The 57,671-nt window shown below is 71.0% G+C and carries 50 protein-coding genes and 2 pseudogenes (2 of these 52 only partly in view); 32 read left to right on the top strand and 20 right to left on the bottom strand.

Going from position 1 to position 57,671, the window contains the following annotated elements; genetic code table 11:
- Positions 1-2,462 carry the 5' portion of a DUF262 domain-containing protein gene (locus ACQ95T_RS05715; protein ID WP_425940135.1) on the bottom strand. The gene continues 55 nt to the left of window position 1, outside the view, so only the first 2,462 of its 2,517 coding nucleotides appear in the window; it begins with the start codon at positions 2,460-2,462; its stop codon lies beyond the left edge, outside the window.
- Positions 2,463-2,588: 126 nt separating this feature from the next.
- On the opposite strand from ACQ95T_RS05715, the gene ACQ95T_RS05710 reads away from it, so the two are divergent.
- From ACQ95T_RS05710 to ACQ95T_RS05690, 5 genes are all read left to right on the top strand, one after another.
- Entirely contained in the window at positions 2,589-5,549 is a 2,961-nt protein-coding gene (locus ACQ95T_RS05710; protein WP_425940133.1) for a hypothetical protein, read from the top strand.
- A gap of 11 nt (positions 5,550-5,560) precedes the next feature.
- Entirely contained in the window at positions 5,561-7,708 is a 2,148-nt protein-coding gene (locus ACQ95T_RS05705; RefSeq protein WP_431473630.1) for a DEAD/DEAH box helicase, read from the top strand.
- A gap of 360 nt (positions 7,709-8,068) precedes the next feature.
- Entirely contained in the window at positions 8,069-10,126 is a 2,058-nt protein-coding gene (locus tag ACQ95T_RS05700; protein WP_431473629.1) for a helicase-related protein, read from the top strand.
- 41 nt (positions 10,127-10,167) lie between these two features.
- Entirely contained in the window at positions 10,168-10,710 is a 543-nt protein-coding gene (locus ACQ95T_RS05695) for a hypothetical protein (RefSeq protein WP_431473628.1), read from the top strand.
- Positions 10,707-11,486, top strand: a complete 780-nt coding sequence (locus ACQ95T_RS05690; protein ID WP_425940130.1) for an HNH endonuclease — start codon at positions 10,707-10,709, stop codon at positions 11,484-11,486. The genes ACQ95T_RS05695 and ACQ95T_RS05690 overlap by 4 nt, the downstream gene beginning before the upstream one ends.
- Here ACQ95T_RS05690 and dcm read toward each other — a convergent pair.
- From dcm to ACQ95T_RS05660, 6 genes are all read right to left on the bottom strand, one after another.
- Entirely contained in the window at positions 11,454-12,893 is a 1,440-nt protein-coding gene (gene dcm / locus ACQ95T_RS05685; protein ID WP_425940129.1) for a DNA (cytosine-5-)-methyltransferase, read from the bottom strand. The genes ACQ95T_RS05690 and dcm overlap by 33 nt on opposite strands.
- 77 nt (positions 12,894-12,970) lie before the next feature.
- Positions 12,971-15,853: a vitamin B12-dependent ribonucleotide reductase gene (locus ACQ95T_RS05680; RefSeq protein WP_425940127.1), complete on the bottom strand. Its 2,883-nt coding sequence runs from the start codon at positions 15,851-15,853 to the stop codon at positions 12,971-12,973.
- 115 nt (positions 15,854-15,968) lie between these two features.
- A complete protein-coding gene (gene nrdR / locus ACQ95T_RS05675) occupies positions 15,969-16,448 on the bottom strand; it encodes a transcriptional regulator NrdR (protein WP_425940125.1) in 480 nt (159 codons plus the stop codon).
- 301 nt (positions 16,449-16,749) lie between these two features.
- Positions 16,750-17,514 carry a maleylpyruvate isomerase family mycothiol-dependent enzyme gene (locus ACQ95T_RS05670; protein WP_425940123.1) on the bottom strand — a complete coding sequence of 255 codons (765 nt, stop codon included), beginning with the start codon at positions 17,512-17,514 and terminating at the stop codon, positions 16,750-16,752.
- Positions 17,511-18,143, bottom strand: coding sequence for a TetR/AcrR family transcriptional regulator (locus ACQ95T_RS05665; protein ID WP_425940121.1), 633 nt, complete (start codon positions 18,141-18,143; stop codon positions 17,511-17,513). The genes ACQ95T_RS05670 and ACQ95T_RS05665 overlap by 4 nt, the downstream gene beginning before the upstream one ends.
- Positions 18,144-18,207: 64 nt before the next feature.
- Positions 18,208-19,425, bottom strand: coding sequence for a thermonuclease family protein (locus ACQ95T_RS05660; protein ID WP_425940119.1), 1,218 nt, complete (start codon positions 19,423-19,425; stop codon positions 18,208-18,210).
- Between the two features lie 213 nt (positions 19,426-19,638).
- On the opposite strand from ACQ95T_RS05660, the gene ACQ95T_RS05655 reads away from it, so the two are divergent.
- The 4 genes from ACQ95T_RS05655 (at position 19,639) to ACQ95T_RS05640 (ending at position 22,269) form a co-directional block, all read left to right on the top strand.
- On the top strand, positions 19,639-20,118 hold the full coding sequence (locus tag ACQ95T_RS05655) for a hypothetical protein (RefSeq protein WP_431473627.1): 480 nt from the start codon (positions 19,639-19,641) through the stop codon (positions 20,116-20,118).
- Between the two features lie 36 nt (positions 20,119-20,154).
- On the top strand, positions 20,155-20,598 hold the full coding sequence (locus ACQ95T_RS05650; RefSeq protein WP_431473626.1) for a hypothetical protein: 444 nt from the start codon (positions 20,155-20,157) through the stop codon (positions 20,596-20,598).
- 269 nt (positions 20,599-20,867) lie between these two features.
- Positions 20,868-21,374, top strand: coding sequence for a DUF6318 family protein (locus tag ACQ95T_RS05645; RefSeq protein WP_425940116.1), 507 nt, complete (start codon positions 20,868-20,870; stop codon positions 21,372-21,374).
- 448 nt (positions 21,375-21,822) lie between these two features.
- The gene (locus ACQ95T_RS05640; RefSeq protein ID WP_431473625.1) at positions 21,823-22,269 is read left to right on the top strand and encodes a hypothetical protein; all 447 of its coding nucleotides are present in this window, start codon (positions 21,823-21,825) and stop codon (positions 22,267-22,269) included.
- On the opposite strand, the gene ACQ95T_RS05635 is transcribed toward ACQ95T_RS05640, so the two are convergent.
- A complete protein-coding gene (locus tag ACQ95T_RS05635; RefSeq protein WP_431473624.1) occupies positions 22,257-23,180 on the bottom strand; it encodes an alpha/beta hydrolase in 924 nt (307 codons plus the stop codon). The genes ACQ95T_RS05640 and ACQ95T_RS05635 overlap by 13 nt on opposite strands.
- Positions 23,181-23,235: 55 nt before the next feature.
- Positions 23,236-23,847, bottom strand: a complete 612-nt coding sequence (locus ACQ95T_RS05630; RefSeq protein ID WP_425940111.1) for a DUF1648 domain-containing protein — start codon at positions 23,845-23,847, stop codon at positions 23,236-23,238.
- Between the two features lie 60 nt (positions 23,848-23,907).
- Here ACQ95T_RS05630 and ACQ95T_RS05625 point away from each other — a divergent pair, with 60 nt between their 5' ends.
- Both ACQ95T_RS05625 and ACQ95T_RS05620 read left to right on the top strand, forming a co-directional pair.
- Positions 23,908-24,468, top strand: coding sequence for a GNAT family N-acetyltransferase (locus ACQ95T_RS05625; protein WP_425940109.1), 561 nt, complete (start codon positions 23,908-23,910; stop codon positions 24,466-24,468).
- Positions 24,465-25,130 (top strand): hypothetical protein, encoded by a 666-nt coding sequence (locus tag ACQ95T_RS05620; RefSeq protein WP_425940107.1) that lies wholly within the window; start codon positions 24,465-24,467, stop codon positions 25,128-25,130. The genes ACQ95T_RS05625 and ACQ95T_RS05620 overlap by 4 nt, the downstream gene beginning before the upstream one ends.
- Before the next feature lie 49 nt (positions 25,131-25,179).
- Here ACQ95T_RS05620 and ACQ95T_RS05615 read toward each other — a convergent pair whose 3' ends face one another.
- Together ACQ95T_RS05615 and ACQ95T_RS05610 are read right to left on the bottom strand one after the other, a co-directional pair.
- Complete coding sequence (locus tag ACQ95T_RS05615) at positions 25,180-25,548, bottom strand: hypothetical protein (RefSeq protein WP_431473623.1); 369 nt, start codon at positions 25,546-25,548, stop codon at positions 25,180-25,182.
- A 209-nt stretch (positions 25,549-25,757) separates the two neighbouring features.
- Positions 25,758-26,078 carry a hypothetical protein gene (locus tag ACQ95T_RS05610; RefSeq protein ID WP_425940104.1) on the bottom strand — a complete coding sequence of 107 codons (321 nt, stop codon included), beginning with the start codon at positions 26,076-26,078 and terminating at the stop codon, positions 25,758-25,760.
- Between the two features lie 106 nt (positions 26,079-26,184).
- Between ACQ95T_RS05610 and ACQ95T_RS05605 the strand changes: the two genes are divergently transcribed.
- Entirely contained in the window at positions 26,185-27,669 is a 1,485-nt protein-coding gene (locus tag ACQ95T_RS05605) for a serine hydrolase (protein WP_425940103.1), read from the top strand.
- Positions 27,670-27,745: 76 nt separating this feature from the next.
- Here ACQ95T_RS05605 and ACQ95T_RS05600 read toward each other — a convergent pair whose 3' ends face one another.
- The 5 genes from ACQ95T_RS05600 to ACQ95T_RS05580 are packed head-to-tail and all read right to left on the bottom strand — an operon-like array spanning position 27,746 to position 31,045.
- On the bottom strand, positions 27,746-28,315 hold the full coding sequence (locus ACQ95T_RS05600; RefSeq protein WP_431473622.1) for a DUF7010 family protein: 570 nt from the start codon (positions 28,313-28,315) through the stop codon (positions 27,746-27,748).
- Positions 28,306-28,911, bottom strand: a complete 606-nt coding sequence (locus ACQ95T_RS05595) for a response regulator (RefSeq protein ID WP_425940099.1) — start codon at positions 28,909-28,911, stop codon at positions 28,306-28,308. The genes ACQ95T_RS05600 and ACQ95T_RS05595 overlap by 10 nt, the downstream gene beginning before the upstream one ends.
- Positions 28,908-29,993, bottom strand: a complete 1,086-nt coding sequence (locus tag ACQ95T_RS05590) for a sensor histidine kinase (protein ID WP_425940097.1) — start codon at positions 29,991-29,993, stop codon at positions 28,908-28,910. Before ACQ95T_RS05590 ends, ACQ95T_RS05595 begins: the two co-directional genes overlap by 4 nt.
- Before the next feature lie 51 nt (positions 29,994-30,044).
- On the bottom strand, positions 30,045-30,629 hold the full coding sequence (locus tag ACQ95T_RS05585; RefSeq protein ID WP_425940096.1) for a dsRBD fold-containing protein: 585 nt from the start codon (positions 30,627-30,629) through the stop codon (positions 30,045-30,047).
- Positions 30,626-31,045, bottom strand: a complete 420-nt coding sequence (locus ACQ95T_RS05580; protein WP_425940094.1) for an Hsp20/alpha crystallin family protein — start codon at positions 31,043-31,045, stop codon at positions 30,626-30,628. Before ACQ95T_RS05580 ends, ACQ95T_RS05585 begins: the two co-directional genes overlap by 4 nt.
- Before the next feature lie 255 nt (positions 31,046-31,300).
- Here ACQ95T_RS05580 and ACQ95T_RS05575 point away from each other — a divergent pair, with 255 nt between their 5' ends.
- The 17 genes and pseudogenes from ACQ95T_RS05575 (at position 31,301) to ACQ95T_RS05495 (ending at position 48,458) form a co-directional block, all read left to right on the top strand.
- A complete protein-coding gene (locus tag ACQ95T_RS05575) occupies positions 31,301-32,353 on the top strand; it encodes an LLM class flavin-dependent oxidoreductase (RefSeq protein WP_425940092.1) in 1,053 nt (350 codons plus the stop codon).
- A gap of 102 nt (positions 32,354-32,455) precedes the next feature.
- Positions 32,456-33,760, top strand: a complete 1,305-nt coding sequence (locus tag ACQ95T_RS05570; protein ID WP_425940090.1) for a VOC family protein — start codon at positions 32,456-32,458, stop codon at positions 33,758-33,760.
- Between the two features lie 113 nt (positions 33,761-33,873).
- Positions 33,874-34,758 (top strand): CPBP family glutamic-type intramembrane protease, encoded by an 885-nt coding sequence (locus tag ACQ95T_RS05565; protein ID WP_425940088.1) that lies wholly within the window; start codon positions 33,874-33,876, stop codon positions 34,756-34,758.
- A 96-nt stretch (positions 34,759-34,854) separates the two neighbouring features.
- Entirely contained in the window at positions 34,855-35,136 is a 282-nt protein-coding gene (locus ACQ95T_RS05560) for a hypothetical protein (RefSeq protein WP_431473621.1), read from the top strand.
- 2 nt (positions 35,137-35,138) lie between these two features.
- Positions 35,139-36,188, top strand: coding sequence for a potassium transporter TrkG (locus ACQ95T_RS05555; protein ID WP_431473620.1), 1,050 nt, complete (start codon positions 35,139-35,141; stop codon positions 36,186-36,188).
- Positions 36,178-36,912: a potassium channel family protein gene (locus ACQ95T_RS05550; RefSeq protein WP_425940084.1), complete on the top strand. Its 735-nt coding sequence runs from the start codon at positions 36,178-36,180 to the stop codon at positions 36,910-36,912. The genes ACQ95T_RS05555 and ACQ95T_RS05550 overlap by 11 nt, the downstream gene beginning before the upstream one ends.
- Before the next feature lie 34 nt (positions 36,913-36,946).
- Positions 36,947-37,987, top strand: a pseudogene (locus ACQ95T_RS05545) (cation-transporting P-type ATPase); the annotation flags it as partial.
- 241 nt (positions 37,988-38,228) lie between these two features.
- Positions 38,229-39,914, top strand: coding sequence for a cation-translocating P-type ATPase (locus ACQ95T_RS05540; protein ID WP_431473619.1), 1,686 nt, complete (start codon positions 38,229-38,231; stop codon positions 39,912-39,914).
- Between the two features lie 46 nt (positions 39,915-39,960).
- The gene (locus ACQ95T_RS05535) at positions 39,961-40,296 is read left to right on the top strand and encodes a hypothetical protein (RefSeq protein WP_425940080.1); all 336 of its coding nucleotides are present in this window, start codon (positions 39,961-39,963) and stop codon (positions 40,294-40,296) included.
- Between the two features lie 99 nt (positions 40,297-40,395).
- The gene (locus tag ACQ95T_RS05530; RefSeq protein ID WP_431473912.1) at positions 40,396-41,238 is read left to right on the top strand and encodes a glycosyltransferase family 4 protein; all 843 of its coding nucleotides are present in this window, start codon (positions 40,396-40,398) and stop codon (positions 41,236-41,238) included.
- Entirely contained in the window at positions 41,235-41,615 is a 381-nt protein-coding gene (locus ACQ95T_RS05525; RefSeq protein WP_431473618.1) for a glycosyltransferase, read from the top strand. Before ACQ95T_RS05530 ends, ACQ95T_RS05525 begins: the two co-directional genes overlap by 4 nt.
- Positions 41,612-42,517, top strand: coding sequence for an ABC transporter permease (locus ACQ95T_RS05520; RefSeq protein WP_425940078.1), 906 nt, complete (start codon positions 41,612-41,614; stop codon positions 42,515-42,517). Before ACQ95T_RS05525 ends, ACQ95T_RS05520 begins: the two co-directional genes overlap by 4 nt.
- Positions 42,495-43,439 carry an ABC transporter ATP-binding protein gene (locus tag ACQ95T_RS05515; RefSeq protein ID WP_425940076.1) on the top strand — a complete coding sequence of 315 codons (945 nt, stop codon included), beginning with the start codon at positions 42,495-42,497 and terminating at the stop codon, positions 43,437-43,439. The genes ACQ95T_RS05520 and ACQ95T_RS05515 overlap by 23 nt, the downstream gene beginning before the upstream one ends.
- A 17-nt stretch (positions 43,440-43,456) precedes the next feature.
- Positions 43,457-44,560, top strand: a complete 1,104-nt coding sequence (locus tag ACQ95T_RS05510) for a glycosyltransferase (protein WP_425940075.1) — start codon at positions 43,457-43,459, stop codon at positions 44,558-44,560.
- 10 nt (positions 44,561-44,570) lie between these two features.
- A complete protein-coding gene (locus ACQ95T_RS05505) occupies positions 44,571-45,803 on the top strand; it encodes a hypothetical protein (RefSeq protein WP_425940073.1) in 1,233 nt (410 codons plus the stop codon).
- Positions 45,804-45,852: 49 nt separating this feature from the next.
- On the top strand, positions 45,853-46,680 hold the full coding sequence (locus ACQ95T_RS05500) for a hypothetical protein (RefSeq protein ID WP_431473617.1): 828 nt from the start codon (positions 45,853-45,855) through the stop codon (positions 46,678-46,680).
- A complete protein-coding gene (locus ACQ95T_RS05495; protein ID WP_431473616.1) occupies positions 46,680-48,458 on the top strand; it encodes a glycosyltransferase in 1,779 nt (592 codons plus the stop codon). The genes ACQ95T_RS05500 and ACQ95T_RS05495 overlap by 1 nt, the downstream gene beginning before the upstream one ends.
- A 12-nt stretch (positions 48,459-48,470) precedes the next feature.
- Here the strand turns inward: ACQ95T_RS05495 and ACQ95T_RS05490 are convergent, their stop codons facing one another.
- Positions 48,471-49,427 (bottom strand): hypothetical protein, encoded by a 957-nt coding sequence (locus ACQ95T_RS05490; protein ID WP_425940069.1) that lies wholly within the window; start codon positions 49,425-49,427, stop codon positions 48,471-48,473.
- A complete protein-coding gene (locus ACQ95T_RS05485; RefSeq protein ID WP_425940067.1) occupies positions 49,424-50,803 on the bottom strand; it encodes a glycosyl transferase in 1,380 nt (459 codons plus the stop codon). Before ACQ95T_RS05485 ends, ACQ95T_RS05490 begins: the two co-directional genes overlap by 4 nt.
- A gap of 106 nt (positions 50,804-50,909) precedes the next feature.
- Between ACQ95T_RS05485 and ACQ95T_RS05480 the strand changes: the two genes are divergently transcribed.
- From ACQ95T_RS05480 to ACQ95T_RS05470, 3 genes are all read left to right on the top strand, one after another.
- Entirely contained in the window at positions 50,910-52,157 is a 1,248-nt protein-coding gene (locus tag ACQ95T_RS05480) for a glycosyltransferase (protein WP_431473615.1), read from the top strand.
- Between the two features lie 77 nt (positions 52,158-52,234).
- Positions 52,235-52,768, top strand: coding sequence for a hypothetical protein (locus tag ACQ95T_RS05475; RefSeq protein ID WP_431473614.1), 534 nt, complete (start codon positions 52,235-52,237; stop codon positions 52,766-52,768).
- Positions 52,769-52,872: 104 nt separating this feature from the next.
- Positions 52,873-54,363, top strand: a complete 1,491-nt coding sequence (locus ACQ95T_RS05470; RefSeq protein ID WP_425940064.1) for a glycosyltransferase — start codon at positions 52,873-52,875, stop codon at positions 54,361-54,363.
- Here the strand turns inward: ACQ95T_RS05470 and ACQ95T_RS05465 are convergent.
- Positions 54,347-55,705: a glycosyltransferase gene (locus ACQ95T_RS05465; RefSeq protein WP_425940063.1), complete on the bottom strand. Its 1,359-nt coding sequence runs from the start codon at positions 55,703-55,705 to the stop codon at positions 54,347-54,349. The genes ACQ95T_RS05470 and ACQ95T_RS05465 overlap by 17 nt on opposite strands.
- A gap of 54 nt (positions 55,706-55,759) precedes the next feature.
- Positions 55,760-57,671: pseudogene (locus ACQ95T_RS05460) on the bottom strand (RecQ family ATP-dependent DNA helicase) (it continues 301 nt past the right edge of the window).

Genomic DNA, 57,671 nt, shown 5'->3' with positions numbered 1-57,671 from the left:
CGAACGCGCAGGGCGTCATCCGCCGTCTCTGGATCGATGCCCAGGACGTCGAGAATGCCGAGCGTCACGGTGGCTATGAATTGCCACTGCTGGGTTGTTTGTGTCTTTACCGGCCTCTTCCATAGCGACTCAGAACGCTGCCACAGGATGTCGGAGGTCTCCCGAAGACGCTGCAGCGTGACGGCCTCTCCTTCGGCAGCGACCGCCAAGGCGACGCCAACCAGGCTCGCAACCAGTTGCAACTCCTGCCACCGACCCGTTCGGCGGGAATTCTTGAAAACGTCGCCCCAAGGGTCGGCAGCTGTGTGCACCTGCACCGCACTAGCCATCAACACCATCAGGTCCTCGACGCGCCTTGAACTGCGCAACGGATCCGACGGATCTTGATCAAGACGGTCCATCAGAGCGTTGATGTGTGCTGCCGTTGACCGTTGGCGAGACCGCCCATCCTGGACGCCATCGAAAACGAGCAGGGAAGCGACCCAAGAGAGGACCTTGGTGCGTTGATAACGAGCGGTACCGAATCCGTACCCCTCCAAGGCCGGGGCGAGTTGACGCAGTTCCCCCCACTTCAATGACAGGAACGGGGCGACGTCAAGAGGCTCCTGCGCGTCTCCCGCAGTCGCCAACAGGGCCCGCATAAGCGCGTGCTTGTGGTAACGCGCGTTCCGGATCTCTTCGGCGTTGAGGTGCTTACCTTGCTTGTTGTAGAGGTTGAACACCTCGTGGATCTGCTGCGGGCTCGCGGAGTCGTCGTAGGTGATCATGGGCAACTTGTACTTGGTCGAGTTCGTCTCGAAGACATCCCCGACCTCGTGCCACTGCCCCGCGACGTAAAGGGAAATCTCACGGATCTGCGAGTAGTACTTGCCCTGCAGAGGTTCCAGAGACCCGCCGAGGGCGATGCTGTTGGTCCGCAACTTGAAGGGGAAGTACAGCTCTCGCTCCTGGGTGCTGGTGAGCGCCGTGCCGGTGAGTTCCTGCCATCGCCGCCGAAAGGCCGGGTAGTCCTGGCGGAAGAGCTCCGGCAAAGACGGGTCACGCTCCAGAGCAGCCAGACGGTTGACGTGCTCGAGTGCCTTCGGATGGCTACCGGTGAAGCGCAGGATCGCGGTGAGTCTCTGCTTCCCGTCGATGACCTCGTAGACCGACCGCCCCCCTTCGTTGGTCCGCATCAAGATGACGGAAGGGAGTGGGATCCCCCGCAGGATCGACTCCATGAGGATCTGAGCGTCGACGTTGGGCCAGACGTCGCCGCGCTGATACGAGGGGCTGAGGTTCAAACGCCCTCTCTCGGCATGAGCCTTGATGTCGCTGATGGGCCACACATCAGCCTCGGCCAGGATCGCGCCCGAGCCCTCCGACTCGACCTCCTCCTCGGCCTCGTCCCAGGCAGACATCCAGGCGCCGGTAGCAGCCCGTAGGCTGGCGCCCTCGGCCTCGACTTCCTCGATGAACGCGTCACGACGCTGCACGGCCCGTTCAAGACGGCTCTCCAGGGCCTCGAGTCCGGCGTTCGAGAACTCGCTCGGGTCGTCCGGCTGGATCAGCGATTCCCAGTCATCTCGACCGAGTTCCATCGCCAACAACTTGACCTCGGCGGCCCTTGTCCGACGGCCGGTCAGCGGCTGGCCGAACCGCAACAAATCTTGGACACCCAGCAAGGCAGTGAACCAGGTGTCGTCCCCGAACCTGACCTCGTCCTCTCCGAGGTCCTCGACACGAAGCGTGACCTCGTTGGGCACCACCGTGGAGTTCGAGAGATCAATCAGGTGCTCGATGATGCGTTGCTGGATGTCCCAGCGTTCGTCGACCTCGGCGGCGCCCTCGTGGTCTCCATCCTGCAGCTGCCCAGGGGAACTGACCTCCGACACCCGCGTGGAGACGCCCGTGCCTGCACCCTCGGATGCGCTTCCACCGGCACCGGCCACCTCGACCGCCCCGGACTTATCGAGTTCGGAGATCCGGTCCCACCTGTCCAGAACGTACCGGGCCATGGCACCGCTGACAGGGGTTCCAACCCACCGAGGTAGGAGCGGGAATCTGGCGATCTCGGGTATCTGGGACTCGACGCCTCGGGCTCGGGCCCCGTCCCGGAGGACGCCGTAGGCGCGCAGCAGGGACGGGGGATCGGAGAGGAAGCGCTCGGCGACCTTCTGGTCGTACTTCGCGCCGTGCGACCTGGACCCGTCCAGGTTGGCCATCTTGGCGAGGACGCTGGACGGGGGACGGCGGAACAGGTCAGCCAGTTCAGGAACCGGGCTCGGAGCGCGATTCGCCGTGGAGCCGCCGAAGCTACGATGATCGACAACAAGACTGGCCACGAGGCAGAGGACCACTTCGACCGGAAGGAAGTCGACCTGCCTGGTGCCTGGCACCGTCTGCCTCTCGAGAATGCTGCCCCACTGCGCCTCTGCTTCTGCTGGCGAGATCTGCAGGACGTCCTCGAGCACCCATGACATGTGCCGTTTATAGCACCCTGGTCAAGGCCACCAACGGAGGCTGTCGGAGCGGTCATGTATAACTCTGGGAACGCCAACGACGATGAACGGTGAGGGGAGAAGCCTGTGCAGGCATGGGGAACGTACATGGAGTGGAATGCCGCTACTTGCGAGGCCTTCTTTCCGGAGCTCCCATCGCCCGCCCCCGTCTACCTCGACTTCGAGGGGGATCAGGTCGACGCGCTTGCGGAGTTGACGGGAACGCCTGTTGACGAGGTCATCGCGCGCCTCGCCGAGGCAACCAGAGCGACCCTGGACCTGACCGACGGACCGAACCTCGTGTTCTCTGCCCACCGCACCCAGCTGCGGTCGTGGCGGAGCAAGCGCACGCGGAAAGCAAGTTACTCCGAGCCGCCTCCCGTCCTGGGGCTTCTCGCGGTTCTGAGCGCTACCGCCGAGTTCATGCGTCACGGCGACGGGATGTCTGAGGCCAACTACTACGGACGGCTCGCGCAGGTCCTGGGCATCAGCGAGCACAAGGAACTGGTCGCCGCCGGGTATCGGAGGGTGGCGGAACCGTTCTGGAGAGCCTTGAACGACTGGCTCGTCGGGCTGGACGGTCTGCGTGGACTACCCACTGCGTACGCCCTGCAGCATCGCTATGTCGGGCTGCCCCTTTCCCAGGCGCTCGTCCGTCGGGGAGACCGCGAGCGACTCGTCGGGTTCTTCCAGTCTTTCGGCCTCAGCCCTGGATCAGACGTGCCACCGGCCGAGATGCAGATCCTGCTCTCTGCGTGGATGAGCAGGAAGCCCTGCCCGGCAACGAGGACGTTCGAGTCCCTATGGAGTCGCCAAGCAGCCAGGCCGCGCATTGCCCAGACTGCCGCCGTGGCACTGGCCTCCTGGGACGGCACCTTGCCTCGCACCCAAGGTGCGGAGGGAGGTGTCACCTCTCGCGCGATGCTGCTCCTGGAGCTCGGAACCTTCCCCAAGAAGAAGCTCAGTCTCGGTGTGCTCATCAGTGCTGCGGAACCACTGCAGTCCAGAACTGCAACCATCTTGAGCAGCAGCAAGGAGGTTCCCGTCACACTGCACCCCGCGGGTTCGGGAACCTTGAGCCTTGGGGACGAGGTAGCGCTGGACTCGACCACCTTGCTCGAGGGCGTGTTCACCCTGACTGACTCGCTGAACGACTCGCAGATCTCCAGGCGCCCCCGTCGGGCGGTCCCCTTCAAGCAGGACCCCCTGTCACAACGTTGGGTCGAGGCAGACCAGGTACTTCTGGCGGACAACCTACGCATTGTCGCCCACGACGACCTCGTCGAACGCTTGGAAAACGTTCTCTCGCACGTAGCCCGGCCCGGCTGGACCAAGTTGGACAGCTCGTTCCCCGGCGTCCCCACCCACTGGTCCGTATTCAAGGACGTCGAGGTGCTCGGGCACCCCGGCGGACTGGTCTCGCCCAGTGGCATGGACGACCTCGCGTTCCTGGTGCCGATCACCAACCGACAGGTTCGGATCGACGGTGGCTTCAAGCTGCCGGGCTCCACCCGCAACAAGTGGCACGCCGGATCCCCACCTGAGATTAAGGCTGTGAGCGACGCCCCCGGCGGCGTCTCCGTCCGAGTGATCCAGTTCACCGACCACGGGGACGAGGAAGAGGTCGTCATCGCCGCTGACGACCCGAGCGGAGTGCTGGTCATTGACCTGGGAGAGCACGGCCTTACCCCCGGTTCCTATCGCGTTGACCTTCTCGAGGATGAAAAGCTGACATCCTCGACGCACTTCTACCTGGCAACCGGCAGCCAGCCCGACACAGCGCATTGGAACCGCATCGAGCCCGTCGAGTACGAGGTGGACCGAGTTCTCGGAGTTCTCGGCGTTTCCAGCAGCCCACGGGCCTTACCCGCGCCCGCCACCACTGCTATCTGCCCAGCGGTGACGTGGTGGGAGGGAGCTGTACGCAGGCAAGCCGCACCGGCTTCTCTTAGCGTCGCTCTGCCCGATCCTGCGTCGTGCATCTACACAGGACGGCACGTCGAAATCATCGAGACTCCGCGACTCGATCGCCGTGGCCGACCGGTTCAAAGCACGGTGGAGGGCCGCTGCCAGGGATGTGGCCTCGTGCGCCGGTACTCGACCAACTACTACGCGAACCGTCGCCGGCACAACCGCAAGGCGCACCACGTTGAATCTGCTCAGATCAGGTCCGTCTCCGGCGTGCAACATGTTCGGGAGGCGGACGAGACGAACTGGGATCTTCTTCTCGACGCTCTTTTCCACGTGGGCGGCGGCACCTGGGACTCCTTCGAGCGCATCGCCATGCAGATCGAGCCAACGGGCATCTTCGTCGACCATGCGAGCCGACTGTTGGAGGCACTTGGTCATCTCAACATCGGGCGCGATCCAGAGAGCCTGCGGCCCGTGAGCTGGGAAGTCACAGAGACGCGGTTGGACATCTCCCCTGGCGACTACGCGACATACCTGGGGTACTGGTCCGACACCCTGAGCAATTCCTTCTTCGCGGAAGCAGCCGAGGCGGGTGCCTCGGTCGACTCGTTCGAGAATCCCAATGGTCCAGCGACGTGGTTCAGCACTCCACCGTCGACCCTCGAAGGTTTGGACGTCCCCATCGACAGTTCTGGGAGACGCATTCTGGAAGTGTTGCCAGCGCTGAGCTCGATAGCACGGGCGCTCCCCAGGAGGCCTGACCAGGTGTCTGGGAGCATCACCCGCTTCGACCCGCAGTCGGCCTCCTGGGTGGACTCGGACACGATCGAGGGCCTGGGTGGGTTCCGGATACGTCGCTTCGGCGCGTTGGACATCATCCGGACGGAAGAGGACCTTCGGGAAAGCACCATCGCCATCAGCACGGTCCAGCTGAGCAAGCACATAGCCGCCCTTGTGACTGGCGCCCCCCCATTGGTCGCCTACTCCCGGGAAAGCCAAGAACTTCGCGTACCGAAGGGGGCGGATCTGCCAGGCCTGCTGGGCAGGGCCACGGTCTCCTTCAGCGGGCGCGAGCCCCAGCTCATGGGTCGTTCTTTGGTCTACACCACTGTTCCAGACTGGGCGGCAGACCGCATCTACGCCATCCTCTCCAACTGAAAGCCGACACCATGACCCATCCGCTCGAGGTTCGTCAGAACCTCGTCGAGACCCTCACTCGATACATCGACACCCAGTACTGGTTGAGGTACCCGCGGCTCATGGACGAGCGTCGCGAGCTGCTGGAGAGCCGAACGCTGGTCCAGGACGTCTTTGTCGAGCCGGTCGTGCCCTACCAGGGGACGGCCCCGGCCGTCGACACACTGGCCGCCTGGGGGCTGACGCCTGCAGAGGCTGAAATCTTGACGAGAAGTGTCTTCGGCGCCTCCGATCCCCACTCCGTGCTGCTGCGAACCCACCAAGCTCAGGCCCTGGAGGCCCACGCCCGTGGTGACAATCCCGTGGTCACGAGCGGCACGGGCTCCGGCAAGACAGAGTCCTTCCTCCTGCCTCTCCTTTCCGACCTGATCGGGGAAGGACGCGAATGGGAGCCCGAGACGGTCAACGAATGGTGGAACAAGGCCGGATGGTCACCGCTGCGGCGCGGTAGGACGGCAGCGATGCGAAGCCTCGTCCTCTACCCCACGAATGCACTCGTCGAAGACCAGATCACGCGTCTGCGACGAGCAATTCGCAGTATCAGGCGGCAGGGCGGGCCTAGCCTGTGGTTTGGCCGGTACACCGGCTCCACCATCGGATCAGGCGAGTTGCCCTGGAAGGGTAGCTCGAACAGGATCGTGCCCGTCGCGAACGAGATCCACGAGATGATCACCGAGTTCGACCGCGTATCAGCGGTCGACGGCCTCCTGACGTCGGAGATGTGCGACCCGCGGCGTGACGAGATGGTGACTCGGTGGGACATGGTGGCGGCCCCACCAGACATTCTCGTCACCAACTACTCCATGCTGAACGTCATGCTGATGCGCCCGCGCGAGGACGCCATCTTCGATGCCACACGTGAATGGCTCGAGCAGGATGCCCAGCATTCCTTCTCGCTCGTGGTGGATGAACTGCACCTGTACCGTGGCACCCAGGGCGCGGAAGTGTCGCTGGTTCTCCGAAACCTGCTGAAGCGATTGGGTCTCGCGCCTACGTCGCCGCAGTTGAAGGTGATGGCGACGAGCGCTTCGCTGGGCGAAGACCCCTCGTCTTATCTCGAGGCCTTTTTCGGTGTCCCGAAGGAACGCTTCGTCGTGCTTCCAGGCCGACGTATGCCGATTGAGGCACCTCAAGGTGGGCTGGACGCGTGTCCCCCATCTCGACTCAGCCATCTCATCGCCGACGCATGCCGGCCGGCCGCCGATCAAGATCCCCTGCCCACGGCCTCGTCCGACCTTGCCGCGCGGCTGGGGGTCGACCTCGGTCGCCTCGACACAGCGCTTGAGACGATGTCGACCGTAGAGCAGGACTCATTAATACCCATTCGGGCGCACATCTTCATGCGGACGATGCGAGGCGTGTGGGCATGCGTCGACCCACAGTGCCCGCTGACGAGTCGAGACGACCCGCTTCCAGTCGGCAAGCTCTACGACCGCCCGCAGCATTTCTGCGAGTGCGGGTCACGTGTGCTCGAGCTGCTCTACTGCTTCCAGTGCGGTGATGTCAGCCTGGGCGGCTATGTGGTTACCTCTCATGACGACGGCCAGTTCCTCTCATCGCAGCCGATGGAGCCGCAGACGAGACGGACCATGGTCTTCCAGCAGACCCGAGCTAGGTATGCGTGGTACCGCCCCGGTCACCCGCCCGCAGCGCAAGAGGGATGGGAGCACCAGGTCGGCGATGGCAAGGTCAAGTTCGCTTTCCAACCAGCGGAACTCGATGCGAAGATGGGGTTGCTGTCAGCAGCAACACCTGCAACCGCGACCGGCATTGTCGTCGGCGCAGCCGGTGGCGACCCGACCAAGGTTCCGGCTCTCCCCTCCAGATGTCCTCACTGTGGCCACAAGGAAACGCAGACCCGGATGCGACACGGCAGCGTCCGAAGCCCGATCCGAGCACATACCCAGGGCGCATCCCAGGCGACACAGATCCTCATCTCAGAGGTGGTAAGGAGTGTCGGCACCGACCCCGCATCACGTAAGACCATCGTCTTCTCGGACAGTCGGGACGACGCTTCGCGTACGGCTGTGGAGTCGCTGCGAACCACTTCTTCGACCTCACCCGTCAACTGGTGCAGAAGGCCCTGGACGAGCAGGAGTCCGCGACCCTGCGGCTGCTGAGGGATGGCGTCGAGCCCGGCAAGCTTCCACCGCACGAACTGGCGGCCCACGCCAACGCCGCGCAGATGTTTCCTGACGTCCACAAGGCCTTCCAGCGACGGTATCTCGACGCCGCCACGGCGGATGACCTCACCACCATCACCGCCTTCGAGAACAGCCAACGCGGTCGTCGCGCTCTGCCGTGGACGGACGTTGTGCGTCACACCAGCAACAGCTTGGCGGCGCTGGGGGTGCCACCGGGGGGTCCGCGCGCTTCCCTGCAACGGTTGACGTCTGACGAAACCAAAGCCTGGACATGGGCGTTCGACCCGCCCACGCCTGGGCTCTGGTCCACTCTTCCCGATGGGGGGACGAAGGATGATGAGCAGGCTCGTTATCGTCGCGCTCAAACCATGGCTCTGGGCGATGTCTCTCTTCGGCGCAGCCGTACGCGACCTGGAGTCTGCCGGAGTCGCCTACCTGGGGCTCATCGGGGACAGCGACACGAGTGGTCTCATTCCCTCGGTGCTGAGGCTCTTCGCTATCGGTGGGCGTTGGCATCCCTACTTCGAGGGAACTCCTGCCAAGGACTGGCAGAAGAGTGTGCTCGACTATCTCGCGCGGGTGTCAGTTCTACTGAAGGTCGACCTTGGCACCCTCAGAGGCGAGGTCGCCTCTAAGGTAGAACCCCTGCTGTCGAGGGGCTCCTTGTCCTTGACCGACCCTGCGATCCCGATCGAGCTCATCGCACCCGGCGACACCTATTTCGTCTGCGACGTGTGTGCACGACCCCACCTGCACGCGTCGGCACAGGTATGCACGCGACTTGCCTGCCCCGGCACGTTGATCGAGAATCCGGCCGAAGCACAGTCGGACTACTACGCCTGGCTCGCCGGTCAAGAGGCTCGGCGGCTGGCTGTGGCGGAACTCACCGGGCAGACCCGTCCCTACCGTGTTCAGCGCGAGCGCCAACGGTGGTTCCGCGACGCATTGCTGCCGATCCCGGAGGAGAACCCACTGTCAACCCCGCTCGATGTCCTGAGTGTCACGACCACCATGGAAGTCGGCGTTGACATCGGCTCCCTTCGATCTACCGTCATGGCCAACATGCCGCCACAGCGGTTCAACTACCAGCAGCGCGTTGGACGCGCCGGCCGAGCTGGGCAAGTCTTCTCGTACGCCGCGACCTTGTGTCGGGACCGGAGTCATGATGACTTCTACTTCGTAGAGGCTCATCGAATCACTGGGGATCCCCCGCCCCGGCCGTTCCTGGACACGGGTCGTCAGACCGTCGTCAGGCGAGGCGTGGCTGCGGAAGTTCTCCGGCTCGCCTTCCGCAGCGCGTCCGTCAAGGTCTCCGCTGTGCACAACGTGCATGGAAACTTTGGGAGCGTCGAACAGTGGGCGGAGAACCTCCCCCATGTCGCTTCGTTCTGCGCCCACGACCCCGCCATCGACCGAATCGTCGACAGTTTCAGTGCCTACTCGGGCATGCCCGCCGACGAGGTAGAAGAGATGCGCCTGTGGGTGCGCAACGGTCTTGTCGAGGACATCGACGCGGCCACGCGAAGCCCGCTGAACTCGCAGCACGAACTCAGCGAGCTCCTTGCCAACGCGGGTGTTCTTCCGATGTTCGGATTCCCCACCAAGGTTCGTCAGCTCTACTTCAACCCCGGTGCCGACAACGGCGCCAAGGGAAGGGACGACGCCATCTCCGACAGGTCGTTGGATCAGGCAGTCTCGCTCTTCTCGCCGGGCTCGATCGTGATCAAGGACGGCTGGAGCTACACCGCGAACGGCTTCGCCGCCTATGGGGCCGGGTACAAGCCAAGGCTTGTAGACCCCCTTGGCGAGCCGATGACCGTACTGCGCTGCGCCGAGTGCGGGAGTGCCGAGGCGTCCAACCTGCGCGACGCCACCGATTGCCCGATCTGCCAGCACAACCGGTCACGCACGACGATGTACATGCCCAAGGGATTCATGACCGGGGGCGACCGTGACGATCGACGGATCGACGATGACGAGTCGGCTCGTGCGAGCCGACCTGTTCTGGGGTGGACTGATCTCACCGAGAAGCCTGACACCACGCTCCCCGGGATGGAGATCTGGCAGCTCGAGCAGGCGAAACTCGTGACAATCAACGACAACAACGGCGACCTTTTCGAGATGTACCGTCGAGCAAACCGTTCCGTCGTCGTTGCACTGAGCGGTTCGCTCAATGCCGACAATGTCACCAAGATCGGCAAGGCTGCCATCGGCGACATCCGGGTGACGGACGCGATCCTCGCGCTCCCGCGGCCCGCTGACGTCCCAGACAACGTCATCGCGATCTCCGAGCACGCGACTCGATGGGGTGCCGCCGCGTTGACCAGTCTGGCCGCCGCTATCAGGCGTGGAGCACAGCATGAGTTAGACGTGGACCCTGCGGACTGCGCGTAGGGACGCAGTCTCGTCGTGTGGGCTCCACCAGGACCGCATCCGTGTACATCGCCGACGCCCTCGAGAACGGTGCTGGTTATGCCGTGGAGCTCGCCAGGCCGGAGCGTATGACAGCCGTCCTGACCCGACTCGTGGATGCCATTGGACCGCGATGGGCAGACCCGGAGCACGCCAGGTGCACCGCTTCCTGCCCCGACTGCCTACGGTCCTACGACAACCAGATGGATCATCCGTGGTTGGACTGGCGGCTCGCCTTGGACGTGGCCGAACTGTGCCTCGGTCGACCCATGAATGAGCATCGCTGGCTCGACCGGGGACCCTTCGCGTCGTCGATGTTCCGAAGCGCCTTCGACGGCGTTGAGGAACGCGAGGCGGGCGACCTTTTCTCCCTCACAACCGGACGACGTGCCGTTGTACTGGCCCATCCGCTCTGGCGCACCGACCCGGACTCGTGGAACACGCGGCAGAAGGCGGCTGCGGAAGCACTCCGCCAGGACGGGTACACAGTCCTGTTTTCCGACATTCGCACCTTGACCCTGTTGCCTGAGCGGGTCTACGGACAACTCCTGGGAGAAACGCTATGACTAAGGGTCGTATCCTGGCGGAAGAGTTCCCCGAGCGCCCGTTGATGGCGACTCTGTCGGACTTGCTCGGCATCCCGCACTTCACGACGAGCCGAGGTAGCACCGTTCGGAGAGACTTTCTAGAAAGTGTTGCGGGCGCCCTTGGCGTGCCTCAGGACGTATCGACGAAAGACGGCCTGATACGGCTGATTTGGGAGTGCGCGCATCCAGGGCAGCGCATGCCGGAAGATCGCCTCGCCCGCGGCGGAACCGTGACAAATCGAGTGCTTCAGGAGATCACCGACGGTCTTAGTGATCGGGTGGATCCCTCTGGTCGACTGGATCAGTCAACCCTGGACCTTGACCTCCAGGTCGAGGTGCAGGACTGGACCCCTGAAGGCCTTGAGGACACTCGTTCCCGCCGGCTGCAAGCGGTGGCCGTGCGGGAAGGTCGTGATCACTTCCGTACGACGGTGCTGAGCGCCTACGGCGGCCAGTGCGCGGCCAGTGGTTGTTCCACCCCCGCGGTCCTGCAGGCGGCACACATCATGCCTTACAGGGGGGTGGAGTTCGACCACGTGCAGAACGGCATCTCGCTGAGAGCGGATATTCATTTCCTGTTCGATCGCCGCTTTCTGGCGATCCATGAGACCGAGCACGTCTTCCTTGTGCGGCGCGACGCCACCACGGCTGACTACGCTCACCTCCACGGTCAGAGGGTCAGGTTTCCGTCCAGACGGCAGTTCTGGCCATCCCCCGCAGCCCTACGCGCTCATCGCCGTTGGGCCGGTCTCTGACTCCTCAGGGATGACCACGCTGCCTCGGCTGGGGTTGCAGTTGGCGTCCGCCCTATCAAGAATCGCCCGGCCCAGGGATGGCGGCAGCAATTCTTCGTCCCGGCGGACGTGCTCGACCAGGACAGTCCAAGCGGCCCCGACGCAGACGCCGTTGCCGACCTGCCGGTAGGAGTCCGAGTCGCGCTGTTCACTGGGGAAGGAAAAGTCACGACCCAAACCCTGGAGCCGGGCAGCCTCATGCGGAGTGATGACCCGCTTGCGTGATCCGATCACGGACGTTTGGTTGATGGCCACAAGCGCGGGGAAGTAGGTCGCCCTCTTGGCTCGTATGCCGGAGGGCCTGAAGTGCATGATCGTGTCCCACAGGCTGGTCTCCCACTGAGCCTGCCACTCCAGCTTTCGCCGCGACATCGGCAGCAATGCGTAATCGCTCGAGGTTCGCCACGGCCTGATCACCGCCCTGTTCTTGCGGTAGAAATCGATGTTCTTGAGGATGAAGGATCGCTTCCAGGGAGGATCATCCGCGAAGTCCTCCTCACCCAGCGAGAGATACGCATCGCGCCAATACTCTGCCCACAGAGGAAAGCCTGGAAGTCGGCGGGCCCCACGGTCGACGCCGTCAACGGCGCGAGCGACATTGACAGGCTTCCACCAGGGAAGATCCTGGATCAGGGAGTCCCAGAACGAGACCCAGCGATGCTGCTCCTCGGACATGCGGTAGGCCTCAAGATTCTCGATCTCACGGTCGTCATCGAGGATCCAGTCGATGCGCCAGTCCTGGGGATCCCACGCCTTGGGCTGCCAGTCAGCCAGAGTCGGCGGCACGAGGGCAGGGTCGTCCACGCGTCCCTGAACCAGAGTGCCGAGGATGAACACTCGGTCACGCACCTGCGGTGTCCCGCCATCAGCCGGATGGATGAGGTGAGGCGACAGGACAGTGGGCGTCGAACTCACCTTGTAACCGAGACGATGGAGGGTCGCGATAATGACCTCCCATTCGTGCTTGTGCTGGGGTCCGACCAGATTTCGGACGTTCTCGAGGAGAATCAACTTCGGCCGGCGGTCCTTCAGAATGCGAGCGATGTCCCAGAAAAGGGTCCCGCGGATCTCTTCCATGCCCCTCTGGAATCCCGACTTCGAGAAAGGCTGGCAGGGAAACCCCGCCGTCAGGACGTCGATGTCATCGGGGAGGTCCGTGTCGAGGCCCTCGTTCGATGTGGTGGCCTTGGTGATGTCCCCGTTCAGTTTGAAGTCTCCCGGAAGGGCCCCCTCAAGCCAGTTCTGGCTGTAGGCGCGACGCGCCTTGGCGTCGATCTCGGAAACGTAGACGCATTCGCCACCTGCGTGAGAGAGGGCGGCGTGAAAGCCTCCGATGCCCGCGAAGAGGTCAGCGAAACGGAAGGTCATGACTCGGATCCTAGAACGTGTGTACGGAACAGTGGAGAGGCGCGCCGTTCTAACGGCGCGCCTCCCAACTGACTAGATCAGCTGCAGCCGCTGGTGCTCCCGCAGCCCTCGCACACGTAGCACGAGCCGGCCGGGCGCATCTTCGTCCCGCAGGTCATGCAGATCGGCGCGTCGGCGACCTTGCCCTGGAACTGCTCGAGCAGCTCGGTCGAGGAGTGGATCGCCGGGTCCGTCTTGCGGGCGTCGGCGGCCCCGGTGCCGGAGGAGTCGGCGACCTTCTCGGCCTTCTGCTCCTTCTTGGCCGGGGACGTGGCCACGCCCTGGCTGAAAGACTCCAGCTCGTCCTCGTAGGCCTCGTCGTCGTTGGACTGCGTCGGCGCGTAGGACCCGGTCTCCAGCTCCCGGGCCCGCTCCTCGGCGGAGTGGATGCCCATGAAGGAGCGGGTCTCGAAGTCCAGGTAGTCCAGCGCCAGGCGGCGGAAGACGTAGTCCATGATCGACTGCGACATCCGCACGTCCGGGTCGTCGGTCAGACCGGCCGGCTCGAAGCGCAGGTTGGTGAACTTCTCGACGTAGGTCTCCAGCGGCACGCCGTACTGCAGGCCGATGGACACCGCGATCGAGAAGGCGTCCATGACACCGGCCAGGGTCGAGCCCTGCTTGCCGAACTTGAGGAAGATCTCCCCCAGGTCGCCGCTGTCGTAGGTGCCGGCCGTGAGGTAGCCCTCCGCGCCGCCGACCGCGAAGCTCGTGGTCTGGCTGCTGCGGCGCTTGGGGAGCCGCTTGCGGACGGGGCGGTACTCGATGACCTTCTCCGGCTCGCCCTTCTCGTCCGGCTTGGCGGCCTTGCCCTCCTTGCCGTCGGACAGCGGCTGGCCGACCTTGCACATGTCGCGGTAGACGGCGAGCGCCTTCAGGCCCAGGCGCCAGCCCTCCATGTAGACCTCGGCGATCTCCTCGACCGTGGCCGACTCCGGCAGGTTGACCGTCTTGGAGATCGCACCGGAGAGGAACGGCTGGACCGCGGCCATCATGTGCACGTGGCCCATGGGCTTGATCGCCCGGGCGCCCATGGCGCAGTCGAAGACCTCGTAGTGCTCGGTCTTCAGGCCGGGGGCGTCGATGACGTGGCCGTGCTCGGCGATGTACTCGACGATCGCCTCGATGGTCTCCTCGGTGTAGCCCATCTTGCGGAGCGCGCGCGGGACGGTCTGGTTCACGATCTGCATCGAACCGCCACCGACGAGCTTCTTGAACTTGACCAGCGAGAAGTCCGGCTCGATGCCGGTGGTGTCGCAGTCCATCATGAAGCCGATGGTCCCGGTCGGAGCGAGTACCGAGGCCTGGGCGTTGCGGTAGCCGTTCTTCTCGCCCAGCTTGACCACGTCGTCCCACGCCTGGGTGGCGGCCTTGTGGATCTCGGTGTCCATGGCGTCCAGCGGACGGACCTGGTCGTTGGCGGCCTGGTGCTTGCGCATGACGCGCTTGTGCGCCTCGGCGTTGCGGGAGTAGCCGTTGTAGGGCCCCACGACCGCGGCCATCTCGGCGGAGCGCTTGTAGGCGGCGCCCGTCAGCAGCGAGGTGATCGAGGCGGCCAGCGCACGGCCGCCCTCGGAGTCGTAACCGTGGCCGGTGGCCATGAGCAGCGCGCCGAGGTTGGCGTAGCCGATGCCCAGCTGACGGAAGTTGCGGGTGGTGTCGCCGATCGCCTCGGTCGGGAAGTCGGCGAAGGTGATGGAGATGTCCATCGCGGTGATGACCAGCTCGACCACGGACCGGTAGGTCTCCACGTCAAAGGTGTCGTCGTCGCGCAGGAACTTCATCAGGTTCAGCGAGGCCAGGTTGCACGAGCTGTTGTCCAGCGACATGTACTCCGAGCACGGGTTGGACGCGGTGATGCGGCCGGTCTCGGGGTTGGTGTGCCAGTCGTTGATCGTGTCGTCGTACTGCAGGCCCGGGTCGGCGCACTCCCAGGCGGCCTTGGCCATCTTGTCAAAGAGCCCGCGGGCGTCCACGGTGTCGATGACCGAGCCGTCCTTGCGGGAGGTCAGGCCGAACTCCGTGCCCTCCTCGACGGCGCGCATGAACGCGTCGGTGACGCGGACGGAGTTGTTGGCGTTCTGGTACTGCACGGAGTGGATATCGGCCCCGCCCAGGTCCATGTCGAAGCCGGCGTCGCGCAGCGCGCGGATCTTGTCCTCCTCGCGCGCCTTGGTGTCGATGAACTCCTCGATGTCGGGGTGGTCCACGTCCAGGACAACCATCTTGGCCGCGCGGCGGGTCGCGCCGCCGGACTTGATCGTGCCCGCGGAGGCGTCGGCGCCGCGCATGAAGGAGACCGGGCCGGAGGCGGTGCCGCCGGAGGAGAGCAGCTCCTTGGAGGAGCGGATGCGGGAGAGGTTGAGGCCGGCGCCGGAGCCACCCTTGAAGATGAAGCCCTCGTCGCGGTACCAGTTGAGGATCGAGTCCATCGAGTCGTCGACGGACAGGATGAAGCAGGCGCTGACCTGCTGCGGGCTCTGCGTGCCCACGTTGAACCAGACCGGGGAGTTGAACGAGAAGACCTGGTGGATGAGCGTGTAGGTCAGCTCGTGCTCGAAGATCTCCGCGTCCTCGTCGGTGGCGAAGTAGCCGTGCTCCTTGCCCGCCTTGACGTAGGTCAGCACCACGCGGTCGACCAGCTGCTTCAGACCCTGCTCGCGCTCCGGGGTGCCCACCGCACCGCGGAAGTACTTGGTCGTCACGATCGTCGAGGCGTTCGCCGACCAGAAGTCGGGGAACTCCACGCCGCGCTGCTCGAAGATCGTCTCGCCGCTCTTCCAGTTGGTCTGGACGACGTCCCGCTTCTCCCAGGTGACCTGGTCGTAGGGGTGGACGCCCGGGGTGGTGAAGATCCGCCCGATCTTCAGCCCCTTGTCGCCGCGGCGGGTCCGCGACTTGGCCCCTGTCGTCTCCGTCATGCTTGTCTCCCTTGGTGCGTGGTGGGTGTGGTGCGTGCTTGCGTGCTGCGTGGTCCGTGGTGATCCAGTCCACCGGACGGGTCCGACATACCCGGTGGCCTGCGAAGGTGCGGTGCTACCGCATACCCCCTGGTGGTGAGAGCTGCGCGTCCTGCTCGGTCCGCAGGAGCGTGATCGCCTGCTCGAAGTCCCCGAGCGAGTCGAACGCCTGGTAGACCGAGGCGAAGCGCAGGTAGGCCACCTCGTCGAGGCAGCGCAGGGGGTCGAGGATCGCCAGGCCGACCTCGTGCGCGTCGACCTCCGCCTGCCCCTGCGAGCGGATGGTCTCCTCGACCTGCTGAGCCAGGATCTGGAGCTGGTCGTCGGTGACCGGGCGGCCCTGGCAGGCCTTGCGGACGCCGGTGATGACCTTGTCCCGGCTGAACGGCTCGGTCACCCCGGACCGCTTGATGACCGAGAGGGTGGCCGTCTCCACGGTGCCGAACCGGCGCCCGCACTCGGGGCACTGGCGGCGCCGGCGGATGACGGTGCCCTCCTCCTGGACGCGGCTGTCGACGACCCGGGAGTCGGTGTGACGGCAGAAGGGGCAGTGCACGACTCTCCTCCTCGAGGGTGCGGGCAGCACGACTTCGACACCCCCTGACGGGGGCGTCCTGTGTGCTGATCTGGGGACGACCTGTGGATGACATGTGGGAACACGTCCTCTAGCTGTGCACAACATGTGGAGGAACCACAGTGCTGTAACTACTAGATGTTGCGATCGTATGCCGCTCCGCCCCCAGATGCAACACCCCGTCCCGGGCGGTTCTACAGACCCGCAGGTCAGGCGCGGTCGCCCCGGTGTGTCGCCCCGGCGTGTCGCCGGGAAGGCTCCGCGGGACCCGGGGAACGGCCGCTCAGAACGGCACCTGGGTGGTCAGCAGACCGGTCACCGGGGCTCGCCCGCTGACGGCACGGCAGAACTCGAACGCGTCCATCGAGATGCGCTCACCGTCCTCGCCCTCCTGCCACCGCCCGCCCGCGGGACCGGTGAGCTCGAGCACGAACGGGGAGCCGTGCCGACCGGCCCACTCCTTGACGACGTCGTCGACGATCACCCCCTCGTGCTGGGGCGTGGCCACCATGGGGATCCCGGTGGCCCGGGAGATGTCGATGCGGTGCATGAAGGGGTCGCGGGTGAAGATCACGTCGATCAGGTAGGCGAACGTCCACCAGCCGTACTGCTCGTCGGCCATCGACTGCCGGCGCAGGACGTCGGGCAGACCCGTCCGCCCACGGACGGCTCGGAGGGCGGTGCGTCGGACCTCCGCCACGACCTCCGCGGGCGTCATCGAGGCGTTCCGGCGCACCTGCAGGGCCGTGAGGACGTCGATCATCAGCTCGCCGCTGCCCCGGGCCCGAAGCGTCGCAACCACCTGGCGGACCAGCTCTCGCCGGCTGGCCACCGCCTGCATCATCCCGAGCATGTGGCCGGCCATCGCCCGGACGTCCCAGCCCGGACAGTCGGTGGGGGCGGCCCACTGCTCGGGGGTGAGCCGTTCGAGGAGGTCGCCCACCCGGTCGTACTCGGTCGTCGCCAACCGTCGGGCGACCTGCCGGTCGATGCCGGGACGCCGCGCGTGGGCCCGGTCGGTGGTGGGCGAGGTGGGTGGAGCACTCATGAGGGTTCCTTCCGAGGAGAACCTGCCGGGGCTTGCCTCCGCAGGTCGAGGTTGTCGACATACATGTCCACGGCCCGGTCGAGCAGCCGGCTCCACCGGTCACCCCCGGGGTCGTTCGCGTGCTGACTGTCCACCAGCCCGCCGACCAGGGCGACCCAGAGGTCCAGGTCCTCCTGGGCGGTGATGCCGTGCCGCACGAAGATGTCCCGGGCCAGGTCCATCACCTCGACGGCCGGTGCGTAGGACTCGGGGGTGGGCTCGAAGCCGGGAATGGTGCGCAGGTTCATGAGCTGGTGCCGCGGCACGTCCTCGACGGCGAAGTCGAAGAACGTGCGCGCGACGACGCGCAGGGCGGCCCGGGTCTCGTCGGGGATCTCGGGCAGCGACGCCCGGCAGACCGCGAGGCACTCGGTCCACGCCTGCCCGAACATCGCGTCGTAGATCGCGTGCTTGGAGTCGAAGTGCGTGTAGAGCGACGGCGCCCTCATACCGACCCGCTCGGCCACCTGGCGCAGGGTGATGTCGGCCAGACCTCGTTCGCGGGCCAGCTCCCACGCCGCGTCGAGGATCTCCAGCCGGGTCGCCTGACGTCGTTCGGCCTGCCTATCTCTGTTCGGGTTACCTAACACAGTTAGATTGTGCACCCGCGGGTGCGTTTCCGTCCAGACCTTGTTGTCCAGATGTGGTGGGCCGTTACGGCACGAGCGGCAGCTTCGTCTCGCAGTCGATCGGGGTGTAGAAGCGCCCCTGGTCGTCGACGTAGGGCCCGCCGACGTAGGCCCGGCAACCGGTGTACCCGGCTCCCGGCTGGCTCGCCGGCGGCGGGGGCGGAGGCGCCGGTTGCGGCTGCGGGGCTGGCTGGGGCGGCGGCTGCGGGGCTGGCTGGGGCTGAGGAACGGGTTGCGGCGCCGGGGGCGAGTTCGCCTGCCGCTCCGCCTCGGCCCGCTCGGCAGCGATCCGCTCCGCCTCCGCACGCTCGGCGGCGACGCGATCAGCCTCGGCGCGCTGGACGGCCTGGCGCTCCGCGGCCTCCCGATCGGCGGCCTCCCGGCGCTCCGCCTCCTCCTGGGCAGCCTTCTCCTCGCGCTCCCGCTCGGCCTTCTCCTCGGCCTCCTGCTCCGCCTTCTCCCGCTCGGCCAGCTCCCTGGCCTCCTCGGCGGCGACGTGCACCTCCTGGGCGCGTGACCGCATACCCTGCACGTCCTGGCGCAACCGGTCCAGCTCACCGACGGTCAGACCTGCGGCGGACAGCGAGTCCGGTTCGACGTCGGTGAGGAGCAGGAGCAGCGCGTCGGCCGACTCGACCGCGCGATCGGACGCCTCCTCCCCCGCCTCGGGGTCGGTCTTCACCGTCTCCTCGGCCTGGGCCACCTGATCCTCGACCTGCTGCGCGCGAGCGGTGAAGGTGCACTCCTGGGCGGGGTCGTACATCCCCCGACCCGCCGCCTGCGCCTCCTCGAGCGCCGCCTCGACCTCGTCGAGGAACAGGTCGTTGGGGGCGAAGTAGACGGGGACCCCCAGGCCTGCCCGTGCGATCTCCGCGTTGACGAGAGAGTCGTCGAGGAACACCCCGGCGAGGTCGCGGCCGTAGCGGTCGGTCCGGTCTTGGTCGTACTCCAGCTCGACCTCGGTCCCCACCGGCAGCCGGTCGGCCAGGAACGCGGTCGCCTCCGGCCCCAGGCACTCGACCGCCCGGCCCGGGTGCTTGGTCTCGGGGGTGTCGACGTTGAGCAGGCGCACGCGCACCGTCTCCCCGTCGCGCACGACGTCGAGGGTGTCGCCGTCGACCACCCGGTGGACGGTGACGACCTCCCCGACCTCGTCGGCCTCGTCGACCGCGGAGTTCGCCGTCACCCCCACCGCGACCGTGACACCGAGGCCGAGCACGGCCGTGCCGAGCAACCACTTCATACCGTCTGCACCACTGCTTCTCCGGCACCCGTGCCGGCTCCTGACCTGCGACCGGCCCGTCGGACCGGCAGGACCCTCCGGGGGCCTGACCCATTCCAACACGGCGAGCCCGACAGGCCGTGCGACCGGGTCCCCGCCCTCCCGACGACGGGGCAGCAGGAGCACAATAGGAGCAGGAGCCTGATCGGGGTGGCTCCGGGAAGGACGGGGACCATGTCGTCCCTTCGCGATCGTTATGTCCACGCCGTCGTGCGCCGGCTGCCGGTGGAGGAGCGGCCCCACGTGGGGCAGGAGCTGCGCGCCTCGATCGAGGAGAAGGTGCGGGCCCGGACGGGGCCCGACCCCGCCGAGGTGGAGCGGGACGTCCTCGTCGAGCTGGGCGACCCGGAGCGGCTGGCCGCGACGTACACCGGCCGCGAGCTGCACCTCATCGGCCCGGCGGTCTACCCGCTGTGGCGCCGGGTGCTGGTGCTCCTGCTGTCGTTCGTGCCCGCCCTGGTGGCGGTCATCACCATGGTCGTGACCGTGGTCGACGGCGAGCGCAACCCGTTCGTCGTCGTCGGCGAGGGTCTGGGGGCGGCGCTCATGACGGCCGTGCAGGTCGCGTTCTGGGTGACCCTCGGCTTCGCGGTCGCCGAACGGAACGAGCAGGCCCGTCCCGGGCTGGAGGGTATGGAGCGCGGGCTCGCCTGAAACCCCGACTGGCTGCCGCCGGCGGCCGAGCGGGACGTGCCCCGGTCGGAGTCGATCGTCGGGCTGGTGTTCGCCTCGCTGGCGGGGATGCTGGTGGCGTTCGGCCCGAACCCGTCGATCCCGGTCGGTGACGAGCGGGTGCCGCTGTTCACCGAGGCCGCCTACGACGGACGCTGGATGCTCGTCGTCCTGACGCTGGCCTGGGCCGGGGTCGAGGTGCTCAAGCTCTACCGCGGGTACTGGTCCTGGCCGGCGGCGTGGTTCAACGTGGCGCAGAACGCCGCGCTCGTGGCCCTTGTCGCGTGGTGGGTCTACGTCGACGGGCTGATCAGCGAGCGCCTGCCCGAGACCGTGCCGGTCGGGGACGTGCCGCTGTGGCGGACGATACTCATCGTGGTGGTCGTGACCATCGCGACGTGGGACTCGGCGGAGTCGGTGTGGAAGGCGCGGGCGCACGAGCAGGCGGTCGCGGGGAGCTAAGATCGGGGGCCTGGGGCCCGGGCGTGCTCGCGACGTCTGGACCCTGGGCGTGGGTGGGCACCGTCTCGCGTCGTGCAGTCGATCGATGCCCTTCAGGGGGCCACGATCGACTGCGCCACGGAGCGGCTCGTGAGGCTTACCAAGTCTTTACCTGTGGACAACGGATTCTTGGGCCGGGCTGGGGCAGACTGGCTCGGTCCGTTCGCCCGCGGCCCGTGCGTGGCTGCAGACCCTGGAGGGGATCCTTGAGACGCACCCTGATCGTTGCCGTGTCCGCGCTGCTGACCCTGAGCGCCTGCGACACCTCCGGGGAGCCATCCGCCCCACCGACGAGCGAGGACTCGCTGACGACGGCGACGGCAGAGCCAGCCGCGCCGGCGGATGACACCGAGGTGACGACCGAGCCGGAGCCGACGAGCGAGGAGCCGACGGAGGAGGCGGCACCGGCGTTGGACCAGACCGAGCAGGGTGCCGAAGCTTTCGTCGAGCACTACATGGAGGAACTGAACGACGCGTTTGTCACTGGCGAAGGCGGAGAGGTCATCGAACTGAGTACGGCTGATTGTCAGTCCTGCAGCGAACTGGTGGCGGATGCCGAGGCGAACCCGGCAGGCGAGGCCCTCTTTCAAACTTCAGTGGACACCGTGGCTCTCATGGGGTCCAAGGCGCGTGTGGAAGCTGAGATTCAAGAAGCCGGTGAGGTCACGCCAGCCGTGTTCGAACTGAGCTGGCAAGACCGGTGGAAGGTAGAGGCCATCAAGATCGGCCAGCGATGAATGCGGTTCTTGCCCTTTTGCTGCTAGTCGCCTCTGGAATTTCAGACCCGCCGGAGGGCGGAGACGACGGTGGCCGCTTCAAGGCTGGTTTGGGCCGAGGCGACGGGATAGACGTCGGCCTCACGGTCGAACAGACCCATGCCCTCGCCGACTCCTACCCACCTGCCGTCTCCCCGGAGTCCCCCACGGCCTGGTACGACTACGTCGCCGTCATCGACTGCATCCCGCCCAACTCCCCCGAGCCCCGCGGCTGGAGATCTGCGGGTTCGCCATCAGCTTCTGCGAGGAGAACGTCCCCGAGTCGAGCGGGCCGCGGTCGATCATCTACCGGCGCACCGGTTACGCCGACGGCACCGACCCCACCACGTGGGAGCCGATCGGCCCGACCTGCTTCACCGACTCGGTCCCGGCACGCAGCGGCGAACCGGCGGTCGAGCTGACCGAGGCGATGATCGTCGAGCAGTTCCACCGCACCGACTTCGCCCTTCCCCAAACCGTCCTCCAGCCGCCCGACGGCACCGCCCTGGTGAACCTGCCGGTCTACTTCGAGCTCGTCTGGCCCGACGCCGGCTTCTCCCCCTCCGAGATCGACACCACCACGCTCGTGGGCCGGCAGGTCCGGATCCGTCCCACGCTCGTCGGCGCCACCTACCTCACCGGGGACGGGACGGCGATCGGCCCGACCTCGAGCCTGGGCGGCCCCTACCCGGACGGCGACCTCACGCACACCTACGACACCGCCGCCGACGTCGCGCCCTCCATCTCCGTCGAGTACGGCGGCGAGGTCAGCGTCGACGGCGGCCCGTGGACGACCATCCCGAGCACCGCGACGATCGACGGTCCCGCCGTCGACCTGCAGGTCCTGACCTCCCGCAACCGCCTCTACTCCGACTGACGCTCCCGGGCGCGACCGCCGACGGCACGGTCCACGGCCGTCACGAAGCTCGCCCGAAAGCTTTGCGCCGCAACGAGTCCCGGGACCATGTCCGCCGCGTGCGGCATACCCGGCACGACGACGAGCTCCACCGGCACCCCGGCATCACGCAGCCGCTCGGCGTACGCCACGTCCTCGTCGTGGAACAGGTCGGCCGTGCCGACCCCCACCCAGGCCGGCGCCAGCCCGGCGAGGTCGTCGCGGCGGGCGGGCACGGCATACGCGCGGTCCTCCTCCGCGCGGACGGGGTGGCCGAGGTACCAGCCCCACGCGTCCCGGTCGTGCGCGGGCGTCCACACCATCGTCCCCACCATCGTCCCGCGCCCGCCGTGATCCTCGCGCAGCACCGTGCGGTCGTCGAGCATCGGGTAGACCAGGCCCTGGAACGCCAGCGGCAGCCCACGGTCGTAGGCCATCTGGGCCACCGACGCCGCCAGCCCACCACCGGCGCTGGCCCCGGCCACCCCGATCCGCGCGGGATCGACGCCCAGCTCGTCGGCGCGCCCGTGCAACCACTCCAGCGCGGCCCAGCAGTCCTCGACCGCCGCCGGGAACGGGTGCTCCGGCGCCAGCCGGTAGTCCACGCTCACCACGAGCAGCCCCAGCTCGCGCGCCAGCCGGTCGCACAGCCGGTGGTCGATCCACGGGGCGCCCACGACCATCCCGCCGCCGTGCATCCACAGCAGCGCACCGGAGGGCCGCGGGCGGTCCGGCGCCTCGTACAGGTATGCCGTGACCTCCGGCCCGCCGTCCGCACCGGGGAGCGTGGTGTGCCGGCCCGTCCCGGCCGGCACCAGCCGCGCGAGCAGGCGGTCGAGCCGGGCCGGCGCCGCGGCGGCCGGGGGTCGTGCGGCCGGTCGAAGAGCCGCCACCACGGGCTGCGCCACTCGGGAGCAAGCGCCGCCGGTCCCTCCGGCATCGCGGGGCTCACGCCAGCTCCGGGTCGTCGTCGTCGGGCCGGTAGCGCGACCCGGTCATCATGCGGACGGTGACCAGCGTCAGCGCTACGACGTAGCCCCCGGTCAGCGCGAGGAACCACCACCCGGGCACCGTCCCGCCCGGCTGGTGCGCGGCATACCCCATGACCAGCTCGATCCCCACCACGAGCAGGACCGTCAACCCGACGATCACCATGAGGTCCTCGCGAAGCAGTCGCTCGAAGCGCACCAGCCGCCGCGGCCGGTCCAGCCACCACTCCTTGTGGGGGGCGTTGATCCCGGCCGGCCAGATCATCGCCAGGCGGGAGAGCCACAGCATCGGGAAGATCAGCAGCACCGGCACGAGGAGCACGAAGCCCAGCGCGGAGGCCCGGCTCGACCACCCGTCCGGCGTGCCGCCGCCCGACCAGTGCGTGGGTACGCGCTCTGGCAGGGTCGCGGCCAGCCACGCCAGGGCGGCCAGCCAGGCGAGCGTGGCGGCGGCGAGCACCAGCCGCGGTCCCCAGCCGGCGGGTTCGCGGGCCGTCAGCCGCGCCTCCCGGGCGACCTGACGACGTCGTTCCTCCCGCTGCTGCCACGTCTCCTCGGTGGCCCCGACCATTCGTGCTCCGTCTCTGCGGCGTCCGCGTGCAGGACGAACCTAACCCCCTACGCTGACCGGATGACGACTCCCCCGTCCTCGCCGGTGCGTGTCGAGGCGCCGGGGATCGTCCTGCGCGCCTACCGCCCCGACGACGTCGCCGACCTCGAGGCCGCCTTCGCCGACGAGGCGATCGCCCTGTGGAACCCCGGCGCGTACGGTCCGGACGCCGTCGAACGCTTCATGAGCTCGCGCAACGACTGGAGCGATGCCGACCACGCGTCCTGGGCGGTCGCCGACCCGACCGACCGGCTCGTCGGCTCGGTGTCGGTCTACAAGGTCGACCGGGACCAGGGGGACGCGGAGATCGGCTACTGGGTCGCGCCATGGGCGAGAAGACAGGGGTATGCCGTGCGCGCCGTCGGAGCCGCGTCCCGGTTCGCGTTCGGCCGGCTCGGGCTGCACCGGCTCTACCTGTTCCACGCCGTGGAGAACGCCGGCTCCTGCGCCGTGGCCCTCGCCGCCGGGTTCCGCCACGAGGGGACGATGCGGGAGTCCTACCGCTACGCCGACGGCGTCCACCACGACGAGCACCTGCACGGCCTGCTGGCCAGTGACCTCGGCCCGGAGGCGGACCGATGACCCTGCGGCCGGTCCACGACGGCTCGCCGGCCGACTGGCTCGTGGAGCACGGCCGACCGTGGCCGCAGCTGTCCCTCTTCGGCCCGGTGGGTTTCGAGGCCTACGCCCGGCTGCGGTGCATCCCCGACCCCACCCGCCCGGGGCAGTCCGAGAACGACCACGACGGCGGGGACGACCTCCCCCGGGAACTCGACCAGCTGCGCACCGTCGTGGAGGTGCTGCGACGGCATACCCGCACCCCCGACGACGCCTGGCACTGCCTGTGGGACGGCTGGGGCGACCTGCACGAGGGGGCGACGATGGTCATGACCCTGCACGACGACGGCCGTTCCGAGAGCCGGCCCGGCACGCCGGCCTTCCCGCCGGACGTGCTGGGCGGGCCGACGGTCCACCACCCGCACCGCAGCTACCACCTCTTCCGGGGGCCGCTGTCCGACCTGGGCGACTGGGGTGCTGGGCCGATCGCTCCTGGCGTGCCCCGCGGCGACCTGGTGCCCGCGTTCGTATGGCCGGACGACCGGGCCTGGTGCATCGCCTACGACACCGACCCCCACTGGGCCGGGATCGGAGGGACCCGGGAGGCCGTGGACGAACTGGTCGCGCTGGGCACGGTCGACGTGGTCCCGGCGGACCCGCAGGAGCAGCAGCCGTTCTACGGCTGAGGTGCTGGGCTGGGCAGGACAGGGCCGAGGTGATGCGGCCGGTCGGGTGTCAGCAGTCGGTGAGGTCCTCCCAGGTTCCGACGAAGCTGCCGTCCTCGGCTCCGACGAGCACCTCGCCAGGCTCCAGCCCGGCCACGTCCTCAAGAGTGAAGTGCACCCCGGGAAGGTTCTCCACACCGCCCTCGGGCAGGGCCTGCACGATGTACCCCTTGGCCGGGTCGAGCTGCGGCGGGTCGTCGGCCGCGCCCGGGACGAAGGCCTGCTCCTCCCGGTTGCGCTCGCCCATCTCCCACGTGCCGATGATCGGGTTCTCCTCGTCGGGGTCCAGCCCTCTGCGGTCACCGTGCATCACGACGGCGGCGACGTCCTCGTCCCCGCAGCTGTCCCAGACGACCGCCAGGTCACCGTCGACCGACACGACCCCCGTCCGACCGACCGTCTCGAACCCGCTCGGGGCGATGCACGCCGAGACCCCGAGCGCGACAGTAACGCCGACCGGGCGACGACGTCCCCGCGTGCCTGCACCCGCCCCGACCACGTCCCTCCTGACCTGCGCATGCCCGACAGTAGCGCGACCCGGCCGACCGGCACCACGGACCACGCAACCACGCAACCACGCAACCACGGTCAGGGGCTGATCTCCCCCAGGATCCGCAGGTCGACCTCGTGCCCGTCGGGGCAGGGGTGCAGGTCCATCGGGCAGATCATCGGGTCGTTGTGCAGGAAGCCCGGCAGACGCTCCTCCCCCACCTCGACGCACATGGTGCACAGCGTCCGAGCGGCGTAGTTAAGGTCGCCGCCGTCAGCCCCGCACCAGCCGTACCTCCACTCCGGGTCCCGGCAGCACACCAGGTGCAGGATCTCGTCGGGATCGTTCACCAGCGAGAGGCGCGGGGCCACGTCGGCGGCGGGGTCGAGGTCCTCCTCCGTGAGGGACCGGTCGCTCATGACCCGAGTATGCCGCGAGCCCTGACGTTCAGGCCCGAGCCGACCCGCCCGTGTCCGAGCCGGCGGTGACCGGTCCGACCAGGCTCATCAGCACTACCCTGGACGAGTGGGCCACGCCCAGGTCGAGCACCGCATCGAGACGTCGTTGTGGCCCTTCGTCGAGCACGTCGTCCGCGCCTGGGCGCTGCCCGGAGTGGCGCTCTCCGTGGTCCACGGCGCGGACCAGGTCCTGGCCCGGGGTTTCGGCACCAGGAACACCGCGACCGCTGACCCGGTGACCCCCGACACCCTGTTCCACCTGGCCTCCGTCTCCAAGACGTTCGTGGCCACGGCCGTGCTCCAGCTGGTCGAGGAGGGCCGGCTCGACCTCGACGGCCGCGTCACGGCATACCTGCCGGACCTGCCCTGGGCCGATCCGCGGGCTCACCGGATCACGCCGCGGCAGCTGCTGTCCCACCGGTCCGGGCTGGGGGACGTGACCGACTACCGCTGGCACGAGCCGGAGCTGGACGACGATGCGCTGGCCCGCTTCGCCGCGGAGGTCGCCGGCTGGCCGCTGGAGCGCGACCCGGGCACGGCGTACGCCTACTCCAACGCCGCCTACGAGCTGCTCGGGCACCTCGTCGCGACCGTAAGCGGCCGGTCGTTCGAGGACGTGCTGAGGGAGCGGGTGCTGGACCCGGTGGGGATGCGGACGAGCACCTTCCTGCGCTCCGACGTCCCGCCGCACCTCGCGGTCACGCCGCACCTGGGGCTGCCGCCGCGGGTGGTGGAGGGGGCCTACCCCTACACGCGACCGCACGCGCCGAGCTCGAGCCTGCACAGCAGCGCAGCCGAGCTGGGCCGGTGGATCGTCGCCCACCTGGCCGGCGGCGCGGGGCTGCTGTCGCCGGCCACCCACGAGCTGATGTGGACGCCCACGGGCGACGCGAGCGAGGGGGACTGGCACGCGCAGATGGCGCTCGGCTGGTTCACCGGCACCTACCGCGGCCACGCGGTGGTGAACCACTCCGGCACCGACCCGGGCTTCGAGAGCAACCTGGTCCTGCTCCCCGGTCGCGGACTCGGGGTGAGCGTGCTCAGCGGCAGCAACACCGCGCCGCTCCTGTCCCTCACCCGGGCGGCGCTCGACGTGCTCCTGGGTATGCCACCGGCCCCGCCCCCCGTCCCGCCCGTCACCGTGGCGCTGGGGCCGGTGCTCCAGGCGTCGGGCGTGCCCGCGGCCGTCGACCTCTACCGGCGGCTCGCGGCCGAGAGCCGGCCGACCGTGGACGTAGGCCGTGACGACGACGGGTTCGTGGACGTCCGTGACGACGAGGGGTCGGTGGACGCCGACCGTGACGACGCCGGGTTCGTGGACGCCGTGTGGGGGTTGATCGAGATGCACCGCACCGACCTCGCCCAGCCGGTGCTGGAGCTGTGGCGGCAGGTCCGTCCGGAGTCCGCCCAGCTGTGGTTCATGACGGGGTGGGCGGCCGAGATCGAGGGCCGGCGCGAGACGGCGGTCGAGCACCTGCGCCGTGCGGCCGAGCTGGACCCGCACGACGACGAGGCCACGGCGATGTTGCGACGCCTGTCCAGCGAGGACTGACCGGCACCCCGCCCGACAGGCCGCGACGTCCCCACCCGAGCCGCTCGACGGGTTCCGGCGCCCCGCGACCGGGCCCCTACGCCGCAGACCGGGCCCGGTGCCGCAGCAGCAGCGCCACCGACATCAGCACCAGCAGCCCGGCCATCACGTAGGCGCCCAGCGTCTCTCCCGTGTCACCCACCAGGACGACCAGTCCCGCCAGCACCTGGACCACCCCGCCGACGAGGAACGCGACCTCACCGTAGAGATGGGTGAATGTGAAGTAGTGCGCGCCCACGACCACCATGGCCAGCGGGAAGAAGGCACCGGGCACGACTCCGGCGAGCAACCACACCGCCAGCAGCCCGGCCACCATCCCGAACGCCGACTGCATCGCCAGACCCCGCATGGGATGCCCCGCCGGCAGGTCCGCCCGGTCCCCCAGCAGCCGGTTCCCGGCCATCGAGACCGGCGGGATGAGCACCCCGCCCAGGAAGAGCACGGCCGACCCCACGCCCATCCCCGTCCGGTCGGCCGTCAGGCCGGCGGCCAGCCAGACCACGGCCGCCACCAGGGGTCCGAGCCACCCGCCGTGGTAGACCTCGCGCACGTCCGCTTGCGCCTCCGCGACGCCGTTCCGCTGTCCCCCGTGGCTGCTCACAACCACCCATTGTCCTCGGCCGCCCGAGCTGCCTCGACCCGCGTCGTCGCCCCGGTCTTGCCGATCGCCGAGGACAGGTAGTTGCGCACCGTCCCCGGCGAGAGGTAGAGCCGTCCGGCGATCCGCTGCACGGTCGCCCCGTCGAGCGCCTCGCGCAGCACGTCCCGCTCCCGGTCGGTCAGCGGATTGGGGCCACCGGTCAGCGACGCGGTCGCCAGCGCCGGGTCGACCACCCGCATCCCGGCGTGCACCCGCCGCACCGCCTCGGCCAGCTCGGGCGCCGGCGTGTCCTTGACGACGAAGCCGCTGGCCCCCGCGTCCATCGCCCGCCGCAGGTACCCGGGGCGCCCGAACGTCGTCACCATCAGCGGGCGCACCCCCAGCCCAGCGGCCCGCAGCGCCTCCACGGCCGCGATCCCGTCCAGCCCGGGCATCTCGATGTCCAGCAGGCACACGTCGGGCGAGGTGCGCCGCACCGCCTCCACGACCTCGTCGCCGCGCCCGACCTGGGCCACCACCTCGATGTCGGGCTCCAGGTCCAGCAGGGCGGCCAGGGCTCCGCGCACGAGCGCCTGATCGTCGGCGAGCAGCACCCGGATCACAGCTGCACCTCCAGCCGCGTCCCGGTCCCGTCGGGGCCGGGCCCCAGGTGCAGCCGTCCACCGGCCTGCTCCACCCGTTCCCGCAACCCGCGTATGCCGTTGCCCTCACCCCGGCCGCGCAGGCCGCGGCCGTCGTCGGTCACCACGATCGAGCCGGGTCCCAGCTCGACCGCGCACCGGGTGGCCCTGCTGTGCCGCACGACGTTGGTCACGGCCTCGCGCAGGACCCACGCCAACGTGATCCGGTGGCGGGGGTCGACGACCGACAGGTCCTCGGGCAGGTCCGCCATGATCCCGGCGCCGGCCAGCGCCCCGTGGGCGGACCCGACCTCGTCGGCCAGCCGGGCGACCCGCAGCCCGCCGACGGTGGCCCTGATCTCGGCGAGCGCCTGCCGGGAGAGCTGCTGCACCTCGGCGAGCTCGGCCTTGGCCCGCTCGGGGTCGACGTCGACCAGCCGCTGCGCGAGCTCGGTCTTGACCGTCACGACGGTCAGGGAGTGGCCCAGCACGTCGTGCACGTCCCGCGCCACCCGCTCACGCTCCTCGACCACGGCCAGCCGCGACTTCGTCGCCCGGTGGTGGTCGCGACGCTCGTCGGCGTACCTGGACAGGACGACGATGCCCAGCACCATGACCGCGATCCCCCAGAGCATGGCCGAGGGCCAGATCCCCCAGGCCAGCAGGGTGAGCGGCACGATGAGGGCCAGCATCACGGCTGAGACGACCCAGACCTGGCGCCACGGCAGGAAGAACACCGGCAGCGACAGCAGGAACGGGAACGTCGTCATCGCGTTCGGACCGAGCTGCCAGCCGAGCAGCAGGGCCAGGACGGTCAGCCCCAGCAGCCCCCACCACCCGACGCGGCGGGCCCGGCCGTGCCGGCCGACCGACACCAGCTCGGTCACCGGCTTGACCGTCCCCACGTAGCCGGCGGCGAACAGAGCGACCAGGACGGTCATCCCCACCTGCCACGCGAGGGCCTGGTCGGTGGCCCAGATCGCGACGACCGGGAAGGCGAGGAAGAGCAGCCAGACGGCCCCGCTCATCCAGTCCCACGTCACGGCGGGGTCGCGCTCGCTCACCCGCCCCACTGTGCCAGCCGGGGCGGGGAAGCGGCAGTGACAGGCGTCAGGTCAGCTGCGGCGCACGTGCGCGTCCTCGCCGGTGACGGCGGCGATGTCGTCGTCGGCGGTGACCAGCAGGCGTTCGGCCAGGTGCCGCAGGGCGCGGCCCGCAGCCACCTCGTCGCCGATCTCCGGGACGACCGGGTCGTCGGGCGCGCGGTGGCTGTCCCCTGCGGCCTTGAGGTGCTGCGGGGAGTCGCCGAGCAGCACCGCCTGGGCGTGGGTGTCGTCGCCGGACTCGTAGATCGAGATCCGGACCGTCCACTCCCGCACGTGGCCGGGCTGCTCCGCGCCTGGCCCGCCGGCCTCCGGAGCACCAGCCCCAGCGACCGGGACGGCGGGCGCACCCTCGCCCGCGGGCGACGGCATACCCGGTCCCCAGTCCGCGGGGGGTTCCCCGTCGTCGTGCGTCTCCGAGACGTGCAGCACCGAGCCGGGCCCGGGGAAGATCAGCCCCGTGTGCCCGTCGGACCACTCGACGACGTAGGGCGGACCGCCGTCCTCGCCGCGGACCTCCACGATCCGCCCGTCCCGCGTGGGCTCGCCCACGTGGGTGGCCGCCATGACGATCCGGGCTCCGGGGAAGGCCTTCATGACCGCTTCACCGGCACGGTCCGAGCTCCCTTGTCCTCGCCCGCCACCGGCACCTTCACCTCGAGCACCCCGTCGGTGCAGGAGGCCTCGACCGCGTCGGCGTCCGCCCCCGGGGGCAGGGTCAGGCTGCGGCGGAAGGAGCCGTAGTGGAACTCCTGGTGGTTGCGGTCCTTCTTCTCCTCGCGGCGCTCGCCGCTGATGGTGAGCACGTCGCCCTGGACGGTCACCTCGACGTCCTTCTCGGGATCCAGCCCGGGCACCTCGGCCCGCAGCACGTAGCTGCCGTCCTCGACGAAGTCCTCCACCCGGACGAACGGCGCCAGCCCCACCCCCTTGCGTCCCTTGGGTCCAGCGAGGTCCAACCACTCGAGCATCTCGGCGAGCGGGTTGGTGGTGCGGGTCAGCTCCTTGTTCATCGTTCTTCTCCTGCTCCGGGGCGACGTCGCCCCACCTTCATTCTCCGCCGGGCGGGGACGACACGCCAGGGAACGGCTCCGAAAGACGCCCGGATGTGAGCAATCAGACGGCCACGCCACCTCGGGGTGAGAACGACATCGCGGGAGCGCCCGGGTCGAGGTCGCGGGAGCGCCCGGGTCGAGGTGTCGCACGGGCGCTCGGGCAGGGGCGCCGGCCCACGGCATACCCCGGAGGGTCTCGTCGTTGTCGCCTGCATGCCCACCTCGAACCGTCGTGTCCCCCTGTCCGTCCTCGAGCTCGCCCCCCGGTCCCAGGGGATGACCCCGCGGGACGCGCTGGAGGCCTCGACGCAGCTGGCGCAGGAGGTGGACCGGCTGGGCTACCACCGGCTGTGGGTGGCCGAGCACCACGGGTCGGAGGCGTTCATGGCCTCGGCGACCTCGCTGCTGCTGGGCCACCTCGCGCAGCACACCGGTCGGATCCGGCTCGGCTCCGGCGGCGTCATGCTGCCCAACCACTCCCCGCTCATGGTCGCGGAGTACTACGGCACGCTCGCCACCCTCTACGGCGACCGCTTCGACCTGGGCCTTGGCCGCGCGCCGGGCACGGACCCGATGACCGCCGCGGCGCTGGCGCGGGGCAGCGGGCAGCTCAACGACTTCGCCGCCGACGTCATGGGGCTGCAGGGCTACCTCGGGGACCCGCGCCCCGACGCCCGGGTCCGCGCGATCCCCGGCGAGGGCACCCACGTGCCGCTGTGGATGCTCGGCTCCTCGACCGGCGGCGCCCAGGTGGCGGCGGCGCTGGGGCTGCCGTTCAGCTTCGCCTCGCACTTCGCCCCGGACCAGATCCGCGAGGCGTTCCTGGTCTACCGCGACCGCTTCAACCCCGACGCAGAGACCGCCCAGGTGGACCGGCCGACGACGATGGCCGGCGTCAACGTGCTCGTCGCGCCGACCCAGGAGGAGGCAGACTTCCTCTTCACCTCCGCCCAGCTCATGGCGATCCGCATCCGCAGCGGGCAGCCCGCGCCGATCGACCCTCCGGTGCACGACCTGTCCGAGGTGGTCCCGGCGCAGCTGATGCCGCTGGCCCAGGCGCACCAGGCGGTGCGGATGGTGGGCACGCCGGAGACCGTGGTGCCCCAGCTGGAGGAGTTCGCCGCCGCGCACGAGCTGGACGAGCTCATCGTGACGACCTACACCTACGATCCGGAGATGCGGCGGCGCTCCTACCGGCTGCTCGCGGAGGCCTGGGGTATGCAGAGCGCGCCCGCCGAGGCTGCTCACGTCGGCGCCGAGGCCTGAGAGCCCGGGGCCACACCGCACCTGCACCGCCGGGCCGAGCCTGCCCGGATCCAGCCTCCCCGGGGCCTTGTCACCGGCACCCTCCGGTGGGACCGTGACCGAATGGACACCGGCGATCGACCGCTGACCGCCCGCGAGCTGCAGCACGCGGACGGCATGGCCGACTGGCGCGCGCTGGGCTGGGGCGTGGTGGCGTGGTTCGGGACGTCGTCCCTGCGGTCGGGGGCCGCCCTGGCGCGTGCGGTCGCCGACGCCGCAGGAGGCCGGTTGCCGGACCTGGACCTGCGTCCCGGCGGGGTCCGCGTGCAGCTGCGCCGTCCCCCGGAGGGGTACGGCCCGGAGGAGCTCGACCGGGCCCGCACGGTCTCCGCGGCCGCCGCGCGGCTGGGGCTGCGGGCGGACCCGACGACGGTGCAGGACGTGCAGCTGACGATGGATGCGCTCGACCACGCGGCGGTCGTGCCGTTCTGGCAGACGGTCCTGGGACATGAGGCCCTCGGTGAGGAGGACCTCGTCGACCCCGGCCGACGCCTGCCGTCGGTCTGGTTCCAGGAGCAGGACGAGCTCCGGCCGCTGCGCAACCGGCTGCACCTGGACGTCGTCACCCCTCAGCCGGTGGCGGTGGCGGCGCTGGCCGCCGTCCGGGACCTCGGAGCCCGGTCCGTGGCCGAGCACGGCTACTACGCCACGGTCGCTGACGCGGAGGGCAACGAGGTCGACCTGCTCCCGCTCGTCGAGGGTGCCGACCGGTGGGAGGACCCGGGGACCGAGGACTGGCGTCTGGTCTTCTCCGCGATGGCCTGCTACCTCGCACCCGCCGGCGGACCGGCCGTGGACCTGGCCGAGGCGGTGGCACGGCTCGCCGACGAGGCAGGGCTGCCGCTCGGGGTGGACCTGCGCGCCTCCGCCGACGGCGAGGTCGTCGTAACCGTCGACACCGGCAAGGACCGCTGGGAGATGGACGAGGGCTACCGCCCGCTGGCCGCGCAGGTGCAACGGGCGGCACGGGACCTCGGGCTGCGGGCGGACGTCGACCGACCGCGGTTCGTGCAGGTGGGCATCGACGCCGTGGACGTCCCCACGGTGCGCCGGTTCTGGGCCGCCGCGCTCGGCTACGTCGAGGACCCCCGGCCGGAGGTCACCGACCTGGTGGACCCGCGGGGGCTCGCCATACCGTTCTTCCTGCAGCCGATGGAGGCCGGCGACACCGCCCGGCGGGCCCAGCGCAACCGGGTCCACGTCGACGTCTTCGTCCCCGACGACCAGGCGCAGGCCCGGATCGACGCGGCCCTGCGGGCCGGTGGCCGGGTCGTCCGGGACGCCGAGGCTCCCTTCGGGACCACCATTGCCGACCCGGAGGGCAACGAGGTCGACATCGCCGTGGAGGTCGGCCGCGAGGAGGGGTGATCCTCCGGCACCGGCCATCGCCTCCTGGCGTCCCGTCGACGTCCGAGCGCCCGCGGGCCGCTGCGCCACCGCTCCCTCGCCCGGTGCCCCCGCCCACCACTACGGTGGTCGCCGTGCCCCCGCCGAACCCGACGCCCGCCGACCGCGCCGGCCCGACGACCAAGGACTCCGAGCGCGGCGGTCCCGCCGTGACGGGACCCGACGGTCCGGCACCCCTGCTGGGACTGCTGCCCGCGGCCGGTGTCTCCCTCTCGGCCTTCCTCCTCTTCGCCCTGATGGTGGGCTGGCCGGGGCACGTCGTGCTCGCGCTCAGCCTCGTCGCGGCATACCTGATCCACCGTCCCCTCTTCCGGGACCTGCTGCTCATCGGGATCGGCATCACCATCGTGTCGACGACCTCGGTGGAGGCCGACATCAGCTGGCCGATGTTCTTCCGGCTCGGGTTCGTCCTGGGTGCGGCGGTGCTGGTGCCGGTGCTCGTCGACCGGCTCGTCTACCGGCGCGAGCCGGCGATCCGGTTCCCGTGGTTCACCGGGCGGCGCTGGACGCGGATGCAGTGGGCCTACGTCGTCGCGGTCCCGGTGCTGGGCTACCTGATCCTGCCGTCCTACTTCATCAACTCCGGGGCCTACCAGAACTGGCCGCCGATCCAGACCCCGAGCGAGTTCGGGCGGTTCTTCGTCGGGGTCAACGCGGTCGGCCTGTGGGACGAGCTGTTCTTCATCTGCATCTGCTTCGCGCTGCTGCGCCGGCACTTGCCGCTGTGGCAGGCCAACGTGCTGCAGGCGGTCATCTTCGTGTCGTTCCTGTGGGAGCTGGGCTACCGCTCGTGGGGGCCGCTGCTGACGATCCCGTTCGCGCTGCTGCAGGGGTGGATCTTCACCCGGACCAAGTCCTTGACGTACGTCGTGATCATCCACCTGCTCTTCGACGCCGTGGTCTTCTTCGCCATCGTGCACGCGCACGACCGCAGCGTCTTCCCGTTCTTCGTCTACTAGGGGATCGTCGCCGGGCCGCTACTAGGGGATCGTCGCCGGGCCGCCCTGGACGACCCGCTTGCCATCGCCGTCCCGACAGGCGGATGATGGCGGTTCGTGGGTGCCTCCTGGGCCCGGCCCGCGCGACTGGTGACCGCCGCGTTCGCCGTGGCGGCCGTCGTCGGGACGGTCCTGCTCCTGCTGCCGGCGTCCCGGACGCCGGGGTCGCCCGCCGACCCCATGGTCGCCGCCTTCACCACCGTGTCCGCGCTGTGCGTCACCGGTCTGATCACCGTCGACACCGCGACCTACTGGACCCCGTTCGGCCAGGCCGTGATCCTGGCCCTGATCCACGTCGGCGGTGCGGGGGTCATGGCGCTGGCCCGCTGCTCGCCCTGACCGTGCGCGGGCGGCTGGGCATCCGGGGGGCGCTGGTGGCCCAGGCCGAGACGCACGCCGGGTCGCTCGGCGACGTGCGGCGGGTCGTCGGACGCATCGTGGTGGTCATGCTCGTCGTCGAGACGGCCGTGGCGGTGGTCCTGACCGCCCGGTTCCGGGCCGGCTACGACCTGGGCTGGCCCACCGCGCTGTGGCACGGGGTCTTCCACGCCGGCTCGGCGTTCAACAACGCCGGGTTCGCGCTGTGGACCGACAACCTCATCCCGTTCGTGGCCGACGGCTGGATCATCCTGCCGCTGGTCGTCGCCGTGGTGCTGGGCGGCCTCGGGCTGCCGGTCCTGCGCGAGCTCCGCCGCGGGTGGCGGCGCCCCTCCCGGTGGAGCGTGCACACCCGGCTGACCGTCAACGGCAGCCTGGTGCTGCTCGTCCTCGGCACCGCCCTGTTCTGGCTGTTCGAGTCCGCGGCGGGCGGGACGCTGGCCCAGCTGGGCCCGGGCGGCCAGGCCCTCGGCGCCCTCGCGGGCGGCGCCTTCCCCCGCACGGCCGGTTTCAACAGCGTCGACTACGCCCTCGTCAGCGACGAGACCGAGACGGTCACGACCGTGCTGATGTTCATCGGGGGCGGCAGCGCGGGCACGGCCGGGGGGATCAAGGTCACGACCTTCCTGGTGCTGGCCTACGTCGTGCTGGCCGAGATCCGCGGCGAGCCGGACGTGGCCATCGGCCGGCGGCGCATCTCCACCTCGGTCCAGCGGCAGGCGCTGGCGGTCGTCGTGCTCGCCCTGACCCTGGTCACCACCTCGCTCGTGGCCGTCATGGCCCTCACCGACCTGCCCGCCATCGACCTCACCTTCGAGGTCGTCTCCGCCTTCGCCACGGTCGGGCTGTCCACCGGGATCACCGCCGACCTGCCCGCCTCGGCCCAGCTGATCCTCATGGTCCTCATGTTCGTCGGCCGGGTCGGCAGCATCACGGTCGCCTCCGCCGCCCTGGCCCTCAACACCCACCACCGCCACTACCGCCTGCCCGAGGAGCGCCCCATTGTCGGCTGACCGCACCCCCCTCCCCCGTCGTGCCGCCCCGCGACGCACCTCCCGCCGGCACGGCGACGTGCTCGTCGTCGGGCTCGGCCGCTTCGGCTCGGCGGTCGCCGAGTCGCTCGTGCGCCAGGGCGTCGACGTCCTGGCGGTCGACGAGAACCCCGACCGCGTCCAGCGCTTCGCCGAGGAGTTCACCCACACCGTCCAGGCCGACGCCACCGACGGCGAGGCCATGCGCCAGCTGGGGATCGCCGACGTCGACGCCGCGGTCGTGGCGATCGGCTCCGACATCGAGGCGAGCGTGCTGGCGGTCATCACCCTCGTGGAGGCCGGTGTCCCGGAGATCTACGCCAAGGCCATCACCCGCAAGCACGGCAAGATCCTCACCGGCATCGGCGCCCACCACGTCATCTACCCCGAGCTCATCATGGGTCAGCGGGTGGCGCACATGGTCACCGGCGGCCTGCAGGACTACCTGGAGTTCGACGACGGGTTCGCCATCGCCCGCTCCGCCGCCCCGCCGCAGACCTGGGACCAGGACCTGGCCACCTCCGCCCTGCGCACCCGCCACCGCATCACGGTCGTCGGGGTCAAGCGGGCGGTCGAGGGATTCGTGTATGCCGTGCCCGAGACGGTCATCCACGCCGGCGACGACCTGGTGCTGGCCGGTCGCACCGAGGATGTGGAGCGCTTCACCGCCCTGACCCGGGACGGGCGCAGGGCCCGGGACCGGTGACCGCCGACGCCCGCCCGCCTGAGAGGATGAGGTCGTGGCCATCGGGAGCCCGACCGCGCGCACCCTTCCTCCGCACCTGACCGGTGCGAGGGAGCTCTCGGACCTCCTCGAGGTCGACCCGGACGTGGGGCTCAGCAGCACCGAGGTCGAGATCCGGCTCGCGGAGCACGGACCCAACGAGCTGCGCTCCACGGACAGGGTGCCGCTGTGGCGACGCGTCCTCGCGCAGTTCCAGGACCCGCTCGTCTACCTCCTCCTCGTCGCGATCGTCGTCTCCATCACCGCCTGGGTGCTCGAGGGTGCCCAGGGTCTGCCGGTCGACGCGATCGTCATCGGCGCGATCCTCGTCCTCAACGCCGTCCTCGGGTTCGTCCAGGAGGCCAAGGCCGAGGACGCCGTCGCCGCGCTGGCGACGATGACGGCCGCCAGCTCCTCCGTGCTCCGCGACGGCCGGCCGACCGAGCTGCCGTCCGCGGACCTCGTGCCCGGTGACGTCCTCCTGCTCAGCGAGGGCGACGCCGTCGGCGCCGACGCCCGGCTCCTGGAGGCCAGCGGCCTGAAGGTCCAGGAGGCCGCGCTCACCGGCGAGTCGGCCGCCACCGTGAAGTCCGCGACGTCCCTCTCCGGCGAGGTCGCCCTCGCCGACCGGGTCAACATGGTCCACAAGGGCACCGCCGTCGTCGAGGGCGTGGGTCGCGCCGTCGTCACCGCGACCGGCATGCAGTCCGAGATGGGCCACATCGCCGCCCTGCTCGACCGCACCGAGCAGCAGCCCTCCCCGCTGCAGGTCGAGATCGCCAAGGTCTCGCGCACCCTGGGCGCCCTCGTCATCGGCATCGCCGTGGTCGTCATGGCGACCCTGGCCCTCGTCCAGGGCGCCGACTCCCCGCAGGAGTGGGTCACCATCCTGCTGCTCGGGGTCTCCCTCGCCGTGGCCGCGGTCCCCGAGGGCCTGCCCGCGATCCTCTCCGTCGTGCTGGCGATCGGGGTCCGCGCCATGGCCCGGCGCAACGCCGTCATGAAGCACCTGCACTCGGTCGAGACCCTCGGGTCGGCGTCGGTGATCTGCTCCGACAAGACCGGGACGCTCACCCGCAACGAGATGACCCTGCGGACCATCGTCACCGCCTCCGGCCGGGTCGAGCTCTCCGGCACCGGGTACGCGCCGGTCGGCGACGCCGTCCTCGTCGCCGCCGATGACGCCGGCACCGATGGCGATGCCGCCGATGCCGCCGGCACCAATGGGGATGCCACCGATGCCGCCGGCACCAATGGCGATGCCGCCGATGACGCCGGCACCAATGGGGATGCCGCCGATGCCGCCGGCGCCGCCGCCCGAGGACCTCCTCGTGGAGGCCCGGCTCGTCCTCATCGGCGGGTCCGTCGCGAACAACGCGACCATCTCCGAGCAGGACGGCCAGTGGGTGGTCCACGGAGACCCGACCGAGGCCGCCTTCATCGTGGCGAGCTCCAAGCTCGGGGAGGTGACCGAGCGGATCGGGCACTACGAGCGGCGGGCCGAGGCGCCGTTCACCTCCGAGCGCAAGATGATGTCGGTCCTCGCCCACCACGACGACCGCGCGGAGAACCGCATCTTCACCAAGGGCGCGGCCGACGTCCTCCTGGACCGCTGCGTCGCCGAGCGCCACGGGGACGAGGTCGTCCCGCTGGACGACGCCGCCCGCGCCAGGCACTTGGCGGTCGTCGAGGCCCTCTCCGCCGAGGGTTACCGCACGCTGGGCGTCGCCTACCGCGTCGCCGACGACGGCGAGCCGGGCCACCACGACGCCGACGTCGAGCACGACCTCGTCCTCGCCGGCGTGGTCGGCATCATCGACCCGCCGCGGGAGGAGGCCCAGGCCGCCGTCGCCGCCGCCCACCGCGCCGGCGTCCGCACCATCATGATCACCGGTGACCATCCCGCGACCGCGCAGCGGATCGCCGCCGACCTGGGCATCATCGCCGAGGGTGGGCGCGCTGCCGCCGGCGTCGAGCTGGAGCGGCTGGACGACGACGCCCTCGTCGACCTGGTCCGGGAGGTCAGCGTCTACGCGCGCGTCGCCCCCCACCACAAGCTGCGGATCGTGGACGCCCTCCAGCGGGACGGGCACGTCGTGGCGATGACCGGTGACGGCGTCAACGACGCTCCGGCGCTCAAGAGTGCCGACATCGGGATCGCGATGGGCATCACCGGCACCGAGGTGACCAAGGAAGCCAGCCGGATGATCCTCGGCGACGACAACTTCGCGACGATCGTCGCCGCGATCCACCGCGGACGGATCATCTTCGACAACATCGGCAAGTTCCTGCGCTACATGATGTCGTCGAACCTGGGCGAGGTCGTCACCGTGTTCTTCGGCATCGTCCTCGCCGGCGTCCTCGGCCTGCGCGACACCGCCAACCCCGACGCGCTCGTCGTTCCGCTGCTCGCGACCCAGATCCTGTGGATCAACATGGTCACCGACTCCGTGCCGGCGCTCGCGATGGGGGTCGACCCCGAGATCGACGACGTCATGGCCCGCCCGCCGCGCCGCCCCGACCGTCCCATCCTCGACCGGCCGATGTGGGCGCGGATCCTCTTCACCGGTTTTCTCATGGGGGCGGTCACCCTGCTGACGATGGACCTGTTCCTGCCCGGCGGGCTGCTCGAGGGCTCGGAGTCCTTCGACCTGGCGCGGACCGCCGGGTTCACGACGCTCGTCCTGGCCCAGCTCCTCAACGCGCTCAGCTCGCGCTCGGCCGCGCAGAGCTCGTTCCACCGGATGTTCCGCAACCCGTGGTTGTGGGCGGCGATCGGGCTGGTCGTCGCGCTCCAGGTCGTCGTCGTGCACGTGCCCGTGATGCAGCACGCCTTCACCACCGTCCCCCTCAGCGGTCTGCAGTGGCTGGTCTGCCTCGCGATGGCGTCGGTCGTGCTCTGGGCCCAGGAGGTCGTCAAGATCGCCCACCGCGCGTGGGCCCGCCACCGGCCCGCACCCGTCCTCGGCGCACCGGCGGCATAGCCCGCGCCGTCCGCCGGAGGACCCCCTGCGGGTCTAGGCTCCGCTCATGGCGAAGGGGCCGACCACGCGAACGCGGCGCGACACCGCGCAGGGGACGATCACCACCGGTGGTCTCGTCTGGGGGTTCCTGCTGGGCGTGCCGGCCGGGTTCGTGCTGCAGCTGGTGCTCGGGCTCGCGCTGGGGCCGCTGCTGGAGCGCTGGCAGCTGGTCGCCTACCTCGACCACTTCTCCCCGCTCCCGGCCGTCGCGATCGCCGTGGCCGTGGTGCTCGTGCCGCGGCTGCGCCGGTGGGGTGCCGGGTTCCTCCTGGGCCTGTCCCTGGGCATGGCGGCCGAGGCGCTGCTGCTCCTGTGGTGGCTCCAGAGCCAGGGCTTCGGATGACGGGGCCGGTAGGACCCGGGAGCTCACCGCCACCGATACTGGACGGATGAACCACCGGGGTATGCCGTTGAACCCCCGGGGTATGCCGTGCGGGTGCTGATGCTCGTGGCGACCCCGGTCGCCACCGACACCCGGGTCCTGCGCGAGGCCACGACCCTCGTCGCGGCCGGGCACACCGTGCACGTCGTCGGCCGGGCGGTCCCCGAGGACTTCGTCCCGCCCGCGGGCGTGACCGTCAGCTCGGTCGGGGTGTCCTCGGCCCTGCGCCGCGACGGCGCGGCCCCGCTGTCGGCCCGTCGGCAGCCGGCACCCGTCCGGCTGGCCCGCTGGCTCCTGCTCCCCGAGCACCGCCGGTCCGCCTTCGGACGGTGGGCCGCCGCCGCGACCGTCGACGCGCAGCGACGGGGGTTCGACGCGGTGCACGCGCACGACTTCACCGCCCTGGCCGCCGGCTCCGCCCTCGCCGAAGCCCGCGACGTCCCCCTCGTCTACGACGCGCACGAGCTGTGGACCGGACGTCCCCGCGAGCACCGCCCCACCCCGTGGGCGGACCGCCGCGAGCGCCGGCTGGAGCAGACCCTCGGCGACCGGGCCGACGCCGTCCTCACCGTCGGCGACGGCGTGGCCGACGCGCTGCGCCGGCGGTACGGCTGGAACCACGTCACCGTCGTGCGCAACACCTTCCCGGCGGCCGCCACGCCACCCACGCCGCCCGACGCCCCCACCGCACTGGTCTACCCCGGCCGGCTGGCGGCATACCGGGAGCTGGAGACGGTCGCCGCGGTGACCCTGGACCCCGGTATTCCCCTGCCCGTGACGCTCGTCGGACAGCCGACGCGACCTGGCTGGCCGGGTTCGACCCGGGGCACGCCGCGGTCCGTGCGCCGGTCGGCACCGACGAGCTCACCGACCTGCTCACCCGCGCGGGGCTGGCGCTGGTGACCCACTCCGACGCGTGGGAGAACCACCGCCTCGCCCTGCCCAACAAGCTCTTCCACGCGGTCCGGGCGGGCGTGCCCGTGGTGGCCACCGACGTCGGCGAGCTGGCGAAGGCGGTCCGGGAGCACGGGCTGGGCACGCTCTACCGCCCCGGGGACACGCGCTCGCTGGCCCGGGCCGTGGAGGAGGCCGTGGCAGACTATGCCGGGCTGCGCAGGGCCGTGCTGGCCGCCTCGGGGACCCTCAGCTGGGAGGCGGACGCGCACCGGCTCCTGGCGGTGTACGACCGGCTGGCTGCCCGCCGGCACGGGCAGGACGCGACACGCCGGGCCGACGCGGCTCCGGTGGACCACGGCACGGACGAGGATCGGCAGCGATGAGCCACGAGACGACGGACGGGAGCGCCGGCGCCACCGCGACCCCGGAACCGCCCGGGTTCGCCACGGACTACCACCGCTACATGCCCCACCGGACGGGGCTGCCGCACCTGCCGACCTACTTCCGTGAGCTGTGGCGCCGGCGCGAGTTCGCCTTCGAGACCTCCAAGGCCAACATGCGCGGGGCCAACACCAACACCTTCTTCGGCCAGGCGTGGCTGGTGCTCAACCCGCTCCTGCTCTCGCTCGTCTACTACCTGCTGGTGACCGTCATCTCCCAGCGCGACGACACCCAGGGCTGGGAGTACTTCGCCCACCTGACCGGGGGCCTGTTCGTCTTCTACTTCTTCCAGGGGTCGGTCAACAACGCGGCCGGCTCGGTCGTCAACGCCGGTGGCCTGGTGCTCAACACCGCCTTCCCGAGGCTCCTGCTCCCCCTGGCGGCGGTGCGGACCGCCCTGCTGCGCTTCCTGCCCACGCTGCCGGTCTACTTCGTCTTCCACATCATGGCCGGGAACCCGTGGACGCCCGCGACCTTCCTGGTCGCCCCGATCTTCCTGGGGCTGCTGGCGATGTTCGCCGCCGGGCTGTCCGCCCTCTTCGCCGCCCTGCAGGTCTACTTCCGGGACATGACCGCCTTCCTGCCCTACCTCATGCGCATCTGGCTCTACTCCTCGCCGGTGCTGTGGACCGTGGACATGATCGGGGGCCACGCGACGGCCCAGGCGATCGCGCCCTTCAACCCCCTGTACGCCCTCATCGGGGGGTACGGGATGGCCCTGCAGGACGGCCAGGTGCCCGGGCTGGAGCTGTGGCTGCTGGCCGTCGCCTGGGCGGTCGGGGCGTTCGTGGTGGGGTCGGCCTACTTCATGTCGAGGGAGCGTGATTTCGCTGTCCGCATCTGAGCAGCCCTCGCCCGGCCGGGCCCCGGAGGGGGACGGCCCCGGCCGTCCCACCGCCGACAGCGCCGGCCGGTCCTTCGTCGGTGGTGCCTTCTCGCTCGCCAAGGACCGCACCCGTGGTCCCGCGGCGGCCGACTCCTACCCCTACCGGGACAACACCGGCCGCACCGACCTGGCCGCCAGCGTGCAGAACCTCTCGGTCACCTACCGGACCCGGTTCGAGCGGGTGCCGACGTTCAAGAAGGCCATCACCCGCCGTCAGCGGTCCGTCGTGGAGATCCAGGCCCTGCGCCGGGTGACCTTCGACGTCCCGGTGGGCACCTCGATGGGCATCATCGGGTCCAACGGCGCGGGCAAGTCCACCCTGCTGCGCACGCTCGCCGGCATCCTGTCCCCCACCGAGGGGCGGGTGGAGGTGTGGGGTCGCGCCAGCACCCTGCTCGCGCTCGGCGTGGGCTTCAACGTCAACCTCTCGGGCCGGGAGAACGTGCGACTGGGCGGGCTGGCGGCCGGTCTGTCCCGGCGCGAGGTCGAGGAGCGCGCCGACGAGATCGCCGACTGGGCCGAGCTGGGCGAGTTCATCGACGCTCCGCTGCGCACCTACTCCTCCGGCATGTTCAGCCGGCTGGCGTTCTCCGTGGCCGTCCACATGCGGCCCGACATCCTCATGGTCGACGAGGCGCTCTCGGCGGGCGACGCGAAGTTCCGCGAGAAGGCCGACGCCAAGATGGCCGAGCTGCGCGACAGCGCCCGGGCGATGTTCCTCGTCAGCCACGGCCTGTCCAGCATCCAGGAGATGTGCACCGACTGCCTGTGGCTGCACAAGGGCCGCATCATGATGCACGCCTCCCCCGCGGAGTGCATCACGGCCTACACCGAGTTCGTCAAGGTCGGCAAGACCCCCTCGACGATGGAGGAGATCTGAGGAGGGGCGGCCCGCGGGTGGACGTCTCGGTCGTCACCTCGGGCCACGACCTCGCCGACGCGCGCCTCCACCGCGAGGTGGCGGCGCTGGTCGGGCTCGGCATCCGCGTCGAGGTGCTCGCCCTCGGCCACGGGGTCGACGCCCCCGCCGGGTCGTCCGCCCGGACGTGGCGGCGTCGCGGGCCCGCCGGCCGGGCCGCCCTCGCCGGGGAGATGGCCGTCCGCGCCCGGGGCCGGGTGCTGCTCGCGCACGACCCGGACTCGGCGGTCGCCGCCGGCGCGGTCGTCCGGGCCACCGGCCGCCGCCTGGTGGTCGACGTGCACGAGGACTACGGGGCGCTCCTGCACGACCGGCCCTGGGCCAGGCGGATGCACGGGCTGCCCGGGATCCTCGCCCGGGGACTGGTCCGGACCTTCCAGGAGGTCGCGGCCCGGGCCGACCTGACCGTGGTGGCCGACGACCACGTCCCTCCGCTCCGGGCCCGCCACCGCCTGCTGCTGCCCAACGTCCCCTACCCGGGGATGCTCCCCGCCCCGGCGCTGCCCGACCCGCGTCCCCGGGCGGTCTACGTGGGCGACGTGCGCGCCAGCCGCGGGCTGTTCGCGATGTTCGCGGCGCTGCGCGGAGCACCGGACTGGACCCTGGACGTCGTTGGCCCCGTCGCCCCCGCGGACCGCCCGGCCATGGAGGCCGCGCTGGACGCCGACCCCGACCTGGCCCGTCGGGTGCGGCTGCACGGCCGACGCCCGCCCGTCCCTGCCTGGGCCGACGCGGCCGGCGCGTGGTGCGGCCTCGTGCTGCTGGCGGACACCCCCGCGTTCCGTCGCGCGGTGCCGAGCAAGCTCGCCGAGTACCTGGCCTGCGGCCTGCCCGTCGTCACCACCGACCTGCCCCGCCAGGCCGACGTGGTCGGCACGACCGGGGCGGGGTCGGTCGTGCCGACCGGGGACGACGAGCAGGTCGGTGCCGCCGTCGCCGAGGTGCTGCGGGGCTGGTCGCAGCAGCCCGGGACCCTGTCCATGGCCCGGGAGTCCGCCCGCCGGGAGGGCTCCTGCGGGCCGGCGGCCCAGGCACCCGCGCTCTACCAGGCCTTCGCCGGGGCCGTCGCCGACCTGCTCTAGGAGGTATGCCGTGCCGCGTCCGCCCCGTCTGCCCACCCCCGTCCGGGACCGGGTCCGGCGGGTCCGCAGGGCCTTGCCCGCGGCGCTCGTGCGCCGCGTCGACGTGCTGCTCGGAGCCACACCCGCACCCCCCACCGTCGACGAGCTGGCCCGGGCGCTGCGGACCCCGTCGGTGCCGGAGCAGGACACCCGGCTCCTGGTCGCGCCGGTGAACTTCGCCGGTCAGGGTCACGCCTGGGCCCGGGCCGTCGAGGCGCACGTGCCGGGCGTCGGTGCGCGGTCGATGGCGGTGGAGGGGCCGATGGGCTTCCCCGCCGACCAGGTCGTGCCGTCACCGGCCTACCGCGACGTCGTCTGGCAGCGCACCCAGGAGCGCCACCTGCTGGAGCACTACACGCACGTGCTGGTGGAGGCCTCCCGGCCCGTGCTGGGCACCCTCTACGGCCGGACCTGCGCCGAGGAGCTGCCGGTGCTGCGTCGCGGCGGGCTGCAGGTGGGCCTGATCGCCCACGGGTCGGACCTGCGCGTCCCGAGCCGGCACGCGGAACGGTTCCCGCACTCGCCGTTCACCGACCCGTCCGACCCCCTGACGCGGCGGTTGGAGCGGAACGCCCGCCGCGCGGTCGAGCTGTTCGCCGGCTTCGACGGGCCGACCTTCGTCTCCACGCCGGACCTGCTCGACGACGCCCCGGACGCCCGGTGGTGCCCCACCGTCGTGGACCCGGCGTCCTGGGCGAGCGGTGCACCGGTGCTGGAGCGGAGGGCACCGCGGGTCATCCACATCCCCAGCAGGGGTCGGCTCAAGGGGTCCGAGCACGTGGACCCGGTCCTGCAGGGCCTGCACGCCTCCGGGGAGATCGAGTACGTGCGCCTGGAGGGGGTGCCGCACGAGCGGGTCCGTCGGGAGGTGCGGGAGGCCGACGTCCTCGTCGACCAGGCGGTGATGGGCCTCTACGGCGTGTCGGCCCTCGAGGGCCTGGCCGCCGGGCGCGTCGTGCTCGGCTTCGTCGGCGACCGGGTCCGGGACCGGGTCCGGGACACGACCGGTCTGGAGGTCCCGGTCGTGGAGATCACGCCCGAGACCCTCGCCGAGGTCCTCGCCGACCTGCTGGCCGACCGGGACCGGGCACGCACCGTGGCGGCCGCCGGGCCCGGGTTCGTCCGGGAGGTCCACGACGGGCGCTGGTCAGCACGGGTGCTCGGCCGCCTGACGGTCACCGACCCCGACCGGGCCGAGCAGTGAGTAGCCTCACCCCCGACGTCCGTTCCCACCGACCCGCAGGAGGACCTCAGTGACCGGCCCCTCGATCCTCATGATGGTCGGCAACGACATCCGCCACGACACCCGCGTCCTCAAGACGGCGCTCGCGCTCGCGGACGGCGGCGCGGCCGTGACCGTCCTCGGGCACGCCTCCTCGGGGTTCCACGAGGACGCCCTGCTGGGGGACGTCCGGATCGTGCGCGTCCCGGTGGCCTTCCGGTTCCGCGGCACGCAGCAGACGCTCAGGGCCCAGCGCCGCAAGGCGCGCCTGGTGCCTCCCCCGGCGGCGCACCGCACCCGGCGCACCTGGGCGTTGCGCTCGACCCTCCTCAGCGGTGAGGCGAAGGACCTCGGTGGGTGGACACACCGGTCCCGGGCGCTCAGCGGCAAGGTGGAGCGCCGGGTCCGCACCGGGGCGGACCACCTCGTCGAGAAGCTGGGGTCCCGCGAGGACCGGGTCCGGGAGTCGTGGTGGGAGTGGTGGGACGACCACGGCGTGGGGACGAGCTGGCGTCGTGAGGTGCCGGAGCTCTTCGACTACGAGCTGGCCTTCGCCCCGGTCGTCGACACGCTGGACTGGGAGATCATCCACGCCCACGACGTCCATCTCCTCGGCACGGCCACCCGCGCGGTGGCTCGGCGCCGGGCGAGCGGACGGCCCGCCGAGTGGGTCTACGACGCCCACGAGTTCGTCGCCGGGCTCTCGCAGTACCCGGGCCGGACGCGGCGACGGATCCTGGGCTACCTCGACGCCGAGCGCGAGTACGTCCGTGCCGCGAGTGCCCTGGTCACGGTGACCGAACCCTGGCCGAGGAGCTCCAACGCCGGTACGACCTGCCCCGGCGGCCCACCGTCGTGATGAACACCCCGCCGGGTGCCAGTCCGGCTCCGGACGGCGTCGTCGGCCTCCGCGACCAGTGCGGACTGTCCGAGGACGTCCCACTGCTGGTCTACAGCGGAGGCGTCACCGCGGCGCGTGGCGTCCTCACGGCGGTCGACGCGCTGCCGGAGCTTCCCGGGGTGCACCTCGCCGTGGTCTGCGTCCCCCACACCCGGGTCGCCCCCGCCAAGCAGCTGCGCAGCCGCGCGGTGGAGCTGGGCGTCAGCGACCGCCTGCACCTGGTCGAGCCGGTGACCCCGGACGCGGTGACCGCATTCGTCACCTCGGCCGACGTCGGGATCATCCCGCTCCTGCACTACGGGAGCCACGAGGTGGCGCTCGCCAACAAGCTGTTCGAGTACCTCTTCGCCGGGCTGCCCGTCCTCGTGAGCGACTGCCGGGCCCAGGCCGACTTCGTGCGCGAGCACGAGGTCGGCGGCGTGCACCTGGCCGACGACCCGGTCTCCTTCGCCGCCGAGCTCCGGGCGCTGCTGGACCGCCTTCCGGAGGTGCGCCGGCACATCGCCGAGACCGAGGCGCTCCTGGACCCCTACCACTGGGAGCACCAGGCGCGGAACCTCCGCGGGCTCTACCGCGAGCTGCTCGGCCCGGACGCGCTCGCCGAGCCTGGAAGGCCCACCATGCTGACCGGCCTCGTCGAGGGAGCACCACCCCGCGACGACCGCCCCTCGGTCGTGGGGATCGGCCCGGCCAACATGGCCGGCCAGGCCAGCGCCTGGGCCCGCGCGCTCACGGCGAACATCCCCGGGCTGCGCACCCACGTCACGGTGGTCGACCGCAACCTCCCTCTGCTCTTCCCCGGGGACCAGACGGTGCCGAGCCACGTCTACTCCCGCGACCAGCGCTGGTCGCAGGCCTTCCAGGGAGCCGCCCAGCAGGAGTGGACCCACGCGCTCCTCGAGTCCGGACGACCACTGTTCGGCCTGCGCAACGGGAGGACCTTCGAGGGCGACGTCCGCGTCCTGCGGGCGGTCGGGATCCGCGTCGGACTGATCCTGCACGGTTCGGAGATCCGCGACCCGCGTCGGCACGCGACGCTGACACCCTGGTCCCCCTTCCATGATCCGGAGGACGAGCTGACCGCGCGCCTCCAGACCCAGCGCGACACCCTCGCCGCCAAGGTGGAGACCTTCATCACCGAGGGGCACGGACCGGTCTTCGTGACCACCCCCGAGCTGCTGGCGGACGCACCCGGATCCGTGTGGCTGCCGGTGGTCGTCGATCCCGAGACCTGGGCCGGGGGTGCGCCGCCGATGACCAGGGAGCGACCCGTCGTGCTGCACGCGCCGAGCCGGGCCGCCCTCAAGGGGAGCGCCGCCGCCGACGAGGTGCTGAGCAGGCTCGACGCACGGGGTCTCGTCGACTACCGGAGGATCGAGGACGTCCCGCCCGAGCAGATGCCGGCGCTCGTGCGCGACGCCGACATCGTGCTGGACCAGTTCGCACTCGGGATCTACGGCGTGATGGCCGCCCAGGTCATGGCGGCGGGGCGGGTCCTGGTGCTGGGACCTCTTCTCGACGACGTCCGGAGGGTCACAGAGGACGCCGCCGGTATGTCGCTGCCAGTGGTCGAGGCGACACCGGACACGCTGGCCGACGTGCTGGAAGGGCTGGTCCTGGACCGGGACGGCGCCAGGGTCGTCGCGGAGGCGGGGCCGGCGTTCGTGGAACGGGTTCACGACGGTCGACTGGCCTCCGAGGTGCTGACCGAGCACCTGGAACTGCGCGGACGCTGAGCCCGCACGACCTCAGTGGCGGGCGCGCCGGGCAGCCAGGGCGCGCGCGCCCGAGGGGAGGGTGACGTAGACGTCCGGCCCGCGGTGTCGACGCGCCAGCAGCCAGGCCGCCTTCTGCGCCCGCTCGTCCACCGGGACGACGAGGTCGGCGGACCGGAACAGCTCGCCCACCGCGGAGGACCGCGTCGCGGCCAGCGCAAACTCCCACGAGATGCCGTCCTTGCGCTCGCTCAGCGCCTTCCGGACGGACGTGCTCGGCAGGTCGCGGGCCCGGGCGGGCAGCTTACGCCAGTCGTCCGGCAGCGCCGCCCCCCGCGTCGTGACCCTCTTCACGCGGCGCACCTGGGCGCTGACCAACCGACTGGCCCGACGCTGGGCCCTCCTGCTTCGCCACCGAACGGCCTGGCGGAGCCTCCGAGGATGATGGACAGGGAGGTGGGACAGGTCGTTGGAGCGCGCCGTCGGTTCCTGGCCCTCCGTCGGACCCGTTTCATGGGACCCGGTCGCCGCACGCGGCCCGGTCGTCGTGTACGTGCCTCCCCCGTCCTCCGCTTCCGCCCGGTCGGGATCCTGGTCGGCGGCAGCTGCCTGGACCGGGCCGGCCTCCTGTTCCGACAGCTGCTCGTCCAGCTCGGGGACACCCAGTCCGCCGGACGGTGGTCCCGCGGCCTCCTCCACCGCGGCCCCCTCCACCGCACCTGCTGCACCTCCGACCTCAGGAGCGGAGGACGGCACCAGGTCCGTCGCCGGACCGGCACCGGTCGGGAGGACCGGCCAGTCCGTCGGTTCCTGCCCGAGCCGCAGGACCGGACCGCAGACGAGGGTCCGGGCCAGGGGAAGGTGGACCTTGGGGGCGAACCATGACACCAGGCTCAGCTCGTCGGTCGTCCCCAGCCCTAGATGGGACCGCCACAGGGCGACCTTCCGCTCGTCGATGCCCCGGCCGGTGTCCATCACCACGACCTTCATGCGTGCTCCCCCACCGGTGCTCCCGTTGATGTCCGCCGCCCCGGAAGGTCCGCCAGCGCCTGGAGGCGCGGTCGGAGCTGCAGGTCGCGACGGTACTGCTCTGCGAACGCCGCGCACGCCTCCCGCGTGCCGGCGTCGGCGCGGCGAGCCGCTGCGGCCGCGGCGCCCAGGGCGTCGGAGATCTCCTCCGTCGACAGGCCGGTGACCGGGAACCACAACGGATAACCCCGGAGCACGTCGGCCGCCGCGTTGACGGGGTCGTGGAGCGACACGATGGGCAGTCCCGTCGCGGCATACTCGAACACCTTGCCGCTCGTCACGTACCTCCCCGCGCCGAGCAGCAGGAGCAGCGCGTCGAAGCGGTCGTAGACGTCCCGGAGCTCGGTCTTGGGGACGGGTCCGTGGTACGTCAGCCCGTCCCCCGCATGGCTCTCGACCAGCCGGAGCATGGCGGAGCTGGGGATCGAGAAGTAACCGAGGTGACCCCAGACCTCTGCCCGCGCCAGCCCGAGGTCCGGGTGGGTGGACCGGGCCGTGGCCCAGCCCTGGGTGAACTCGTGCAGAGGCACCTTGCGACTGAGGGTCCCGATGTAGCCGAACGTCAACGGTCGCGAACCGTCCGGGGGGGCCAGCCGGGGTCGCGGCGCGAACTCCGGGTCGAAGCCGTTGGCGACCACGTGCATGCGTGCCGCGACGTCAGGGTGGCGGCGGGCGTGCCAGTCGCGGATGGGTTCGTTGACGAACCACACCTCGCGAGCCCGGCCGAGCAGATCCTTCTCCAGCCGGTCCACACGGCCACCCTCGGGGTGCATGAGACCGCCGTCGAAGACGTCGAGCATCCATGCGTCCCGGTAGTCCATGACGTAGGGGACGCCGTGCCTCCGGTTCAGGACGTCGGCAGCGGTGAAGTCGACGCTGGGGTTGGCGCTCGCCACCGCAAGGTCCACGGGGGAACGGGCGTGCACGGCGAGGGCTGCCTCCTCGAGCGGGGCCCGCCAGGGGCCGTAACCCACCTCCGGGAAGCTGCTCACGTCGCGACGCCGCTGTCGTTCCCGCCAGCGGTCGGGTGCGAACATGCGCAGGGCCGACCATCGACGCAGGTCGGTCTCCAGCGCGGGCCACTCGAAGGGGATCCGCACCACCGTCACCTCCGGCCGCACCTGCGACTCCAACGAGGGGTCGGCGCCGGTGTACCGCTCGAAGGTCTCCCGCGCGGCGGTCAGCACGGTGACCCGGAACCCGGCGGCGGCGAAGGCGTTGACCGTCGCCAGCGCCCGGTAGACGCCCCCGCTGCGTGACGGCGGGAACCCCCACGCCACGTAGAGCACGTGCGGACGACGGTCGCCCCCACCGTCGGCGACTGCACTCGGACCCACCGTCCAGCTCCCTCCGTCTCGACCGCCCTGGCGGACCCGGTCAGTATGGCAAGGCGCTCCGTCGCCGCTCCGCAGGACGCGCTGGACCAGACCGTAGGGTGGCGCCATGCCGCCAGCACCGCCCCCCGGCCGGGACGAGATGCTCGTCCTGGTCGTCACCCCCTGGTACCCCACGGCGCAGAACCCCGTGTGGGGCACCTTCGTCCGTGACGCCGTGAAGACCCTCGGCCGGCACCTCGACCACCGCATCCAGGTCGTGCACGTCGACGGCAGCGAGCTCACGGGGGCCGAGGTCGACCAGGGACGGGGCGAGGGCCAGAGCTGGAGCGTGGACGAGTCCCGCCCGGAGGCCGACGTGCGCGTGGTCCGCCGGCCGATCCCGTCCGACGCGCCCCGGTCGACGGCGATGGAGCTGCACCGGGAGGCGCTGCAGGAGCACGCCGGCGACCTCCTCCAGCGGGCCACCCACGTGTCGGCCCACGTGGGCGGCCCGACGGCCGCGGCGGTCGCACCCCTCCTGCCGCACCGCACCCGATTCACCATCGTCGAGCACGCGACCTACGTCCGCGGCCTCTTCGCCGACACCTCCGCCGCGGTGCAGTACCGGGCCGCCGTCGCCCGCGCGGCGCGGGTGATGGCCGTGAGCGACGCGACGGCCGCGACGCTGCGCCGGCTGTGCCCCCAGCAGTCCGACATCATCTCGGCGGTGCCCAACCCGGTCGACGTCGACGCGCTGCCCCTGCGCCCCGCCTCCACCGGCCGGCGCGACCGCTGGCTCTTCGTGGGCAACCTCGTGGAGCGCAAGGGGGTGCGCCTCCTGCTCGAGGCGTTCGCCCAGGAGATGCAGGCCGGCGCGGTCGGTCGCCCCGGGCTGCACCTCACCCTCGTGGGGGACGGCCCTCTGCGCGAGGAGCTGGAGGGCCTCGTGCGCGCGCAGGGGTTGACGGACAGGGTGACCTTCCTCGGCCAGGTCGCCCCGCACGAGGTCCCCGCCCACTACGGCGACCACGACGTGCTGGTCCATCTCTCGGCCCACGAGACCTTCGGCCTGACGCTCGTCGAGGCGGCGGCCTCCGGCCTGCCCGTCGTCGTCACCCGCTCCGGCGGACCGCAGGAGACGATGGTCGTGCCCGAGGGCTTCGGCACGTGCGTCCTCCTGCCCCCGGAGACCACGCCGGGGCAGGTGCGGGAGGCGGTCGCGCAGGTGCGCACCGACGCCCCGCCGGAGGACCTGCGCACGGTCCGCGACCTGCTGCGCACCGTGTACGGCCAGGAACGCTCGGCCGACCTCCAGCACCGCTACGTCCTCGGCACGCCCCCCCCGCCCGGCCGCTGGCGACCCCTCTCGACCTGAGCCTGCTCCTCATCTTCCAGGGCCCACGCCAGTGGCAGCGGCTGCGCCACGGCGCCGACCGGGCCGCGGACCTGGGGGTGCGGGTCACCGCGGTCGACCTCGAGGACCGGGTCCGGCAGCTGCCCGCCGGCGTGACCGTGCTGTCACCGGGGGCCCCGGAGCGCTACAACCTGCTGCGGCAGGCCGAGCGGACGGTCGTGGACCGGCTTCCGCGAGCAGCCCTGCGTGGTGCCGGCGCGGTCCTTCCCCACCTTCCCGACCGGGCGGCCCGCCCCGGGCTCCGCGCGCTCACCGCGGCCGAACGGCTCCAGCGGCGGGCGTCCGCCTTCTCCGAGGAGAAGGTCTACGGGCGGGTATGGCGTGTCGTGCGCGGTCAGTCCGTCGCCCGCCGCGTGCAGAGCCAGCCCGAGCTGGCCCGGCTCGAGCGGTTGGACGCCCTCGTGCACCTCGGCGGGCGGATGACCCAGCTCGCCTACCGGGAGGCGGTCCGGCACCCCGAGGCCGTGGTCCACGTCGGTGCCTTCAGCGCCACCCACCTGGCACGGTGGTGGCTGCACGCCCACGCGCCGGACGCGACCGGCGGGTCGGCCGCAGCGGGTGCCCAGGAATGAGCGTCCAGGAGACGTCACCCGCACCGGCACCGGCACCGCCTGCCCCGCAGGGCCAGCCGGTGCCGGACCCACCAGGCCGCGGTCGCCGCCCCCACGTGGTCCTCGTGGCGTTCTACTTCCCGCCCTCACGGGCCAGCGGGGTCTACCGCATGCTGGCGCTGGCGAACCACCTTGCACGCACCGGGTGGGAGGTGACCGTGGTGACCGTCACGGAGGACTTCTACGAGCGCATCACCCGGTCGGGCGACCCCTCCCTCGTGGACGCCGTGGACCCCCGGGTACGGGTGGAACGGGTGCCCCTGCCGATGAGCCACCTGGAGACCGACCTGCGCCGCTACGGCTGGTTCAGGGGCAACTACCCCGGGCTGCACCGGCGCGTGGTCCGCCGGCTCACGACGGCCCTCTGGTGCGACCAGTACGGCCCGTGGGTGCCGGGCGTCCTGGCCCGGCTGCTGCAGATCCACCGGCGTCACCCCGTCGACGTCACCCTGGCCACCGGCAACCCGTACAGCGCCTACCAGGCCGTCTGGGCCCTGCGCCGCACGACCGGGGTCCCGTACGTGCTCGACAGCCGGGACTCCTGGACGCTCAACCTGTTCACCGGCGAGATGGCCTTCCGCGAGGGGCACGCGGCCCTGACCTGGGAGCGCCGGACCTTCGCCGACGCCGAGCTGATCACCTTCGTCAACCGCCCGCTCCTGGAGTGGCACCAGGAGCAGTACCCCCAGGACGCCGGGCGGATGATGGTGGTGGCCAACGGCTACGACGCGTCCGGCGTCTCCGCCCTGGTGCCCGGGTCGACGGGTGACGTGCCGGACCCCACGGTGGACGTCTTCCTGTCCGAGGAGGCGGAGCGGGCCTACCGCACCCTGGAGCCCGACGTCGAGGACGTCGAGGATGATGAGGACGTCGAGGATGTCGAGGTCATCGGGGACGACGAGGACGACGACCCGGGCGAGGTCGGTGCCTCCGACGGGCTCGGGCCCGTCCACCTCGGATACGTAGGAACGCTGACCGCCAACCAGCCGCACCCGGCCGTGTGGGAGGGGTGGCGCCGCGCCAAGGACGCCGGCCGGCTGCCGGGGGCCGTGGTCGACCTCTACGGGCACCTGGGCTTCTTCGGCGTCAGTGCGGCCGTCCGCACCCTGCTGCCCCTGGCCGATGCCACCCAGCAGGTGACCTGGCACGGGGCGGTGGAGAAGGCGGACATCGCCAACGCGTACGCGACCCTCGACGTCCTGGTCATGATCGTGGCCGACTCCCCCTACGTCACCAGCGGCAAGGTGTTCGAGTACATGTCCACCGGCAAGCCCGTCCTGGGCCTGTACGAGCCCGACTGCGCGGTCGCCGAGGTCCTCGACGACTACCCGCTCCTCGTTCGCACCCGGTCCCTCGACCCCGACGACGTCGCCGACGCCTTCGTGGACGCGGTGGCGCTGGCCCGTTCGGTCACCCCGGAGCAGCAGGCCCGGGCACGGGCCCACGCCACCCGGTTCGAGCGCACCCGGCAGCTCGAGCCGCTGGAGCGTCGCCTCCGGGAGATCGTCGACAGACGCGCCGGCTCCCGCGCGTCACGCCTCACCGGTCGCCGCTGAGGCTCCCGCCGGCAGAGCCCGCACCGGGAGCACGACCGGTCGCCGTCGAGGCTGCGGCCAGCAGAGCCTGCACCCGGGGGCGCAGCTGGGCCTCCCGCGCGAAGGCGGAGCCGTACCGCGCGGCCGCCTCCCGCGTCGCCCGGTCGGTGGTGCGGGCGGCGTGCGCGGCCGCCTGCAACGCGGCCGCCACGCCCTCCGCGGACAGGTCGGCCGCCGGGAACCACAGCGGGTACCCCCTCAGCACGTCGGCGGCGGCGTTGCCGGGGTCGTGGACGGAGACGACCGGCAGGGCGCTGGCCATGTACTCGTACACCTTGCCGCTGGTGACGTAGCGCCCGGTGCCGAGGATCAGCAGCACCACGTCGAGCTGCTCGTAGACCTGCGCCACCGCGGTCCGGGACACCGGTCCGCGCAGCACGACGCCGTCCTCACCGGTGAGAACGGGGGTGTCGGGGTCTGGCGCGGCGTAGTGCCCCGCCCAGCCGTAGACGTGGGCGGTGGCCCCGGCGAGCTCCGGCGAGCGGGAGCGGGCCAGCACCCATCCCCGCCGGAACGCCTCCACGGGCACCTGGCGCGACATCGTGCCCAGGTAGCCGAACCGCAGCGGTGCGTCCGCGGCGGGCGGGTCCAGCCGCGGGCCCGGCGCGAAGGCGGCGTCCACGCCGTTGGCCACGACGTGCATCCGCCCGGCGGCCCCCGGGTGGTGGGCGGCGTGCCAGGCCCGCAGGGGCTCGTTGACGAACCAGACCTCCAGGGCCCCTCGCAGGAGGGCCTTCTCGGTGCGGTCCACCCGGCTCCCCCGACGGTGGGTGCGACGCCCGGAGAAGACGTCCAGCTGCCAGGCGTCGCGGTGGTCCACGACGTAGGGCACCCCGTGCTCGCGGGCCAGCACCCTGGGGGCGGCGAGGTCGACGTAGGGGTTGACGGTGGCCACGACCAGGTCGACCGGGCGCTGCGCGTGCACCTCCCGGGCCGCGGACTCCAGCGTGGCCCGCCATGGTCCGTAGCCGGACTCGGGGAAGGGTATGCGGTCGAGCCGCTTGCGCACGTGCCACCAGACCCGCGGCAGGGCCCTGCGCGCGAGGGGCCAGCGCGAGCGGTCGGGCTCGCGGGCGGGCCACTCGAAGGGCAGGCGGCGGACCTCGATCCGCGGGTCGACGTGCTCCTCCAGGGCCGGGTCGACGGCGGTGTACCGCTCGAAGGCCTCTCGCTCGGCGGTGAGGACGGTGACCTGCGCACCGCCCTGGGCGAAGGCGTTGGCGGTGGCCAGCGCCCGGTAGACCCCTCCGCTGCGGGCCGGGGGGAAGCCCCAGGCGACGTAGAGGACGTGGGGACCGGTCACGGGCGTGAGGCTACCGGCCGGCCCGCGCCCCCGGCGCCCACCCGGTGGGACCTCTCACGCCTCCAGGGCCAGCACGAGCGGCAGCACCGCGTCGGCACCGGCGAGCCGCAGCTCGCGGGCCGCCACCGTGAGCGTCCAGCGGGAGTCCACGACGTCGTCGACGAGCAGCACCGGCCCGCGGGCCTCGGCAAGCGCTGCCCGCAGCTGCGGCCCGACGCCCACCCGGCCCCAGACGTTGGCCAGCCGGAAGGCGCTGTTGCCGCCCGGCTCCCCCACGGGGCCGCCGTGCACGAGGTCCAGGCTGCCCAGCAGGGGCAGGCGGCCGATCTGGCTGATCTGCTCCGCGAGGGAGCCCACCACGGCGGGGCGACGACGCGACGGCATCGCCACGATCCCGACGGGGCGCTGCCCCCAGTCCCACCCGGCGAGAACCTGGACCACGGCCCGGGTCACGTCCTCCGGGACCGGCTGGCCCGGGGTCAGAGCCGGCCCGAGCTCGGGGTCGTCCGGCACCTCCGGGTCGGGGCGCGACTCCCCGGCCGCCAGGACCGCCCGCAGCCGTTGTCCCCAGCCGAGGTCGGAGAGCCGGGCCAGAGCGCGGCCCACGCCGGCCTGCTCCTCGGGCCGGATCTTGCCCTTGACGTCCACACCCAGGCGCGGCATCCCCGTCGGCCACTGACCCCGCGGCTCGACGGGCACGCCGACCGACCCCAGCCGGTCCTTGGCGGACCCGACGGCCTCCGCGGGGATGTCCGTGGGGAACCAGGTGCCGGCGCAGCGGTCGCACCGGCCGCACGGCTCGGCGGTGCTGTCGTCCAGGCACTCCTGCAGGAACGCCATCCGGCACCCGTCGGTCTGCTGGTAGCCCAGCATCAGCTCGGCCTCACGCACGCGGGCCTCGGCGACGCGGGTGTAGCGCTCCTTGTCGTAGACCCAGGGCTGGCCCGTGGCCGTCCACCCGCCCTGGACCTTGGCCACGGCCCCCTCGACGTCGAGCACCTTCAGCAGCAGCTCCAGCCGGGTGCGCCGCACGTCGACGACGGTCTCCAGCGCCGGCGTCGACATCGGTCGGCCGGCCTCGGCGAGCGCCGTCAGCACGGCGTCGGCCTGGTCCTGGCGCGGCATCGAGACGGTGGCGAAGTAGTTCCAGATGTCGCGGTCCTCCGAGCCGGGCAGCAGCAGCACGTCGGCGCGCTCCGTGGCACGGCCGGCACGACCGACCTGCTGGTAGTAGGCCACCGGCGAGCTCGGGGCGCCCAGGTGGACGACGAAGCCCAGGTCCGGCTTGTCGAAGCCCATCCCCAGAGCGCTCGTGGCCACCAGCGCCTTGACCTGGTTGTCCCGCAGGGCGCCCTCGAGCCGCTCGCGCTCCTCGGTGTCGGTCCGGCCGGTGTAGGCCGCCACCTCGTGCCGGCCCCGCGCAGGGCCTCGGCCACGTCCTCGGCCGCGGACACCGTGAGGCAGTAGATGATGCCGCTGCCGGGCAGGGTCCCGAGGTGGGCCAGCAGCCACCCCAGCCGCTGCTCGGGCGTCAGCCGCGGGAGGACGCCCAGCCGCAGCGACGCCCGGGCCAGCGGCCCGCGGATCGTGCGCACCTGGGACCCGCCGACGCCCAGCTGCTCGACGACGTCGTCGACCACCCGCTCGTTGGCCGTCGCCGTCGTCGCCAGCACCGGCGTCCCCTCGGGCAGTGCGTCCAGCAGGGTCCGGATGCGGCGGTAGTCGGGGCGGAAGTCGTGGCCCCAGTCGGAGATGCAGTGGGCCTCGTCGACCACGAGCAACCCGCAGCGACGGGCCAGGTCGGGCAGCTGCTCGTCGCGGAAGCGCGGGTTGTTCAACCGCTCCGGGCTCACGAGGAGGACGTCGACCCGGTCCTCCGCGAGGGCCTGGCGGACCTCGTCCCACTCGGTGGCGTTGGCCGAGTTCATGGTCACGGCCCGGACCCCGGCCCGGCCCGCCGCGGCGA

The sequence above is a fragment of the Ornithinimicrobium carbonis genome, from assembly GCF_050703245.1.
Classification (GTDB): domain Bacteria; phylum Actinomycetota; class Actinomycetes; order Actinomycetales; family Dermatophilaceae; genus Ornithinicoccus.
This window is presented reverse-complemented; position numbering and strand designations above follow the sequence as displayed.

Coding starts and splice junctions, on each gene's coding strand:
- ACQ95T_RS05655 (WP_431473627.1), top strand. CDS start 19,639: ATGTCGTCCCTTCGCGATCGTTATGTCCACGCCGTCGTGCGCCGGCTG.
- ACQ95T_RS05480 (WP_431473615.1), top strand. CDS start 50,910: ATGCCGCCAGCACCGCCCCCCGGCCGGGACGAGATGCTCGTCCTGGTC.
- dcm (WP_425940129.1), bottom strand. CDS start 12,893: ATGACCTTCCGTTTCGCTGACCTCTTCGCGGGCATCGGAGGCTTTCAC.
- ACQ95T_RS05710 (WP_425940133.1), top strand. CDS start 2,589: ATGGAGTGGAATGCCGCTACTTGCGAGGCCTTCTTTCCGGAGCTCCCA.
- ACQ95T_RS05690 (WP_425940130.1), top strand. CDS start 10,707: ATGACTAAGGGTCGTATCCTGGCGGAAGAGTTCCCCGAGCGCCCGTTG.
- ACQ95T_RS05530 (WP_431473912.1), top strand. CDS start 40,396: ATGCTCGTGGCGACCCCGGTCGCCACCGACACCCGGGTCCTGCGCGAG.
- ACQ95T_RS05495 (WP_431473616.1), top strand. CDS start 46,680: ATGAACACCCCGCCGGGTGCCAGTCCGGCTCCGGACGGCGTCGTCGGC.
- ACQ95T_RS05520 (WP_425940078.1), top strand. CDS start 41,612: ATGAGCCACGAGACGACGGACGGGAGCGCCGGCGCCACCGCGACCCCG.
- ACQ95T_RS05660 (WP_425940119.1), bottom strand. CDS start 19,425: ATGAAGTGGTTGCTCGGCACGGCCGTGCTCGGCCTCGGTGTCACGGTC.
- ACQ95T_RS05610 (WP_425940104.1), bottom strand. CDS start 26,078: ATGAGCGACCGGTCCCTCACGGAGGAGGACCTCGACCCCGCCGCCGAC.
- ACQ95T_RS05585 (WP_425940096.1), bottom strand. CDS start 30,629: ATGAAGGCCTTCCCCGGAGCCCGGATCGTCATGGCGGCCACCCACGTG.
- ACQ95T_RS05540 (WP_431473619.1), top strand. CDS start 38,229: ATGCCGCCGGCGCCGCCGCCCGAGGACCTCCTCGTGGAGGCCCGGCTC.
- ACQ95T_RS05680 (WP_425940127.1), bottom strand. CDS start 15,853: ATGACGGAGACGACAGGGGCCAAGTCGCGGACCCGCCGCGGCGACAAG.
- ACQ95T_RS05640 (WP_431473625.1), top strand. CDS start 21,823: ATGATCGTCGAGCAGTTCCACCGCACCGACTTCGCCCTTCCCCAAACC.
- ACQ95T_RS05630 (WP_425940111.1), bottom strand. CDS start 23,847: ATGGTCGGGGCCACCGAGGAGACGTGGCAGCAGCGGGAGGAACGACGT.
- ACQ95T_RS05570 (WP_425940090.1), top strand. CDS start 32,456: ATGGACACCGGCGATCGACCGCTGACCGCCCGCGAGCTGCAGCACGCG.
- ACQ95T_RS05575 (WP_425940092.1), top strand. CDS start 31,301: ATGCCCACCTCGAACCGTCGTGTCCCCCTGTCCGTCCTCGAGCTCGCC.
- ACQ95T_RS05625 (WP_425940109.1), top strand. CDS start 23,908: ATGACGACTCCCCCGTCCTCGCCGGTGCGTGTCGAGGCGCCGGGGATC.
- ACQ95T_RS05580 (WP_425940094.1), bottom strand. CDS start 31,045: ATGAACAAGGAGCTGACCCGCACCACCAACCCGCTCGCCGAGATGCTC.
- ACQ95T_RS05535 (WP_425940080.1), top strand. CDS start 39,961: ATGGCGAAGGGGCCGACCACGCGAACGCGGCGCGACACCGCGCAGGGG.
- ACQ95T_RS05705 (WP_431473630.1), top strand. CDS start 5,561: ATGACCCATCCGCTCGAGGTTCGTCAGAACCTCGTCGAGACCCTCACT.
- ACQ95T_RS05490 (WP_425940069.1), bottom strand. CDS start 49,427: ATGAAGGTCGTGGTGATGGACACCGGCCGGGGCATCGACGAGCGGAAG.
- ACQ95T_RS05670 (WP_425940123.1), bottom strand. CDS start 17,514: ATGAGTGCTCCACCCACCTCGCCCACCACCGACCGGGCCCACGCGCGG.
- ACQ95T_RS05620 (WP_425940107.1), top strand. CDS start 24,465: ATGACCCTGCGGCCGGTCCACGACGGCTCGCCGGCCGACTGGCTCGTG.
- ACQ95T_RS05700 (WP_431473629.1), top strand. CDS start 8,069: ATGAGCAGGCTCGTTATCGTCGCGCTCAAACCATGGCTCTGGGCGATG.